Here is a 57,671-nt window from a genome sequence, read left to right on the forward strand (position 1 = left end):
CCTCGAGCTCGACGCGGGGCGCATCGGCGGCGAGCGAAGTCCCGCCGCTGCCCCCGCGATCGCGCGCCCGTGCCGCCCGGCAGCACCGTCCTGCCTCCAGCGAGCGTCGCGCGGCCCGCGCCGCAGAGCTGCTCTCGGTCCACGAGGACGCGCTGCCGGTGCAGCACGCGCGTCCCCGCCGCGTCACCCGGCGGATCGCCGTCGTCGCCGGTCTCGCAACCGGCGCCGCGCTGCTGCTCGGCTCCGCCGCGATGACCGCCATGATGCTGCCCTCGGTCTCTCCGAGCGGCGGCGCCGACGCTGCGCTGTCGATGACGGTGCAGCCTCAGCACGTCGACCAGCTTCCCGTGCCGCAGGTCGAGCAGTCGCCGCCCGCCGCCGACATCTGCGCGCTGCCCGACGTGGTGGCGGCAGTGCAGGCCGGCGATGACGAGGCCGCGATCGTCGCCGCAGGCGGAGGCGAAGCGTTCCGAGCCGCGGTCGTGGAGGGCCGCGCCCCCTGCGTGAACCTGGGCGACTCTGCGCGCACGTGGACCGTGGTCGACAAGATCCGGCCGACGAGCCCGATCGACTACCGCCCGAGCGGACTGGTGCTGCCCGACGGGGTGCGCAACGTCGAGGGCGGCGCCCTGCGCTCGGATGCGGCAGCCGCTCTCGCGTCGCTGGTCACCGGCGCGCGCTCGGCGGGAGTCGGCGAGATCGCGCTCGAGAGCGGGTTCCGGTCGTATCAGACTCAGCAGCAGACGTACGGACGCCACTTCGCCGAGCGTGGCGAGCGGGCCGACCAGGTCAGCGCGCGCCCCGGTTACAGCGAGCACCAGCTGGGGCTCGCCGCAGACGTCGTCGCGTGCGCCGGCGCCTGCGGCACGCTCGACGACCTCGCGGCGACGGCCCAGGGCCAGTGGATCGCCGACCACGCGTGGGAGCACGGCTGGATCGTGCGGTACGTCGAGGGCGCCACGCCGGTGACCGGCTACCTCCCTGAGCCCTGGCACCTCCGCTACATCGGACCGGAGCTGGCGAAGGCCTACCACGACGGCGGATGGACCTCGCTCGAGGAGTTCTTCGCGCTCGACCCCGCGCCCGCGTACCTCGGCTGACAGCCCCCGCCTCTCCAGCCACCGCGGCAGCGCCATGGCCGAGCGACGGGTCAGCCACCGGTCCGGCCGCGATGCGGCGCCCGGCTGCGGCATCCGCTCGGCTGAAACTGAGTACCATATGCGGTGAGATGCAATTCCAACCGGGGGAGTCATCTCCGCAGACTCGACCTCAGCGACGAGAAGACAGACGAGAGGAAGGCGCACCATGGAGCGCGACATCTACGACGAGGACCACGAGGCGTTCCGCGACGTCGTCAAGGAGTTCGTCAAGCGCTACGCGTCCGAGGAGAAGCGCAAGCAGTGGGAGGCCGACGGCGAGATCGACCGCGCCACCATGCTCGCCGCCGGCGAGGCCGGTGTCATCGGCCTGTCGGTGCCCGAGGAGTTCGGCGGCGCCGGCATGCTGCAGGACTACCGCTTCCGCTCGATCGTGCTCGAGGAGACCATCGGCGCCGGCCAGGGTTCGCTCGCGGGCGCCCTGGGGATCCAGGACGACCTGGCGGTGCCGTACATCGTGCACATGGGCACGCAGGAGCAGAAGGAGAAGTGGCTGCCGGGCATGGCGACCGGCGAGATCCTCGGCGCTCTCGCGATGACCGAGCCGGGTGCCGGCTCGGACCTCCGCGGCATCAAGACCACCGCGAAGAAGGTCGACGGCGGCTACATCGTCAACGGCGCCAAGACGTTCATCTCGTCGGGCAAGACCGCCGACATCGTCGTGACCTTCGTCAAGACGGGAGAGGGCAACCGCCCCGATGCGTTCAGCCTGCTGATCCTCGAGGACGGCATGGAGGGCTTCGACCACGGCAAGAAGCTCGAGAAGATGGGCTTCCACGGCTGGGACACCGCCGAGCTGTCGTTCACCGACGTCTTCGTGCCCGAAGCGAACCTCATCGGCGGCAAGGAGGGCCTCGGCTTCATCCAGCTCATGATGAACCTGCCCCTCGAGCGCCTCTCGATCGGCGTCGCGGCGGCCGCCGCCGGCGAGGCCGCGTTCGTGTGGACCCGCGACTACACCCTCAGCCGCGAGGCGTTCGGCGAGCGCATCGCCGACTTCCAGAACTCCCGCTTCAAGCTCGCCGACATGGCGACCACGGTGGACGTGATGTGGGCGTACGTCGACCGCGCCATGATGCTCTACAAGGACCAGAAGCTCACGGCCGAAGAGGCCGCGAAGGTCAAGTTCTGGACCACCGACCGCGAGGCGGAGCTGCTCGACATCGGCGTGCAGCTGCACGGCGGCTACGGCTACATCACCGAGTACCCGATCGCCCGCGCCTACCTCGATGCCCGCGTGCACCGCATCTACGGCGGCACGAACGAGATCATGCGCGACATCGTGAGCCGCCAGATCGTCGGCAAGCGCTGACGCACTCCTGAACGACGGATGCCGCGGCCCGGCCCTCTTGCGAGGGCGCGGGTCGCGGCATCCGTCGTCGTGGGCGCGGCAGGTGTCTCAGACGAGTGCCGGGCGGCGGCGGGCGAGCTTCGCGACGCCGGCCTTGCGCAGGCGGTCGGCGACGAGGATGCCGAGCGCGACGCTGGCGACGCAGCTGGCGATCGTGAGCGCGAAGAACGTCACCAGCGCCCACGGCTGCATGGCCGCCAGGTTGAACGACGCCGCGGCGAAGATCGGATAGACCACGCCGACGAAGACGGCGCCGGCGTAGTACTGCCACGTGCGCCAGGAGCGGTAGAGGCCGACCAGGAACGCGAGCTCGGCGAAGAACGCCCACCACACGGCCGCGCCGACGAACGGGAAGACCACGAGCCCCGAGATGACGCCGACGAGGATGCCGGCCAGAGGGCGTTCGAGCAGACGCAGCGCGACGGTCGCCGGCAGCAGCCACAGGCCCGCGATCGCCACCGAGACGAACGGGACGGTGGCGAAGAGCACCGTCGAGATCCAGCCGGCGCCCCAGAGCATCACCCCGCCGGCGACGCCGATCGCCGCGCAGGTCAGCAGGTACGCGGTCGTCACGCGACCTCGGTTCGATCGGGTCGGCGTGGCGGCGGGCGACGTGCGGGCATCGGACGTCCCGTCCGCGCCGCTCACGAGTGGGCCTCCGTCGTGACGCGCTGAGACTTCGGAGCGGGCGACGCGACGCCGACGCGCCAGTAGCCGCAGAAGCTCACGTGATCCTTCGACACGCCGCGCTCGCCGACGAGGAGACGGCGGCCCTCGGTCGCAAGTGCCTGCTCGCCCACGACGTACGCGTGGAACGCGGCATCCGGAAGGGAGGCGTCGCCGAGAGCCTGCAGCGCGAGGGTGCCCGGCGTCGCATCGTGATCGCGCACGATCCAGCGCACCGTGATCCCGGCGGGGCGGGGGAACTCCAGCGCGTCGTCGGCCGAGGGCACCTCGACGATCGCGAGCCCGGTCGCGTGCGAGGGCAGGGAGGCGCAGATGCCGGCGATGGCGGGCAGCCCGGTCTCATCGGCGACGAGCACGACCCTGTCGGTGCCGCGATCGGGGTTGAAGGTGAGGCCCTCGTCGATGATCACGACGCTCTCGCCCGCGCGGCACGATTCCGCCCAGCGCGACGCCGGCCCGGCCGTGCCTTCGGCGGCGGAGCCGTGCAGCACGAAGTCCACATCGATCTCGGCGCCCGTGTCGGCCGTCGCGGGGCGATAGGTCCGCACCGTGTAGTTGCGCATGACCGGGCGCACGCCGTCGGGGATGCGGAGGTACTTGAGGTACCCGAACATCTTGTTCGCCTTCGCGGGGAGGCGGTCCAGTCCCTCGTCGCCGCCGAGGGGAAGGAAGAGCCGGAACCACTGGTCGTAGCCCATGGGGCGGAACCTGTCGATCTCGGCGCCGCCGAGGGTGACGCGCAGCCAGTGCGGCGCGAGGCGTTCGGTGCGCAGCACCTGGAGGTGCACGAGGCCTTGGGTGTCGGGCTTGACGAGTCGGGGGACCGGTGCCATGTCAGCGCTCCATGTTGAGGACGGTAGGGGTGTTGAGGACGGCGGGGATGTCGAGGACGGCCGGAGTCATCACAGACCCCAGGGGAACAAGGCGGCGAACAGGACGGCCGACACCGCCCAGAAGGCGATGATGAAGCCGGTGTCGCGCACTCGCCACGGCACGATGTAGCGCTCGGTGCGGTCGGGGTGCGCGCCGAACGCGCGGGCGTCCATCGCGAGGGCGACGCGCTCGGCATGACGGATCGCGCCGGCCATGAGAGGGACGACGTACCCGAACCAGCGTGCGGCCGCCGCGATCGGGCCACGGCCGCCGTGTGCGCCGCGCACGCGGTGCGCCTGGCGGATGACGTCGAGCTCGTGGCCGAACCGCGGCACGAACCGGAACGCGGCGAGCGCCGTGTACCCGATGCGGTACGGCACGCGCAGCTGCTGCACCGTCGCCCGCACGAGGTCGGGGCCCGTCGTCGACAGCCCGGCGATGAGGGTCAGGGCGACGATGGCCGACAGGCGCAGGCCCGTGGCGGCGCCCACCGCGAACGCGCCGCCGTACATCGTCCAGCCGCCGATCTGCCACACCACCACGGACTGGTCCACGCGCGAGGGGTCGGTCCACAGCGCGAACCCGAAGCCGATCACGAGAGCGCTGACGGGCAGCACCAGGAACAGCACCGCCGCGAGCCGCCTCGTGAAGTCGACGCCGACCAGCAGCACCGCATACGCCAGCAGAAGGAAGGCGGCGGGGGTGGCAGCATCCCGGACGAAGACCAGGACGGCCATGGCGGGCAGCGGCGCGGCCAGCTTCGCCAGCGGGTTGAGCCCGTACAGGAAGCGGACGGCGGATGCCGGAGGCCGCGGGGCGTACGGATCCACCGACGAATGCGTGGCCGTCGCGGCGGTGAGCGGGCCGGTGTCGGTCACGTCCCGCTCCCGCCGCTGATGGCACGCGTCTGTGCTGTTCCGTATTCAGGATGGATGGGCCCCGGAGGCGCGGTATCGGCAGCGTTCGTCGCATCCTTCCTGAATTCGGAACGCACGCCCGCGGCGCCGGTGAGGTCGGCGAGGCGGGTGACGTGCGACAGCTCGGGATGCCGCTGCACGCCCCGCAGCGCGCGGCGCAGCGGCGGCGGGCGCAGCCCCGCGCGCGCGATGAGAGCATCGTCCGCGAAGATCTCGGCGGTCGCCCCCTGCGCCAGCACGCGGCCGTCGGCGAGCACGACGGTGCGGTCGGCGTAGTCCGTCACGAGCTGCATGTCGTGCGTCACCACCACGATCGTGGTGCCCTCGGCGTTGAGCTCCGACAGCAGCGACAGCAGCTCGTCCGCACGGGCGCGATCCTGGCCGAACGTCGGCTCGTCGAGAACGAGCACCGGCGCGCCCGCCACGAGCGCGGTGCCGACCGAGAGTCTCCGCTTCTGCCCGCCCGACAGCAGGAACGGGTGGCTGTCGGCCTTGGCGGCGAGCCCGAACCGCTCGAGCAGCTCGAGGGTGCGCCTGCGCACCTCGTCGTCGGGAAGGTGCTGACGGCGCAGGCCATGGGCGATCTCGTCGAAGACGGTGTGCGCGATGAACTGGTGCTCGGGGTTCTGGAACACGAATCCGATGCGCGTGCTCAGCGTGCGCGCGTCGGCGCGGCCGACGTCGAGTCCGTCGACGTGCACCGTGCCCTTGGGCGGGGCGACCACGCCGGCGAGTGCCTGGATGAGGCTCGTCTTGCCCGCGCCGTTGGCTCCGACCACCGCGACGAACGCGCCACGCGGCAGATCGAGGTCGATGTCGTGCAGCACCTCGCTGCGGCCGCGGCGGAGCGTGAGGTTCCGAACCGTGATGAGGGGAGCCTCGGAACCGGTCGTTGAGAGAGCTTGCGAGTCGAAACGCTCCGGACCGACGCGCGACGGGGGCTCGGCGCGTTTCGTCTCGCTCGTTCCTCGCTCGCTCAACGACCGCGATCCCGCCGACGCATCCTCCGCCTCCAGCGCGGCGCGCAGCTCGTCGGGGGTCAGCGGGAGCGGGTCGAGGGCGAAGCCCGCGCGGCGCAGCCGCAGCGCGGCGAGCGTCGACACCGGCAGCCACACGCCCATGTCGTGCAGGTCTTCTGCCCGCCCGCGCAGCACCTCGTCGACGGTGCCGTCGGCCGCCAGGCGACCGTCGTGGTCGAGCACGACGACCCGATCGACGAAGCCGGCCGCCGCGTCGAGGTTGTGCTCCACCAGCAGGATGGCGCGATCGCCCGCCGCGACCAGCTCGGCCAGCGCCGCGTAGACCTCCTCGATCCCCGCCGGGTCGAGGTTCGCCGTCGGCTCGTCCAGCACGAGGAGCGGCGACCCCATCGCGAGGGCGCACGCGATCGCGAGGCGCTGGCGCCCCCCGCCCGACAGCCGGTCGGGGTTCTCCGACCGGCGCTCCCAGAGGCCCACGCGGCGCAGCGCGTCTTCGGCGCGGGCGAGGACGTCGGCGACCGGCATCCGCAGATTCTCGGGGCCGAAGGCCACCTCGTCGAAGACCGTGCCGGTCACCAGCTGCGCATCGGGGTCCTGGAAGACCATGCCGACCCGCGTGCTGAGCTCCGCGACGGGTGTGGTCCGGGTGTCGAGTCCGTCGACCTCGATCGACCCGGTGACGTCGGCGGGCACCGCCTGCGGCAGCAGGCCGTTGAGCGCGAGGGTCAGCGTCGACTTGCCGGATCCGCTGGGGCCGAGAAGCAGCACCACCTCGCCCGGGGCGATCTCGAAGGAGACGGCGGAGGGTGCGGGCGTGGTCTCGCCGTCGTGGGTGATGCCGAGCTCGCGCACCCGCAGCAGCGGCATGGCAGAGGACACGGGCATCCGATCGTCGAGGGAAACTTAGCCTTCCCTAACTTACCTGTGCCCTCCTGCTCCGCGAAACAGTGCGGAAGACCCGGATGAACGCGTCAGCGGCGGCTGCGACGGGCGACACCGGCGCGGCGGAGCGCGTTGCCGATCGCGAGGCCCACGGCCGTCCATGCCACCGGGCCGACGATGAACAGCGCGACGTACACGATCTGACCCCAGAGCGGAAAGCGCGACACATCGGCGGCGAACCAGATCGCCACGGCGATCACGGCGCCGACGATCACCGCCGAGAGGAAGAAGCGCCAGGGCTCCCATCGCTTGTACCGGGACGTCGCCGCGATGATCTCCTGCAGTCCGCCGATCAGGAGGGCGGTGCCGATGTAGCGGCCGATCCACAGCGGCACGACGGCGCTGGCGACGAGCGCCGCGACGAGGTGCGTGATGAGAGCGACCCACGGGCGTCGCAGCAGCTCCTGCGCGACGACGCCGGGCAGCACGTGGACCCCGAGAACCAGTCCGTAGAGGATCGGCGCGCCCGCCGAGACGAAGCCGCTGATCGCGCCCGCACCTGCCTGGAGAACACCGGTCGCGACGCCGATCGCCGCACAGGTGAGCAGAACGCTCGTCGAAATCCGGGTTCGGTCAGCCACCTGCCCAGGGTACTGGGACTCGGCGTCGCGTTTCTCACTGACCTCTCATTTACTGGGATTCCGCTGACAGTTACGTTTGAGGTCGCTGCGCCCCAACGATGTGGCGCGGCCTCTTCCCCACAAATCAATGGAGGCCACATATGGGTCGATCCTCCGTCAGAGCAGCAGCGGTCGTCACACTCGCCGCCCTGTTCACGGGCACAGCCACCGCAAGTTTCGGCGCCGTACCCGAGGAGGTGACAACACCCATACCGATCGATGCCCTCTCCGGCCGCTACATCGTCATGCTGAAGGACGCTCCGCTGGCCACGTACCAGGGCGGCCAGGCCGGCATCCAGCGCACCAAGCCTGACAAGGGCATGCAGCTCGACGCGCACTCCGCCAACTCGCAGAAGTACGTCGCGCACCTGAAGAAGGAGCAGCAGGACGTCGCGGCCGAGGCGGGCGTGACCCCCGCCACCACCTACCAGGTGACGCTCAACGGCTTCACCGCCGACCTCGACGGTGCGCAGGTCGCGAAGCTGCAGAGCGACAAGAACGTGCTGGGCGTGTACCCCGACGAGATCCGTCACCCCGACGCGATCCCGTCCACCGAGTTCATCGGGCTCGGGTCCGGCGACGCCGGCACCGGCGGAGTGTGGGATGCCGTCGGAGGCGTCGGCGAGGCCGGCAAGGGCGTCGTCGTCGGCGTCGTCGACACCGGCATCGCACCGGAGAACCCCTCGTTCGCGGGCGACAGTCTCACGGGAAAGCCCCGAACGGATTCGCCCTACATCAACGGCGACAACGTCGTCTTCAAGAAGTCCGACGGCAACGAGTACCGCGCCCGTCGCGTCGCCGCCGAGGACCAGGGTTGGACGAAGCAGCTGTACAGCACCAAGCTCATCGGCGCGCAGTTCTTCGCCGACGGCGCTGCGGCCACCGGCTTCGACTTCAGCTACGACTTCCTGTCGCCGCGTGACGGCGACGGCCACGGGTCGCACACGGCCAGCACGGCCGCCGGCAACTTCGGCGTCGAGGCCTCGGTCGAGGGGATCGGCTTCGGCGACACGTCGGGCGTCGCACCGGCCGCCAAGGTGGCGTCGTACAAGGCCTGCTACGTCGGCCCGGATGACCTCGTCACCACCGACGACATCTGCGCCCTGAGCGACCTTCTCGCGGCGATCGACACCGCGGTGGCGGACGGCGTGGACGTCATCAACTACTCGATCGGCGGCGGCTCGGCCACGACCGTGCTCCAGCCCGAGGACATCTCGTTCTTCAACGCTGCGGCTGCCGGCGTGTTCGTCGCGGTGAGCGCGGGCAACAGCGGCCCCGGCGCCGCGACGGCTGACCACGCCTCGCCCTGGTACACCACGGTCGCGGCATCCACGATCCCGACGTACGAGGGCACCGTCCAGCTGCCGAACGGCTTCCAGGCCGCCGGAGCGTCCATCACCGTGCCGTTCGGCGAGAGCCTGACCGGTCCGGTCGTGTACTCCGCCGACGTCGCCAAGGCGGGCGCTGCTCCGAACGAGGCGGCGCTGTGCTTCCTCGGCACGCTCGACCCGGCCAAGGTCGCCGGGAAGACCGTGGTCTGCGACCGCGGCACGAACGCTCGCGTCGAGAAGTCGCAGGAGGTCGCCGCCGCCGGCGGCACCGCGATGATCCTCGTGAACGTCACGCCGGGTTCGCTCGACAACGACTTCCACTCTGTTCCGACCGTGCACCTCGACGCGCAGTACCGCACGGCGCTGCTCGACTACGTGCGCAAGACGGCGGGCGCGACGGCGACACTCGTGGGTGACAACGTCACCGGCAAGGAGACCCCGACACCCCAGGTCGCAGGCTTCTCGAGCCGTGGCCCGATGCTTGCCGACGGTGCAGACGTCATCAAGCCCGATGTGTCGGCCCCCGGCGTCGCGATCCTGGCGGCGACCCACAACGGCCCCGGCGAGGCGCCCACGTTCGGCTTCAAGTCGGGCACGTCGATGTCGTCGCCGCACGTCGCCGGCCTCGGCGCGCTCTACCTCGGTGAGCGCCCCGTCGCGACGCCGGCAGAGATCAAGTCAGCGCTCATGACGACCGCGTACAACACGGTCATGGCAGACGGCACCGAGAGCACCGACCCGTTCGCGCAGGGTGCCGGCCACGTCGACCCGACGAAGTACTTCAGCCCGGGTCTGCTGTACCTCAACGGTGCGGAAGATTGGGCAGGCTACCTCGAGGGTGCGCTCGGCGAGGACCTGTTCGACGGCATCGAGGCGACGGATCCCAGCGACCTGAACCTCGCGTCGATCGGCATCGGCACGTTCCCGGGGCCGCAGACGGTGACCCGCTCGGTCACCTCGACGCAGGCCGGCACGTTCACCGCGTCGGCGTCGGTGCCCGGCATGAACGTCACCGTCGAGCCGAGCACGCTCACCTTCGGCGCCGCCGGCGAGACGAAGTCGTTCACGGTGTCGTTCACCAAGGCGGACGCCCCGGTCGAGAAGTGGACCACCGGGTTCCTCACCTGGACATCGGGGGCCACCGAGGTGCGCTCGCCCATCGCGGTGTTCCCGGTCACGGCCGCCGCTCCCGAATCGGTCGAGGGCGAGGGTGCCGAGGGCAGCCTCGACATCGAGATCACGCCCGGCCTGACAGGCGACCTGCCGCTGCGCGTGGCGGGCCTCGCCGCCGAGGACGTGCTCATCGACGGCACCGAGGCGACCGGCGCGGAGGACGATGGCTACTCGTACGAACTGGTCCAGGTGGCCGCCGGAACCGAGCTGGCGCGCTTCGCGCTCGACTCGTCCGACGACGCCGGCTCCGACCTCGACCTCACGGTCTACCGCGTGGTGAGCCCGACCGACCTGCGCTACTACGAGAACTGGCAGTCGGCTTCGGCCTCGGCAGACGAGGCCGTGCAGCTGGTCGCGCCGACCGCGGGCTACTACCTCATCGAGGCGCACGTGTACTCGCACACGCAGCCGTTCACCTGGCAGGCCACGTTGGCTCTCGTCACGCCGGGCGGACTCGGATCGCTCACTGCGGCCCCGAACCCGCTGCCCGTGATCGAGGCCACGCCGACCGAGTACCAGCTGTCGTGGTCGGGCCTCGAGAGCGGCAGCTACCTGGGTGTCGTGCGCTACGGCGACTCGCAGGTGCTCACGGTCGTCTCGGTCGACGTGCCGTAACCGTCCCGCACAGAGGAGGCGCCCGGGCTCCGGCCCGGGCGCCTCTTCGCGTGCGGGCGTGATCCTGCCGGCGGAGCGGGCTGTACCTGCGGAGCGGGCTGTCGGGCTAGAGCCGGCGCCGGCGGCGGGTCAGCCGGACGGCGGGCATCGGCGGGGCGGGGATGCGCTCGTCGCCGTGGTCGATCACGTGGCCGAAGCGCTCCGTTCCCGACTCCCACGCCTCGCGCGCCTCCACGATCTCTTCGTGGGTGCGCCCGACGAAGTTCCACCACATGACGACGTCGTCCTCGAACGGCTCGCCGCCGAGCAGGAACAGAGTCGATCCGGCAGGGCTCGAGACCACCACCTCGTCGCGGTGGATGCCGAGGTACAGCAGGTGCGCCGCGTCGACGGCGACCGTCTCCCCGGTGTCGCCCTCGCCGGCGACCGCGGCGTCGCCGGACACGACGACGAGAGCGTGTTCCCATTCCGGGTTCAACGGCACGCGCACTGCGGAGCCGGCCGCGATCTGCAGCTCGGCTCCGACGATCGGGGTGTACACGGTCGCGGGAGAGGTCACGCCGCCGAGCTCGCCGAGCACCACGGTCGCGGTTCCGGGTGCGCCGGTGGTGGCGGTCAGCTCCAGCGCGGGGAGCACCGCGTGCTGCTCGAAGGCGGGAGCCCCGTGGCGCCGGGCCTCGGGCAGGGCGACCCACAGCTGCAGGGCGTCCAAGGGCGCGGCATCCGTCCCCACCGAGTACTCGGAGTGCGAGATGCCCGCGCCGCTCGTCATGAGGTTGAGCGCGCCACGACGCACGACGACGTCGCTGCCGACCGAGTCGCGATGGCGCACTTCACCGAGGTACGGCCAGGTCACGGTCTGCAGACCGATGTGCGGGTGCGGTTCGACCCGCATGCGCGTCTCCTGCGGCCCGAAGCGGTCCAGGAAGCACCAGGCTCCGACCAGCGGCAGGTCGCGCTGCGGCAGGGAGCGGTGCACCGACATCGCGCGCACCCCGCCGAGGGGCACCTCGCGCGTCTCGAGCAGCAGCGTGCGCGGGCCTGCGCACTCCACCGCCGATTCGGTGGCGATGGCCGCGTCGGCGTCCAGCCGGGTCACGTCGAGGCCGCCGATCACTCGGGGTGCGGCTGGTCGGGCCACTCGACGGTGAGCCCGGGCACCTCGTGCTCGCGCAGGTACTTCGCCACGACAGGGCAGTGCGGCACGACGGTCTCGCCCCGGCGCGCGGCATCCGCCATCGCCTCGCCCACGACCGTCTGGGCGAGGCCGCGCCCGCGGAAGGCGGGGTCGACCTCGGTGTGCGGGAAGTGCAGGCGACCGCGCGCGTCGGCGCGGAACACGGTGAACCCCGCGAGCACCCCGTCGACGTGCACCTCGTATCGGCGGTCTTCGTCGTTGCGGGTCACCAGGGTCTGCGCATCGGTGTGGGTCACAGGAATCCTTCCGTCGTCCTTCTCAACGTACGTCTCCGCCGCGTGATTCCGCCAGCGGGGGTGCATGCCTACCCCTGGCGGGACGGATGCCGCAGGTCTATCGTCGGCATCACCGCGGTGTGCGCGGTTCGATTCGGGGGAATCGATCCTGTCAGGGATTCGAAGGGGAATCATGAAACGACGTCTACTGGCCGCGCTCGCGGCCGTCGCACTCGGAGCGGGCATGCTCGTGGCCGGTGCGGCCGGGCCCGCCACGGCCTCACCGCTGATGGTGGCCAAGCACGTCGCTCTCGGCGACTCGATCGCCGCGGGTCAAGGCGGTGGCGCCCCGCTGGACGCCTGCGCCCGGACCGACGGCGGCTACGCGGCGCAGCTCGATGAGGAGCCGAAGTTCAACCTGCTGCGCAATGCGGCGTGCAGCGGCGCCACCATCGCGGGCACCCTGTCTCAGCTGTCGCAGCTGAACCGCGGGACGACCGTCGTGACGCTCACCGTGGGCGCGAACGACCTCGGTCTGGATCAGGTCTACGCGGCCTGCTCGATCGCCGCTCCCGGCGGAGATCCCGCACCCTGCCTCGCCGCGATCCAGAGCGCCGTCAGCTCGGCACCGGGGATCGTCGCTCCCCTCACGTCTCTGATCGGCGCGATCGCCGAGCGCGCGCCGGATGCGACGATCGTCGTCACCGGCTACCCGTATCTGCTCGAGTCGCCGCCTGACCTTCCGCAGTTCGCGCAGCTCGCCGCGCTCGTCGCCGCGGTGAACGGTGCGACCGACGCGCTCAACGCCGCCATCCAGGCCGCCGTCGCCACCGCTGCCGCGAGTGGTGTCGACGTCCGCTACGCGGACGTGGTCGACGCCTTCGCGGGGCACGGCGTGCAGCTCGTGCCGGGGGTGCCCAGCGATCCGTGGTTCGGACTCGACCCGGTGGGCGACCCGGCGGGCTACCTCCACCCGACGTACGAGGGGTACGCCGCCTACACCGACGTCATCCTCGAGCAGCTGGGGCGCTGAACGAGTCCTGCTCGCCTGTCACGTTTTGTCGGGCTGGGTGACAATGTGCGACAGGTGAGCAGTGAAGGCGCGGGGACCGCAGGCATGGGATGGACGGATGCCGCGAGCCGCGGCATCCGCCCACCCAGCCGTCCACCTGGCGGTCGGTGGTGGTGACGTGACCTGACAGACTCGGACGGTGACGCTTCTCGAGACGATCGCGACCGCGGCCGCGGCATCCGGATCCGGATCCGCTGCGCCCGACGCCGACGCGCTCTACGACGCGTTCGTCGAGTGGGCGGCCGACGAGGGCTTCGCCCTGTACCCCGCACAGGACGAAGCTGTCATCGAGATCGTGTCGGGCTCGCACGTGATCCTGTCGACGCCGACGGGCACGGGCAAGTCGCTGGTTGCCGTCGCGGCGCATGCCGCGTGCGTGGCGCGTGGCGGCCGCACCTATTACACGGCGCCGATCAAGGCGCTCGTGAGCGAGAAGTTCTTCGCGCTCGTCGACATCTTCGGCGCCGCGAACGTGGGCATGGTCACCGGGGACTCGTCGGTGAACCCCGACGCCCCGATCGTCTGCTGCACGGCCGAGATCCTCGCCAACCTCGCGCTGCGCCAGGGGCCCGCTGCGGCGGTCGATCAGGTCGTGATGGACGAGTTCCACTACTACGGGGACCCTGAGCGCGGCTGGGCCTGGCAGGTGCCGCTTCTGCTCCTCCCGCGCGCCCAGTTCGTGCTGATGTCGGCGACCCTGGGCGACGTCACGCCGATCGCCGACGATCTCGAGCGTCGCACCGGCCGCACGATCTCGCGGATCACCGGCGTGGAGCGCCCCGTGCCCCTGCACTTCTCCTACGCCCGCACCCCCGTGCACGAGACCGTCGAGGAGCTGCTGCAGACCGGTGAAGCGCCCGTGTACATCGTGCACTTCTCGCAGGCCGCCGCGATGGAGCGGGCGCAGGCGCTGTCGTCGATCCGCATCGTGTCACGCGAGCAGCGGGACGCGATCGCCGAGGCCATCGGCGGGTTCCGCTTCACGACGGCGTTCGGCCGCATCCTGTCGCGGTACGTGCGCGCCGGCATCGGCGTGCACCACGCCGGCATGCTGCCGCGCTATCGCCGGCTCGTCGAGACGCTCGCGCAGCGGGGTCTGCTCCGCGTGATCTGCGGCACCGACACGCTCGGCGTCGGCATCAACGTGCCCATCCGCACGGTCATGATCACAGCGCTGTCGAAGTACGACGGCACGAAGATGCGCCAGCTGTCGGCGCGCGAGTTCCACCAGATCTCGGGCCGTGCCGGCCGCGCCGGGTATGACACCTCGGGCACGGTCGTCGTGATGGCGCCCGAGTGGGAGATCGAGAACGAGGCCGCGCTGCGCAAGGCCGGCGACGACGCCGCGAAGCGCAAGAAGATCGTGCGCAAGAAGGCGCCGACCGGCGTCGTCAACTGGGGGCTCGGATCCTTCGAGCGCCTCGTCGAGGCCGAGCCCGAGCCGCTCGTGCCGCAGCTCTCGCTGACCGCCGCGATGCTCATCAACGTCATCGCCCGCGGCGGCGACGTGTTCGAGAACGTGCGGTCGCTCGTCTTCGACAACCACGAGCCGCGCGCGCGGCGCTACGAGCTCGCACGCCGGGCGATCGCGATCTTCCGCACACTACTCACCGCCGGCGTGGTCGAGATCGACCGGGGCGGGACGGATGCCGCGGGCCACGGCATCCGGAATCTGATCCGCCTCACCGTCGACCTGCAGCCGAACTTCGCCCTCAACCAGCCGCTCTCCCCGTTCGCGCTCGCCGCGATCGGGCTGCTGGACCCCGAGGACGCGCCCGGCGCGGCAGGGACCGGCCACTATGCGCTCGACGTGGTCAGCGTCATCGAGGCGACGCTCGACGATCCGCGCCAGATCCTGTCGCAGCAGGAGTACCGGGCGCGCGGCGAGGCCGTGGCGGCGATGAAGCAGGACGGCATCGAGTACGACGAGCGCATGGCCCTGCTCGAGGAGGTCACGTACCCGAAGCCGCTCGAGGAGCTGCTGAGCCAGGCGTACGAGGTGTTCGCGTCGAGCCAGCCGTGGATCCGCGACTTCGAGCTGTCCCCGAAGTCGGTGGTCCGCGACATGTTCGAGCGGGCGCTGTCGTTCTCCGAGCTCATCTCGCTGTACCAGCTGTCGCGCAGCGAGGGCCTGGTGCTCCGGTACCTGTCGGACGCGTACCGCGCGATCCGGCAGACGGTGCCGACCGAGGCGCAGACCGACGAGCTGCACGACATCGTCGCGTGGCTCGGCGAGGTCGTGCGGCAGGTCGACTCGAGCCTCGTCGACGAGTGGGAGGCACTGGTCAACCCCGTCGACGACCCCACGGCCCCGGTCGTGCCGCCCGCCCCGCCGTCGGTGCTGACCAACCGGCGCGCGTTCGGTGTGCTGGTGCGCAACGAGCTGTTCCGCCGCGTGCAGCTGGCCGCCCTGCAGCGCGACGACGAGCTCACCGAGCTCGACCCCGACGTGGACTGGCCGGCCGCGCTGGACGCGTACTTCGACGAGCACGACGAGATCCTCACCGGCGGGCCGGCACGGTCGCCGCGACTCGTGACGGTGGACGAGACGGATGCCGCGGCATCCGGTGTCTGGCGCATCGAGCAGACGATCGACGACCCCGCCGGCGACCACGACTGGCGTATCCGGGGCGTCGTCGAGCTGGCCGCATCCGAAGAGACCGGCGCGGCCGTGGTGCGCGTGACCGAGGTCGTCCGGCTCTGAGCCGCGGCCGTGGCGTGGATGCCGCGGCCCGGGGTGGCCGGGGTGCTCAGCCCAGGCCGAGGCCGCCGTCCGAGGTCAGCACCTGGCCGACCACCCAGGCGCCCTCGGGCGTCGCGAGCCAGCCGATGAGCCGCGCGGGATCGGCGGGCTCGCCATAGCGGCCGAACGGGGTCGACCGCATCCACTCCTCGATCTCCTCCAGCGGCCGATCGGCCGTCTCGGGGTCGAGGTAGCCGGTGTTGACGGGGCCGGGGTCGATCGTGTTGAGGATGATCCCGAGGTCGAGCAGCTCCGCCGCCACCGTCTTCGTGACGCCGGCGAGGGCCGCCTTGCTCGCCGCGTACGCGACCTCGCCGCGCATCGGACCGTGGATCTGCCCCGACGTCATCCAGAACACCCGCCCGACCGGCTCCGCGAAGGGTCCGCGACGTTCCGCGCGCTCGCCGGGCCGGGCGGCGATCCCGTCGCCGGCGTGCAGCGCGGCGAACTCGCGCGTGAGCAGAATCGTCGAGCGGGCATTGGTCTGCCAGAACGCGTCGAGCCGGTCGGCCGTCATGTCGAGGATCGATCCGTCATCGCCCGACTGCGCGTGGTTGCACACCAGGACGTCGAGTCGTCCGGTGAGCGCCCGCGCCGCGTCGATGGTGAGGGGGACGGATGCCGCCTCCCGCAGGTCGGCGCTCACGTCACCGAGCTGCGCACCCGGGGTGAGCTCTGCCCGCAGGCCCTCGCGCACGGCGTCGAGGTCGTCGCCGCCCCACGGCAGGCGCATGTCGTGCGGGCGGTAGTGGTGGAGGAAGACGTCGGCGCCGAGTCGCGCGAACTGGATCGCGACGGCGTAGCCGATGCCGCGCCGGCGTGAGACGCCGGTGACGAGGGCGGTCTTGCCGCGCAGCGGCAGGGACGAGGAGGAGAACATGCGATGCCTTTCGAGGACGTCCGGGGTCGGCGGGGGCATACCCGGCCGAGCGCCCGACGCGGCGCGACGAGCGTCCCGAGACGGTCCGGAATCAGCGACCGTGCGGATCGCTGTGTACGGGTGGGTGACGGAGGCGGGTCACAGGCATTGCATGACGACGACGATAACGGATGCCCCGTTTTCGCGTGGATGTGCCGCGTGAGGCGCCGGGGGTGAGGCGCCGGCCCGGCGCGTCCGGGATGATGGCGTCATGCCGACCTATGTGGCGTTCCTGCGCGCGATCAACCTCGGCGCCAACCGGAAGTTCGCGAAGGAAGACATCCGGCGGGTCGTCGAGAGCAGCGGGTTCACCGATGTCGAGACGCACATCAACACCGGCAACGTGCGGTTCACCACCCCGATGCGCTCGCGGGCGAAGATCGAGAAGACGCTCGCGGATGCCTTCGCCGCCGACCGCGGGTTCGACGTTCCGACGATGGTGTTCACCACGGCCGAGGTCGCCGACATCGCCCGCGAGGCGGCGGCGCTCAGCGCCGAGCACCCCGGGCTCGAGCGGCACTACGTCTATCTGCTCAAGGATGAGCTGCCGCGCGACGTCGTGGCACGAGTGGAAGGGCTCGCAACGGATGCCGGCGGCATGGTGGTGCGCGGACGCGTCGCGCACGCCCTGCTCGGGCCCGGCTACCAGGCCGGCACGGTCGATCCGCTCGGCGCGGCGAAGCTGCTCGGCGTCGCCACCAGCCGCAACCTCACCGTCATCACCGCGATCGCCGCCAAGTGGTGCTGAGCGCCAGGAGCGGCGCCGAGCGGATGCCGGTTGCCGCAATCCGTGTCCTCAACTGAGGAGCTGCGCCGAGCGGATGCCGGTTGCCCGCAATCGGTGTCCTCAACTGAGGAGCTGCGCCGAGCGGATGCCGGTTGCCCGCATTCCGTGTCCTCAACTGAGGAGCTGCGCCGAGATGCGGATCGGGGCGCGGCGTGTCGCCCCTCATCCGGGCTCAGTTCCTCAGTTGAGGACCGCTGAGTCCGTTCGTCATCGTCTGCCGGTTCCTCCCCAGAGGGCCTGTCGGCCGGATCACCTCGGGTTCTCCGCCGGCTCGCTCGCAGAGGGGACCGCGTCGGATGCCGCGGCTACGCTGGGACGGGTGACCATCCCGCAGGGCGACCCGTACGCCGATCTCGCGTGGGAGCCTGACCTCCTGCCTCCCGAGTTCGGCGATGCGCCCCCGCCGGACGACGCATGGGCGCCGCCGGAGGACGGCTGGCAGCCGCCGCCCGACTTCGGCGCCGGGGGCTCGGCCGACCTCGACCCGTTCGCCGGTGCTGGTCCGCGACGCGACTTCACCGGCGCCGACCCGCGCACCGTACTGCGAGAGGTCTACGGGTACGACGCGTTCCGCGGCGAGCAGGCGGCGATCGTCGACCAGGTGATCTCGGGCGGTGACGCCGTCGTGCTCATGCCCACCGGCGGTGGCAAGAGCGTCTGCTACCAGGTGCCGGCGCTGGTGCGTCCCGGCACCGGGCTCGTCGTGAGCCCCCTCATCGCTCTGATGCATGACCAGGTCGACGCCCTCGTCGCCAACGGCGTGCGCGCGGCCTATCTCAATTCGACGCAGGCGCCGCCCGAGCGCGCCGCCGTCGAGCGCGCGTACCTGGCCGGCGAGCTCGACCTGCTGTACGTCGCTCCCGAACGGCTCAACACCGAGACCACCCTGCGGTTCCTCGGGCGCGGAAAGCTCAGTGTCATCGCGATCGACGAGGCGCACTGCGTGTCGCAGTGGGGCCACGACTTCCGGCCGGACTACCTGGCGCTGGGCGCGCTCGCCGAGCGGTTCCCCGGCGTGCCGCGCCTCGCGCTCACCGCCACCGCGACGCCCGCCACGCACCGCGAGATGACGGAGCGGCTACAGCTGCCGCAGGCCCGGCACTTCGTGTCGAGCTTCGACCGGCCGAACATCCAGTACCGCATCGAGGCGAAGTCCGACCCGCGGCGCCAGCTCGTCGCCTTCATCCGGTCGCAGGGCGTGGGATCGGCCGGCATCGTGTACGCATTGAGCCGCAAGTCGGTCGAGCAGACCGCCGAGTTCCTGTCCGCGCAGGGCGTCGACGCGCTGCCCTATCACGCGGGTCTTCCCGCCGAGACGCGCGCCGCCAACCAGTCGCGATTCCTCCGCGAGGACGGCGTCGTCATGGTGGCGACGATCGCCTTCGGCATGGGCATCGACAAGCCCGACGTCCGGTTCGTCGCGCACATCGACCTCCCCAAGTCCGTCGAGGGCTACTACCAGGAGACCGGTCGCGCGGGCCGCGACGGCGAGCCGTCCGTCGCGTGGATGGCCTACGGGCTCGGCGACGTGGTGCAGCAGCGGCGCATGATCGACCAGTCGCCGGGGGATCGCGCCTTCAAGACCCGTCTCGGTCAGCACCTCGACGCGATGCTGGCTCTCTGCGAGACGATCGGATGCCGCCGCCAGAACCTGCTCGACTACTTCGGCGAGGCCTCCGCGCCCTGCGGCAACTGCGACACCTGCCTCGAAGCGCCCGAGACGTGGGACGGTCTCGTCCCCGCTCAGAAGCTGCTGTCGACGATCGTGCGGCTGCAGCGCGAGCGCGGCCAGGCGTTCGGAGCCGGCCACCTCATCGACATCCTGCGCGGCGGGTCCACCGACCGCGTCCGCCAGCAGGGTCACGACAAGCTCTCGACGTACGGCCTCGGTGCCGACCTCAGCGAGCAGGACTGGCGCAGTGTCATCCGGCAGCTGCTGGCCCGCGGCATCCTGGTCGCCCGCGGTGAATACGGCACGCTCGCACTGGGCGAGCCTGCCGCCGGCGTCCTCCGCGGCGAGACGCCGGTGCCGCTGCGCCGCGACGTCATGGGCCGCTCCGGTGGTGTCGCACGCGTGCGCAAGACCACGGCACTCGCGAACCTCGACCCGGCGAACCTCGGCGTGTTCGAGGCGCTGCGCGCCTGGCGCGCCGGTGTCGCGAAAGAGCTCGGCGTGCCCGCCTACATCGTCTTCGGCGATGCCACCCTGCGAGCGCTCGCCGAGCGCCGCCCCGGCAGCCTCGCCGACCTCGACGGGGTCTCGGGCATCGGTGCCAAGAAGCGCGAGGCCTACGGCGAGGCCGTGCTCGAGGTCATCGGCCGCGCCGCGTAGCGTCGGGCAGCCGGGTCGCCGCCGCCTGAGCGAAAGACCGCCCGGCAGCGCCGATCCAGCCGGCCGCGAACGGCTGGTGAGTTCGGAAGGTCCCGGCCGAGGCGGTGACAAACGCGGTCATATCGGGAAGGATCGCGCTCGGACTGTCCTGACCGGTGCGCATCGAGGCGCGGAAACGGGAAGATCTTGAGCGGGACGCTCGTCCCGCAGGAAGGAACGTGATGAGCAATCTCGCAGCCGTCATGCCGGAGCTGGGCCGCATCGAGATCCGCGACCTCCCCGAGCCCCAGCCCGGGCCACGCGACGCCGTCGTCGCGATCGAGGCGGTCGGAGTCTGCGGGTCCGACACGGCGTACTTCACGCACGGGCGGATCGGCGACTGGGTGGTCGACGGTCCGCTCATCCTCGGCCACGAGGTGTCGGGCCGGGTGGTGGCGATCGGCGAGGGCGTGACCCAGGTCGCCGTGGGCGACCGCGTCGCCATCGAGCCGGGCACGCCGTGCCGCGACTGCGAGGACTGTCTCGCGGGGCGCTACCACCTCTGCCCGCGACTGAAGTTCCTGGCGACACCGCCGTACGACGGCGCGCTGGTCCAGCGGGTCGCGCTCGACGAGCGCAACCTCTTCGTGGTGCCGGACGCCATGTCGTACGAAGAGGCCGCGCTCTGCGAGCCGCTCTCCGTCGGCATCTGGGCCTGTCGCCGCGCAGACCTGCGTGCCGGCGAACGGGTGCGGGTGTCGGGCGCGGGGCCGGTCGGCATCCTCGCGGCGCAGGTCGCACGAGCGCTCGGAGCATCGTCGGTCGTGGTCAGCGACGTCGCCGAGTTCCGCCTCGATAAGGCCCGCGAGCTCGGCTTCGATGTCGAGCGCAGCGGAGCGATCGGCGAAGGCCCCGGGCACGAGGACGCCGACGTCCTTCTCGAGTGCTCGGGTGCGCCGAGCGTGCTGGCGCAGGGACTGTGGCGGCTGCGAAACGGGGGACGGGCGGCGATGGTCGGGATGCCGAAGCAGGACGTGTCGCTCCCGCTGTCGCGTCTGAACGTGAAGGAGATCTCGATCGCGCTCGTCAACCGGTACGCGCACACGTGGCCGATTGCGATCTCGCTCGTCTCGTCGGGGCGCGTGGACGTCTCGACGCTGGTCACCCACCGCTTCCCGCTCGAGCAGACCCAGGACGCCCTCACGCTCGCGTCCCGCGTGCCCGACTCGCTCAAGGCCGTCGTGTACCCGCAGGGAATTCCGTCCGAGTAGGCGACGGTGGCGAGAACGGGGCCGTCTCGGCGCGCAGTCTGCGGCGACCGGCCGACGGGTTTGCGATCACCTCCGACGCGGTCGGCGCCGGCGCCCAGGCAGCCTCGCGACTCGACGTCAGGTGAGATCGGCTGGTTCGCTGAGGCCGGCCTCGACGGCCCCGACGATACGGTGCGCGGTCGCGTCGGCGTCTGCGATCGCTTCTTCCCCCCGGTACGTCGCCTGGAACGCCTCGAACAGCGCAGCGCCGGTCAGCACACGCGCGAGAGCCTCCGTATCAACGCTTTCGCTGAGCCGGCCGGCGGCAACCTCGGCGTCCAGATAGGTCTTGACAAGGGCCGCGGGTCGGTCCGGCCCGCCGCCGTGTCGTCCGATGTCGGTGCGGTGCGCGTCGCGTAGGGAAGGGGTGCCGAAGATGGAAGCCGCCATGGGGAAGCTCTGCACGTAGAAGTCCATCAGCTGCGCGACCAGCGTCTCGAGATTGGCGACGACACCGGATGTGCCGACGAGGGAAGCGGGACTGGCGAGGCGAGGCATCCGTTCGCCCAACACCGCCATGAAGATCTCCTGCTTGTCGGCGAAATGCTTGTAGAGCAATCCCTCCGAGCAGCCCGCGGCGCGTGCGATCTCGCGCGTGGTGGCGGCTGCAAGTCCACGCTCGCGCAGCACCGAAGCGGCGGCATCCAAGATGCGTTCACGGGCGTTCATGTCGTCCTCTGCTTGATCCGACGCAGTGATTTGACGCGTCGAGGTACGTTCATCCATCCTAGTGAGTAAACGCTCACTTACCTAGGAGTCCGACCATGCCGCCCATGGAGATCATCCGTCTCGTCCTCGTCTTCGCGCATATAGTGGGCCTCGCCGCTGTCATCGGCTCGTACATCCTCCAGATGCCCTGGAAGCGCGGGTTCGACTTCCTGCCGCTCGTGATCGGCTCGACGGTGGCGCTGGTCACCGGGCTCGCGCTTGTCGCCGTCCGTGAGGTGTCGGACCTCGAAGTGGACCGGTGGAAGATCGTCGCGAAGCTCGCGGTGGCACTCGTGGTGCTGACTCTGTCGATCGTCGGCTTGGTGCGTTCCCGACGGCTCCAGCGCCGAGGCGATGACGACGGCGGACTCAAGCCGCTTCTGATCGGCGCCGGCGTGCTGGCCATGGGGAACGTCGCCATAGCGCTGTTCTGGCGTTGATCTCCCGGTGGCGCGATCGGTCACCCTGCGACCGACGACGACGAGTCGGCCGCCGGCCCCCTGGGAGCGAGTACCGCGAGGTCTGAGGACTCCAGATTCCCCGCGGCGCGAGCCCTCATCTGCCGACTGACGCGGCTCAGCGCCGCGGCAGCACGTCGTCGAGGTGGGCGTCGAGGTGGGCGGCGACATCCACCGCGTCGCGGTCGTAGAGCCACTGGTACTGCAGCCCGTCCCACAGCGCGGTGAGCCAGACCGCCTCGAACTCGGGATCGCGGTGGGCCGGCAGATCGCCGTCCTCCTGAGCCGCGCGGAACAGCGCCGCGAAGTGGTCGACGACCCCGCGGAAGCGTTCCTCGAAGTACGCATGCGCCGCGTGATCAGCCGGGACGGCCTCGCACGAGAGCACGGCGTACACCTCGATGAGCCCCGGCGCCTTCGCGGCGTTCTCCGTCGCCCCGCGAGAGAGGGCTCGCAGCTCGTCGGCCGCGCGGTCGGCGGGCGTGTACGAGTCGCGCGACTCGATGAGGCGATCGCGGTGGCTGAGCACGGCGCTGAGGAGTTCCTCCTTCGAGCCGTAATAGTGCAGCAGCGTCGATTTCGAGACGCCGACGCGCTCCGCGATGTCGCGGAGGCTGGTGTCGCCGTACCCCTCCTCGGCGAAGAGCGCGGTCGCGCCGTCGAGGATGAGTCCACGGCGCTCGCGTCCGACCCGGTAACCCAGCGGCGATTCCATGGCTGCCGGCATGAACGACGGCATCGACGGCACCGGTGCGGGGGTGCCGGTCGGCCCTGCCTCGTCGGGCTCGCGCCAGCCGACGGGCAGGGCCAGTGACCCCTCGTGGGTCTCCAGCGCCTCGACGATGTCGACGCGGTCGGGCAGGTACTGCGCCAGCAGCTGCAGTCCGTCCCAGGCGGCCGCGACGCGCACCGCCTCGCCCGCCGGGTCGCGGTCGGCGGCGACCGTGTCCTGCGCGATGGCTTCCTCGATCACGTCGGTCGACTGGTCTCGCAGGCGCGCGTAGCGATCGCGCATGATCCGGTGCGCGGGATGACGGGGAGTGGAGGCCTCGCCCGTGAGCGCCGCGAACAGCGCGAGATAGCCGGGCACTGTCTCGTTGCGCCGTGCCACTTCGCTGTACGCGAGGGTCCCCGGGTCTTCGGAGGCCATCCGCTCGAGCAGCTCCAGCTCGTTGTCGCGCTCGAAGAGATCCACGACGGCGGCGAGCACCTCGTCCTTGGTGGCGAAATGGCGGAGGAGTCCCGGGTGGCTGATGCCGGCGGCGGCAGCGACATCGCGGAGCGAGGTGGCGCGGTACCCGCGGGTCACGAAGGCATCGTGCGCGGCGGCCACGATGGCGGCTCGCGTGCGCTCGGTGCGCGCGGTGCGGATGGCGCCCGGCGCCGCAGTGGTGGTCACGTGGTGGCACCGCCTCTCCGCGTCTGTCCGATGCCCATCCATCCTACCGCCGGGGCCTTACCAATCGGTCTGGTTTCAGTTACCAATCGGTCGGGATTCATGTATCGTCGTGCAGTGACGCGCGTCGGAGCCGACGCGCGCCGCACCCGAGAAAGGACTCCGATGACAGAGCTGTCGCCCGCCGCGACGATCGCCGCCGCCGGCACGACCGGCTTCAAGGCCCCCGGCACCACGCCCGACAAGACCCCGCGCGGTTACACACCCGGCCTTGCCGCCGTCAACTTCGGCGTCTATCTCGCACTGCTCACGCCGGTGCTCGTGTCCATGGCCTTCAAGGTGCAGCACATCACCGCGACGCCCGAAGAGGCCACGGCGCAGCTCGGCCTGATCATGGGTGTCGGCGCGCTGTTCGCCCTCATCGCGAACCCGCTCGCAGGCCGCCTCTCCGACCGCACGACGTCGCGCTTCGGCATGCGCCGGCCCTGGATCCTCGGCGGCACGCTCGTCGGACTCGGCGGGTTCGCGCTCATCGGCGTCGCGAACTCGGTGTGGGTCGTCCTCATCGCCTGGTGCCTCGTGCAGACCTCGATGAACGCGGTCCTCGCGGCGGCGAACGCGACGCTGCCCGACCAGGTGCCGGTCAGCGGCCGCGGCAAGGTGTCGGGCATCATCGGGCTCACAACGCCCCTCGGCATCCTCGCGGGCTCGTTCCTGGTGAACTTCCTGTCGGACGACTTCGCGCGCTTCGTGGTGCCGGCCGCCATCGCCACCGTGCTCTCGGTGCTGTTCGTCCTCGTCCTGAAGGACCGCCGCCTCGACGAGAAGCCCGCCCAGAAGTTCACGGTCGGGCAGTTCTTCGGCTCGTTCGTCTTCAACCCGCGCAAGCACCCCGACTTCGGCTGGACCTGGCTCACCAAGTTCCTCGTCATGTTCGGCTACGCCGGCATCGCCACGTTCCTGCCCTTCTACCTCACCGAGAAGTTCGGTCTCGACGAGCAGACCGCGATCTCGACGATCCTCATCGCCAACCTCGCCTCCATGCTCGCCATGGCGATCTCGGGCCCGCTGGGCGGCGTGCTGTCCGACAAGATCGGCAAGCGCCGCCCGTTCGTCGCCATCGCCGGGGTCATCATGGTCGTCGGTCTCGTGACCCTCGCGTTCGCGCCGAGCGTCGCGGTGGTGCTCATCGCCCAGGCGATCATCGGCCTCGGCGCCGGCTCGTTCATGTCGGTCGACCTCGCCCTCGCGACCGAGGTGCTGCCGAACCCCGATGACACCGCGAAGGACCTCGGCGTGCTCAACATCGCCAACGCGCTTCCGCAGTCGATCGCGCCGGCCATCGCTCCCGGCATCATCGCGATCGGCGCCACCACGCCGCTCGGCGGCTACACCACGTATTACCTCTTCGGCGCGCTCGTCGCCCTCGCCGGCGCCGTGCTCGTCTACCGCATCAAGGGAGTGAAGTGATGACCGACACCACCACAACGGATGCCGCGACCTCGGCCGTTGCCGACCGCCCGTGGCTCGACGCGAGCCTGCCCGTCGCCGAGCGCGTCGAGCTGCTGCTGGCAGAGATGACGCTGGAGGAGAAGGCGGGCCTCCTCTTCCAGACCATGATCACGATGGGCGAGGACGGCGAGCTCGCCGAGGCCGACCCGGTGTTCGGTCTGCCGTCGAACCGCGAGTACGTGCTCGAGAAGGGCATGACGCACTTCAACCTGCTCGGCGTCGCCCCTACCGCGGGTGCGATCGCCCACTGGCACAACAAGCTGCAGGAGCTCGCGGCATCCACTCGACTCGGCATCCCCGTGACGATCTCCACCGATCCGCGCCACTCGTTCACCGAGAACCCGGGTGCGGCGATGCTCGCGGGTCCGTTCTCGCAGTGGCCCGACGCGCTGGGCCTCGCCGCGACGCGCGACGCGGCGCTCGTCGAGCGGTTCGGCGACATCGCGCGCCAGGAGTACACCGCGGTCGGCATCCGCGTCGCACTGCACCCGCAGGTCGACCTCGCGACCGAGCCCCGCTGGGCGCGTGCGCTCCAGACCTTCGGCGAGGACGCGGAGCTGTCGGGCGAGCTCGGCGCCGCGTACATCCGTGGGTTCCAGAACGGCGAGTCGTTCGGTCCGGGCGCGGTCTCGACCATGGTCAAGCACTTCCCCGGCGGCGGTCCGCAGAAGGACGGCGAAGACCCGCACTTCGCGTACGGGCGCGAGCAGGTCTACCCGGGCGGACAGTTCGAATTGCACCTCAAGCCGTTCGAGGCGGCCTTCGAGGCCGGCGTGCGCCAGGTCATGCCGTACTACGGCATGCCGGTCGGCACCGAGTACGAAGAGGTCGGCTTCGGCTTCAACAAGTCGGTGCTCACCGGCCTGCTGCGCGAGCGCTACGGCTTCGACGGCATCGTGTGCACCGATTGGGGCCTCGTCAACGACGCCGCGATCTTCGGGCAGCCGTTCCCCGCCCGCGCGTGGGGTGTCGAGCACCTCACTCCGGCCGAGCGTGTGCTGAGGATCCTGGATGCCGGCGCCGACCAGTTCGGCGGCGAAGCGTGCCCCGAGCTCGTGGTCGAGCTGGTGGGCGAGGGCCGCATCGCCGAGGACCGCCTCGATGTCTCGGCGCGCCGCCTGCTGCGCGAGAAGTTCCTCCTCGGCCTGTTCGAGAACCCGTACGTCGACGCCGGAGCGGCCGACGCGATCGTGGGCTCGGCCGAGTTCCGTGCCGAGGGCGATGCCGCGCAGCGCGCGTCGATCACCGTGCTGGCCAACCGCGACGCGGCGCTGCCGTTCGCGCGCGGGGCGAAGCTGTACGTCGAGGGCATCGCCCCCGAGGCGGCCGCGGCCTACGGGCAGGTCGTCGCGTCGCCCGCCGAGGCGGATGTCGCGATCCTGCGCCTGCAGGCGCCGTTCGAGCAGCGCGAGACGATGTTCGAGAACTTCTTCCACGCAGGTTCGCTCGAGTTCCCCGCCGAGCTGCTCGCACACATCGCGGAGGTCGCCGCGGCGGTGCCGACAGTGGTCGACGTGTTCCTCGATCGCCCCGCGATCCTCGGCCCCGTGGTCGAGACCGCGCACGCGGTCGTCGGCAACTGGGGTGCGAGCGCCACGGCGCTGCTCGACGTGCTGAGCGGCGCCGCACCCGCACAGGGCAAGCTGCCGTTCGACATCCCCTCGTCGATGGCGGCGGTCGAGGCCTCGCGCCCCGACGTGCCGTTCGACACCGCCGAGCCGCTGTTCCGCTTCGGGCACGGGCTGTCGCTCTGAGCCGCTGAGACGGATGCTGCGCCGCGACCTTGCGGCGCGGCATCCGTCCCTGCGTGCCGGGCGCTGTGCACGTCATGTGCCCTCCCCGAGATCACACGTCACGCGCGACGACATCGTGTGCGTTCGGCGAGAACACATGACGTGGACGGAGTTCGCCAGGGGACGAGGACTGCGCACCGCACCACGGCGAACGTGGGGGTAGACGGCTCACAGCTCCTGGAAGAAGTAGTACGCCCGCTCATCGGTCTGCGGGTCGGACCCGTGAAAGCCGTGGTGTTCGTAGAAGCGCTGCGCATCGACGTCGCCCTCGTCGACGTTGATCTCGATGGCCGACACCCCGTCTCGGCGGCAGTCGGCGACCAGGCGCGCCACGATCGCTCCGCCGATACCCGCCCCGCGCGCCTCGGGCGCGACGTACATCTCGTCGAGCAGGGCCACCGGTCCCGGGTACCAGACGTTGGGGCGCAGCGTCACGAGCGCGACGCCGCGCGCGGGCTCTCCGCCCAGCAGTGCGAACGTCTGCGGCCCGGCGAGCAAGTTGCGCAGGCGCTCGGCCAGCACGACGGGACCTGGAGAGTCGGTGTCGAACTCCGTGTTGAAATCATGCAGCAGCCTCGCGACGCGCTCGGCGTCGTCGACCGTGGCCCTGCGCACCTCTGCGGACGCCATGGCTCCACGGTAGACAGCGGTCCGCAGCCGCGCCACAGGCAGCGCCGCCCGATCCGGAAGGCGCCGGTCGCGCGCTTCGTGTGCACTCGCCGAGCGCCACGCCGTTCGCGCGCGTGTCATGTGCACTCGGCGAGTGCACATGAACTCGACGGCGCGGGTCGCGGCGACGGCCGACGAACAGCCCGTGCACTTAGGCTGGGCGCGACGGGCGACGGCGCCCGCACCGGGAGCGAGCGTGGCCACGAGCAACATCGAGATCGCACAGCAGGCAGACCTCTGGCCGATCGGGAGGATCGCCGAGGATCTCGGCATCCCCGACGACGAGTTGGAGCCGTACGGCCGCTACAAGGCGAAGGTGTCCCTGCGGCACCTGCGGACTCTTCGCGACAGACCCCGCGGGCGGCTTGTGCTGATGACGGCGGTGTCGCCGACGCCGGCCGGTGAGGGCAAGACCACGACCACCGTCGGGCTCGGCGACGCGCTCAGACGTATCGGCGAACGGGCCATGATCTGCCTGCGCGAGCCCGCGCTCGGGCCGGTGTTCGGCATGAAGGGCGGTGCCGCCGGCGGCGGGTACGCGCAGGTCGTGCCCATGGAAGACATCAACCTCCACTTCACCGGAGACTTCTCGGCGATCGGCATCGCGACGAACCTGCTCGCCGCGCTCATCGACAACCACGTGCACCACGGCAACGCGCTGGGCATCGATGTGCGCCGGGTGACCTGGCGGCGCGTGCTCGACGTCAACGACCGTGCCCTCCGCGACGCCGTGATCGGCCTCGGCGGGCCGTCGAACGGCTACCCCCGAGAGGACGGCTTCGACATCGTCGTGGCGAGCGAGGTGATGGCCATCTTCTGCCTCGCCACCGACCTCGCCGACCTCAAGGAGCGCCTCGGCGAGATCGTGGTCGCGTACACCCGAGACCGTACGCCGGTGCGCGCGCGCGACCTCAGAGCGCACGGCGCGATGGCGGCGATCCTTCGTGATGCGCTCGCCCCCAACCTCGTCCAGACGCTCGAGCACACGCCGGCGTTCGTGCACGGCGGACCGTTCGCCAACATCGCGCACGGCTGCAACTCGTACCTCGCCACGGACTCCGCGCTGCGCATGGCCGACTACGTCGTCACCGAGGCGGGGTTCGGCGCCGATCTCGGCGCGGAGAAGTTCGTCGACATCCTGTGCCGCACGACCGGCCTCCGGCCCGACGTGGCCGTCGTCGTCGCGACCGTGCGCGCGATGAAGTACCACGGCGGTGTGGAGGTCGCCGACCTGCCGCACGAGAACGTCGCGGCGCTCGAGCACGGCACGGCCAACCTGGTGCGGCACCTGAAGACCATCCGCGAGACGTGGGGGATCCCGGCGGTCGTCGCGATCAACCATCGCGCGGAAGACACGGATGCCGAGATCGCAGCGCTGGTCGCCGCGTCGGAGGCCATCGGGGTCACGGCCGTGGTTGCGAGGCACTTCGCCGAGGGCGGCGCGGGCGCCGAGAGCCTCGCGCGCGAGGTGGTGCGGCTCTGCGGTGCCCCCGATGCAGTTCGGGGACCGGATGCGGCTTCGGGCGCTGATGCGGCTTCGGGCGCTGATGCGGCTCCGGGCGTGGGTACGGCTCGGGGCGCGGATGCGGCTTCGGGCGCTGATGCGGCTCCGGGCGCTGATGCGGCTCGGGGCGCTGATGCGGCTCGGGGCGCTGATGCGGCTCGGGGCGCTGATGCGGCTCGGGGCGCTGATGCGGCTTCGGGCGTGGGTACGGCCCAGGAAGCCGGGGGCCTCCGCTTCACCTACCCCGACGATGCGACGCTGTGGCACAAGATGAGCGCGATCGCGACACGCATCTACGGAGCCTCGGAGGTGACGGCCTCGACGGCGGTGCGGGCTCAGATCAAGCGCCTGCAGGACGACGGGTACGGCGGCTATCCGGTGTGCGTCGCGAAGACCCAGTACTCGTTCTCGACCGACCCGAAGCTGCGCGGTGCGCCGACCGGACACGCCGTCGACGTTCGCGAGGTGCGCCTCGCCGCCGGCGCGCGCTTCGTGGTGATGGTCTGCGGCGACATCATGACGATGCCCGGCCTGCCCGCGGTTCCGGCCGCGAACACGATCGACGTCGACGACGACGGCCGCATCGTCGGGCTCTTCTGACCGCCGCGAGCTTTCCTCAATTGAGGAGCTGTGCCGAAATGCGGAGCGCGCGGCGGCGTGTCGCCCCTCATCCCGGCTCTGCTCCTCATTTGAGGAACACGCGTACCACCCGCGGCAACCGCCGCAGGCGGCGGGCGTCACGCCGGCGGGAACGTCCGCACGCGGTCGACCCGCAGCACGTGGGGGAGCGCAGCGAGGTCGCGTGTGCCGTCCGCGCGGGCGGTCCTCAGTTGAGGATCTCTGCCGAGCTGCGGAGCGGGCATCGGCGTGTCGCTCCTCATCCCGGCTCTGCTCCTCATTTGAGGAACGCGCGTACCACCCGCGGCAACCGCCGCAGGCGGCGGGCGTCACGCCGGCGGGAACGTCCGCACGCGGTCGACCCGCAGCACGTGGGGGAGCGCAGCGAGGTCGCGTGTGCCGTCCGCGCGGGGGAACTCGTAGACGTCGAGCATGAGCTGCATCGGGTAGTCGATCGTCTGGTTCACGGTCTTCACCCACCGATGGTCGATGAAGAAGCGCAGCCCGTCCGGTGTCCACTCCACGGCGTAGTCGTGGAAGCCGGTGAGGTCGCCGTCGACACGGATCTTCTCGAAGTCCTGGTGCAGACGCGGATCGTCCTGAGCCTTCACGCCCACACCCACCCAGCCGCCGTCGGCGTCGATCTCGGATCCGAAGATCTCGGCGACGCAGATCTCGCCGCAGTCGTCGGGCCGCTCCTCGAACCCGATCGGCCAGAAGGCGACCATCGCGTCGGGATGCCGCACCGCGGCCATCCGCACCTCGATCACGCCGTAGTGCGGAAGATGCAGGCGGCGCTCGGGCTGCGCCTCGCGCACGACGAGTCCGTCGCGGAAGCGGTGCTGCCCGATCGAACCGCCCAATGGTCCCGAGAACTGGCCGGTCTGCAGGTGCGACACGCGGTTCCCGCCGTCGAACTCCGGCGACCACGCGGGCGTGTCCGCGTCGATGCGCAGCTCGAGCCCTTCCGGAGCCACCGAGTACCGTGCCGCGGTCCGCTCGCGCGTCGACCAGTGCGCGAGGTAGTAGGGCCACCACACCTTCTCGTCGAGCACGCCTTCGTCGAACCGCTCGTCGAGGTCGGGCTCGCGGCTGTCGAGGTCGAGGGGCGCCATGTCGAGCACCCAGGCGTTGAACGTGAGTTCCGAGCCGCGCCACGGCATGCTCCCCGACCCGTGATGCGCGAATCCGGCGGTGCGGCACAGCGCGTTGGACGGGGGATTGTCGACGCCCGGGTAGGCGACCACCAGATCGCGCTCGCCCCGGGCGGCGACCAGCCGGATGACGAGCCGCAGCGCCGCGCGGGCGATGCCCCGCCCCTGCCACTCGGGGAAGACGTGCCATCCCGTCTCCCACGCCGGCGTACCCTCGTGCTCGACCTGCCAGTAGCCGATGCCGCCGACGGGCGTGCCGTCGAGCTCGATCCGGTACATCGCGGCTTCGCCCGCGGCCCCGAGCCGCAGGTAGCGCTGCTGTCGCTCCTCGAGCTGCGCCGGCGTCTCGGGCCCGCCCAGGTGGGCCGTCATCTCGGGCGTGTTGGCGCGCTCCAGCAGCGGCAGGTCTGCGGGACCCCACGGTGCGAGCGTCACGGCTGCGTTCATCGCGCCCATTGTGCGCCGTCTCCCCGACACCGCACCACCCATGCGTGTCCGCGGCGCCGGCTCACCGGCATCCTCGGCTCAGCGGTCGGTGACGAGGATCGTGTTGCCGTCGGGATCTGTCGCGGTGAAGAACAGACAGCGGTCCGGGTCGCCCAGCACGTCGGTCGGGTGCGCGCCGAGCCGGGCGAGCCGCTCGTGCACCGACGCGAGGTCGTCGACGCGGAAGTTGCACGTCGCCCACGGCAGACCGGGCTCGACGTGGATGCCGCTCTTCGGGCCCATCAGCGTCACCTGGCCGTGCGAGCCTGCGAGCACACTCGAGACGTCGGTCTCCTCGCCGATGCCGAGGCCGAAGGCATCGGCGTACCAGTGCGCTCCCGCGCGCGGGTCGTGGACGGGGATGAACGCGGTCGTGATGGCCGTCGGCGGGGGCGTCATGGCGATGAGCCTACGACCGTCCACCGCCCTCGAACAGGCGGTGAAGGCGCCCGCCTGTGCCTCTCGCACAACGCGGCGTCGCCCCGTCTTGGACAGCTGTTGTGGACATCCACCAGTCGCTTTGAGCAGGGCTTGTGGGGGTCCTACGGTCGAGGTGACCTTCCTTCTGTCCATCGCACCGAGAGGTGATGCACATGGCCGACGCCGCCGTCCGCACCAAAAAGCCCGCCACCAGCAAGCGCACGCCTGCCGGTGGCGCCCCGACCGCCCCGCACACGGCGGCTGAGGCATCCGATCCCCGCATAGACATCGCCGCTGTGACCGACCTCCTCCTCGGCACATGGGGCGACACCCGCCGCGAGGCTCGCGAGATGATCAAGGACCCCGCCTTCTGGCGCATCGACGGGCAGCCGATGCCCGAGCACCGGGAGCGCGTGCTGACGCAGCTGCACCTGCTGGTCGAGCACGGCGGCTCGCGCCGCGCCTTCCCCGAGGAGTACGGCGGCCTGAACGACAACGGGGCGAACCTCGCGGGCTTCCAGGAGCTCGTGCTCGCCGACCCCAGCCTGCAGATCAAGTCCGGTGTGCAGTGGGGGCTCTTCGGCTCGGCGATCTTCCAGCTCGGCACCCAGAAGCACCACGAGGCGTGGCTGCCGGGCGTCATCGACGTGAGCCTGCCGGGTGCGTTCGCGATGACCGAGACCGGGCACGGATCGGATGTCGCCGCCATCGGCACGACCGCGACCTACGACGCCGACACCGAGGAGTTCGTGATCCACACGCCGTTCCGCGGCGCGTACAAGGACTACCTCGGCAATGCCGCGCTGCACGGCAAGGCGGCGACGGTCTTCGCGCAGCTCATCACCGGCGGCGTCAACTACGGCGTGCACTGCTTCTTCGTGCCGATCCGCGATGACGAGGGCAGCATGCTGCCCGGCATCATCAGCGAGGACGACGGCGTCAAGGGCGGCCTCAACGGCATCGACAACGGCCGGCTCGCGTTCGACCAGGTGCGCGTCCCGCGCTTCAACCTGCTCGACCGCTACGGCCAGGTCGCCGCGGACGGCTCGTACACGTCCGACATCCCGAGCCCCGGTCGCCGCTTCTTCACGATGCTCGGGGCGCTGGTGCAGGGGCGCGTCTCGCTCGACGGCGCAGCGACCACCGGCACCGCCCTCGCCCTGCGCATCGCGCTGACGTACGCGAACCAGCGCCGCCAGTTCGACTCGGGCGCCGGTACCGAAGAGGTCGTGCTGCTGGACTACGGCAAGCACCAGCGGCGCCTGCTGCCCCTCCTCGCGCAGAACTATGCGCAGTTCTTCAGCCACGACGAGCTGCTGCGGAAGTTCGACGCGGTCTTCTCGGGGCGCACCGACACCTCCGAGGAGCGCGAGGATCTCGAGACCCTCGCGGCGGCACTGAAGCCGCTCAGCACGTGGAATGCGCTCAGCACCATCCAGGAGGCCCGTGAGGCGTGCGGCGGCTCGGGCTTCCTCGCCGAGAACCGCCTGGTCGGCCTGCATCAGGACCTCGACGTCTACGTCACCTTCGAGGGCGACAACAACGTCCTGCTCCAGCTGGTCGGCAAGCGCCTCCTGTCGGACTACGCCAAGCAGTTCAAGGGGGCGGATGCCGCGAAGCTGGCCCGCTTCGCCGTCGGCCAGACCGCCGGCAAGCTGTTCCACGGCGCGGGCCTGCGTCAGCTCGGCCAGGCCGTCGCCGACTTCGGCTCGACGGCACGCTCGGTGGAGCTGGGCCTACGCGAGGACCAGCAGCACGAGCTGCTCGCCGGTCGCGTGCAGCGGATGGTCGCCGATGTCGCCGCGGCGCTGCGCCCGGCGTCCAAGCTGTCGCCGGCAGAGGCCGCGGCCCTGTTCAACAGCCACCAGGCCGAGCTCATCGAGGCGGCTCGCGCCCACGCCGAGCTGCTGCAGTGGGAGGCGTTCACGGACGGGGTCAACCGCGTCTCCGACGAAGGCACCACGCAGGTGCTGACCTGGCTGCGCGATCTGTTCGGGATGCACCTGATCGAGAAGCACCTCGCCTGGTACCTCGTCAGCGGGCGTCTGTCGGCGCAGCGTGCGGCATCCGTCTCCCGCTACATCGACCGCCTCTGCGCGCGGCTCCGCCCCCACGCGCAGGACCTGGTCGACGCCTACGGCTTCGCGCCCGAGCACGTGCGGGCGCCCATCGCGTCGGGTGCCGAGCGCGCCCGTCAGGACGAGGCCCGCGAGTACTACCGCGCGCTCGCCGCGTCGGGCAAGGCGCCGGTGTCGGAGAAGTCGCTCAAGAAGAAGTGACCGCGGGGTTGCCGCCCGCGAAGGTCACGGAACGGTAACGATGCGCGGAAGGGTGTCCGGAATCGCGGGGTTCCGGACATATTCCGTCTGAAGGCGGCTTCCGAGTCGTCGCGGTCGTCGACGGCTGTGCCCGCGGCATCCGGCGTGTCCTCTCGGGTTCGGGGCGCACGGCGAACGTTCGGGGCGTGCGCCGTGCGCCCCAACTGCGCGCGGTGCGCCCCAAACCCGGAAGTGGACGGATGCGGCGACCCTGTCCGGGTCAGGCGGCCCAGCCGCACATGCCGCACTCGCCGGTCGCTGATACCTCGACGAAGCAGTTCGGGCACATCGCGCGCACGCGGTCGGGGATCGTGGGCTTCGAGACGCGGCGCTCGGCTGCAGGACGCGATGCAGGTCGCCCGGTTCCGCGCGCCGGGGCGACGGATGCCGCAGCCGGCGGCCGCTGGATGACCGGGCGGTGCTCCGCGCAGTAGAACCGCACGTAGCCGTCGTGGTTCTTCGGGTGCCGGTGCTTGTACGCCCAGAGTTCGGTGCGCTCCCGCGGTTCGGAGTCCGCGCCGCACGTGAAGCACCGCGTCGGCTCCCCGGGCACGACGTCGGCGACCAGCACGAGAGTGTCGAAGGGGATGGCGTCCCGCCAGTCCGACGAAGCGACGATCTTCATGGCGTTTCCTCCCAGCGCGGGCCCGGCAGAGGCCCGACATTCCACGGTAAGCGACGGGGGAGGCATCCGGCGACCGAAGGTGCGACCTCCACATGAAGGTTGGGGGATGCCGTCCATCGGCCTCTTCGCTGCCGACCGGGCGTCGGCGCCCGCGCATAGTCTGACCGGGTGAGCATCGACGTCCGCCTCGGAGCCGACGGCCGCGCGCGCTGCGCGTGGGTCGGCGACGACCTCGAGTACGCCCGCTACCACGACGAGGAGTGGGGCGTGCCGCTGCACGGCGACCGGGCGCTCTTCGAGAAGATGAGCCTCGAAGGCTTCCAGGCCGGCCTCTCGTGGATCACGATCCTGCGCAAGCGTCCGCGCTTCCGCGAGGTGTTCGCCGGCTTCGAGCCCGAGACCGTGGCGGCGTTCGGCGACGACGACATCGCGCGACTGATGACGGATGCCGGCATCATTCGCAATCGCGCCAAGATCGAGGCCACGATCTCCAACGCACGGCTCGTGCTCGACCTCGAACCGGGTGAGCTCGACGCATTCATGTGGTCGTTCGCGCCGGCATCCCACCGTCGCCCGGCGACGTTCGCCGAGGTGCCCGCCACCACTCCCGCGTCGGACGCTCTGAGCAAGGCCCTGCGCAAGCGCGGCTTCCGGTTCGTCGGACCGACGACGATGTACGCGCTGATGCAGTCCGCCGGCATGGTCGACGACCACGTCGACGGCTGCTGGCGGGTGATTTCGTAGAAACGGATAGTCTATCCGTTTCGGGTGTACGCTGGAGGCATGAGCCCCCGAGCCGACGCCGTTCGCAGCCGTGAGCGCATCCTCGAGGTCGCGCGCGGACGCGACGCCCGCACCCTCCGCCTCAATGACATCGCCCGTGATGCCGGCGTCGGGATCGGCACCGTCTACCGCCACTTCCCGACCGTCCGGGCCCTGATCGAGGCCCTCAGCGTCGAAACCCTGATGCGGCTGGGCGCCGCCGCAGACCGCGCTGTCGCCGAGCCCGATGCGCACGCGGCGTTCCGGGGATTCCTCGAAGACGCGCTCACGCTGCAACTGCAGGACAGCGGCCTCGAGACCGTGCTCACGGACCTCGCCCTCACCGACCCCGACCTGCACGACGAATGCACCGTCGCGCGAGGCAAGGTCTTCACGGGGTACGACGCGGTGCTCTCGCGCGCGCAGCGGGACGGCGTGGTGCGCCGCGACCTCTCGGTCGCCCAGCTTCAGCGCCTGATCTGCGGGGTCGAGCACGCCGTGCGTCTCGGCGCTCCTGCCGACCGCGACCTGCTGCTCGACATCCTGCTCTCGGGCATGCGCCCGGCAGCCCTCGACTCACCGGCCGCGACCACGGCCGCGCCGATCCGCCGCAGCGCGGCCATCGGCTGAAAGGACCCCATGGACTACGGACACTCTCTCGAATTCGGCGCCTTCATCACGCCCGCGGCCGCGACCCCCGAAGCCCCGGTGCTGCTGTCGCAGGTGGCCGAGGCATCGGGGCTCGATCTCGTCACCTTCCAGGACCACCCGTATCAGCCGGCGTTCCTCGACACGTGGACGCTCATGTCGTTCGTCGCGGCGCGCACCGACTCGATCCGGATCGCGCCGAACGTGCTCAACGTGCCGCTGCGGCCGCCCGCCGTCGTGGCGCGTGCGGCGGCGAGCATCGACCTGCTCTCGGGCGGGCGTTTCGACCTCGCGCTCGGCGCCGGCGGCTTCTGGGACGCCATCGAGGCCATGGGAGGCGCGCGCCTCACCCCCGGGCAGGCGGTGACGGCCCTCGAAGAGGCGATCGACGTCATCCGGGCGCTCTGGCGCACCGACGAGCGTGGCGGCGTCTTCACCGACGGCCGGTACCACCGGGTGCACGGGGCGAAGCGCGGCCCGCGGCCCGCGCACGACATCCCGATCCACATCGGGGCGTACAAGCCGCGCATGCTGGCGCTGACCGGCCGCAAGGGCGACGGCTGGCTGCCCTCGCTCGGCTACCTGCAGCCCGGCGACCTCGCCAAGGGGAACGCCGCCATCGACGAAGCCGCGCAGTCCGTCGGCCGTGATCCGCGCGAGATCCGGCGCCTGCTGAACGTCGGGCAGCTCGCCGCCGACCCCCGGGAGTTCGCCGAGCGTCTCGCGCGCCTCGCGCTCGAGGACGGCATCGGCACCTTCATCCTCGCGGGCGACGACCCGAACCTGCTGCAGCGCTTCGGGGAGGACGTGGCGCCGGCGGTCCGCGAGCTCGTGGCGGTGGAACGCGGCATCCGTGGCGTCTCGGCGGCGCCGGTGCGGTCGTCGGCTGCGCTCGCCGCCCGTCGTGACGGCATCGCGTACGACGACGTTCCGGCAGGACTGACGGCGATCGAGCCCGGCGACTTCGACTATGGCGACGTGCGCGCGACCTACATGCGCGGCGGCGCACCGGGCCTCGTGCTGCAGCCGGCCTCGCCGCAGCAGGTCGGGCAGGCGATCGCCTTCGCGCGGCGGCATCCCGAACTGCCGCTCTCGGTCCGCAGCGGCGGCCACGGCATCAGCGGCCGCAGCACGAACGACGGCGGCATCGTGATCGACCTCCGGCGGCTCGATGAGATCCAGGTGCTCGACGCCGAGCGGCGTCTCGTGCGGATCGGACCCGGCGCGCGCTGGGCGCAGGTCGCCGCGGTGCTGGGCGAGCGCGGCTGGGCGCTGACCTCGGGCGACTACGGCGGTGTGGGCGTCGGCGGGCTCGCCACCGCGGGCGGCATCGGCCTGCTCGCGCGCGAGCACGGTCTCACCATCGACCACCTGCGGGCGGCCGAGGTGGTGCTCGCCGACGGCTCGATCGTGCGGACGGACGCCTCGACCCACCCCGAGCTGTTCTGGGCCGTCCGGGGCGCCGGCGCCAACGTGGGCGTCGTCACCGCCTTCGAGTTCGAGGTCGACGAGGTCGGTCAGGTGGGATACGCGCAGCTCGCGTTCCAGGTCGACGACGTCGCGGCCTTCCTCGAGGGCTACGGCCGCATCGTGGAGTCGTCGCCCCGAGATCTCACGCTGTTCCTGCTGACCGGCGGCCCCCGACCGGGGCAGCCGCAGGTGGTGCAGCTGTACGGCGTGGTCGACTCCGACGATCCCGACACGATCATCGCCCGCCTGCAGCCGTTCGCCGAACTCGCCCCGCTCGTGCAGCAGTCGGTGCAGCTGACGACGTACGCGCAGATCATGGCGAACGCCGACCTCGGCCCGCAGCACGGGGCCGGCGAGCCGCACTCGCGCTCCGGGCTGATCGAGCACGTCACGCCGGCCTTCGCCGCGGCGGCGGCACGGATGCTGGAATCCGGCGCCGTGCCGTTCTTCCAGCTGCGCGCGGTCGGCGGGGCGGTGGCCGACGTCGCCGAGGACGCGACCGCCTACGCGCACCGCTCGGCGAACTTCTCGGTGGCGGCGCTCGGATCCCACCCGGACCGCCTCGACGCCCAGTGGCGCGCGCTCGCCGCGCACGTGGACGGCATGTACCTGAGCTTCGACTCGTCCGAGCGGCCGGAGCGGATCGCCGAGGCCTTCCCGCCCGCGACGCTCGCTCGCCTCCGGGCGATCAAGGCCGCGTACGACCCGGCCTGCGTCTTCCGCGACAACTTCGCGATCGAGCCCGCCGCCGACGCCGGCGACGCTGCGGAACCCGACGCGGCCTGAGTCGCGGCATCCGTCCTGGGTTCTCGGGGTGTGGGGCGCATGGCGTGCGTTTGGGGCGCACGGTGCGCGCCCCAAACGCTCGCGGTGCGCCCCAAACCCGGAAGGGAGCCCGGCCGCCCCAGCCGACGCAGGCCCCGCCGACGCGTGCCCCCGCCGACGCGGCCGAGCCGCGGCATCCGTCCTGGGTTCTCGGGGTGTGGGGCGCATGGCGTCCCCTTGGGGCGCACGCCGCGCGCCCCGAACGTTCGCGGTGCGCCCCAAACCCGGGAGGGAGCCCGGCCGCCGGCACGCCGCGCGCCCCGAACGTTCGCGGTGCGCCCCATACCCGGGGAGGGGACCGGGGCCGGACACGGATCGAGCAGGATTCAGGAAGCGCGGTGTCCGCATCGCCGGGCAGACTGTGGGCATGGCAGAGAACCCCCCTTCGCACGTCGCCGATTCGCACGAGGTCATCCGGGTCGTGGGTGCGCGCGAGAACAACCTCAAGAACGTGTCGGTCGAGATCCCGAAGCGCCGGCTCACGGTCTTCACGGGGGTGAGCGGGTCGGGCAAGTCGTCGCTGGTGTTCGGCACGATCGCGAACGAGTCGCAGCGGCTCATCAACGAGACCTACCCGACGTTCGTGCAGCAGTTCATGGGGCAGCTCAGCCGCCCCGAGGTCGACGCGCTCGAGAACGTGAGCCCCGCGATCATCGTCGACCAGGAGCGCATGGGCTCGAACGCGCGATCGACGGTGGGCACGGCGACCGACGCGCACGCGATGCTGCGGCTGCTGTTCAGCCGCATCGGGCAGCCGCACGTGGGCTCGCCGCAGGCGTTCTCGTTCAACATCCCGTCTGTCTCGGGCGCCGGCGCGGTCACCTTCGAGAAGTCGGGCAAGAAGGTCAAGGAGCGCCGCTCGTTCGAGATCACCGGCGGCATGTGCCCGCGCTGCGAGGGCCTCGGCGAGGTGAGCGACGTCGACCTCGAGGAGCTGTACGACAAGACCAAGTCGCTCGCCGAGGGTGCGATGACGGTGCCGGGCTACAACGTCGACGGCTGGATGGTGAAGGGGTTCACCGAGTCGGGCTTCGTCGATCCGGCCAAGCCCATCCAGGACTACACCGACCAGGAACGCGCGGACTTCCTCTACAAGGAGCCGACGAAGGTCAAGATCAACGGCATCAACATGACCTACGAGGGTCTCGTGCCGAAGATCACCAAGTCGTTCCTCCAGAAGGACCGCGACTCGCTGCAGCCGCACGTCCGCGCCTTCGTCGACCGAGCGGTGAAGTTCATGCCGTGCCCCGACTGCGGCGGCACGCGTCTCAACGAGGGCGCGCGGTCGTCGAAGATCAACGGGACCAGCATCGCGGATGCCGCGGCCATGCAGATCACGGATCTCGCGGCGTGGCTCGACACGGTGGACGACCCGTCCGTCGCGCCGCTGATGGTGGGCCTGCGTCAGACGATCGCGTCGTTCATCGACATCGGGCTCGGATACCTGTCGCTCGACCGATCGTCGGGCACGCTCTCGGGCGGCGAGGCGCAGCGCACCAAGATGATCCGGCACCTCGGCTCGGCGCTGACCGACATCAGCTACGTGTTCGACGAGCCGACGGCGGGCCTGCACCCGCACGACATCGAGCGCATGAACCGGCTGCTCAAGCTGCTGCGCGACAAGGGCAACACCGTGCTGGTCGTCGAGCACAAGCCCGAGGTGATCGAGATCGCCGACCACGTGGTCGATCTGGGGCCGGGCGCCGGTCGCGCGGGTGGCGAGGTGCAGTACGAGGGGGATGTCGCGGGCCTGCGCGCGTCCGGCACCATCACGGGCCGTCACCTCGACGACCGAGCGCGGCTCAAGGAGTCGACCCGCGACGCGAAGGGCGCGCTCGAGATCCGCGGCGCGACCCAGCACAACCTCAAAGAGGTCGACGTGGACGTGCCGCTCGGCATCCTGACCGTCGTCACCGGCGTCGCCGGCTCCGGCAAGTCGTCGCTCATCCACGGCAACGTGCCCGGCTTCGACGATGTCGTCGTGGTCGACCAGGCGCCGATCAAGGGCAACCGGCGCTCGAGTCCGGCCACGTATACCGGCATCCTCGACACGATCCGCTCGGCGTTCGCCAAGGCCAACGGGGTCAAGCCGGCGCTGTTCAGCGCCAACTCCGAAGGGGCGTGCCCCGCATGCCGCGGCCTCGGCGTGATCATCACCAACCTCGGCTTCACGCAGACCGTCGAGACACTGTGCGAGCTGTGCGAAGGCTCGGGCTTCAGCGACGAGGTGCTGGAGTACACCCTCGATGGCAAGAACATCGCCGAGGTGCTCGCGATGTCGGCGACCGAGGCGGCCGCGTTCCTCGGCAAGGGCCCCGCGCACACCATCCTGGTGCGCATGATCGACGTCGGCCTCGGCTACCTGACCCTCGGCCAGGCGCTCAACACGCTGTCGGGCGGTGAGCGGCAGCGCCTCAAGCTCGCGATCTCGATGGCCAAGAAGGGTGCGATCTATGTGCTCGACGAGCCCACGACCGGACTGCACCTCGCCGACGTCCAGAACATGCTCGGCATGCTCGATCGCCTGGTCGAAGCCGGCAACAGCGTGATCGTGATCGAGCACCACCAGGCGGTCATGGCGCACGCCGACTGGATCATCGACATCGGGCCCGGCGCCGGCCACGACGGCGGGGCGATCGTGTTCGAGGGCACCCCGGCCGACCTGGTCGCGGCGGCCGACACGCTCACCGCTCAGCACCTGCGCGAGTATGTCGGCGCTCGCGAAGGCGTCGCCGCGTCCTGACGCGGCGAGGCGCCCCCGCCAGCGCATGCCGATCGATGGGTCTTTGTCCCCATCGATCGGCACCGTCCGGGCGGATACGATTCCGAGTTGGCACTACCTGTCTCATCGCACGGGATGGGCCGGGTTAGGCTGAACTGATCCCCCACGTCTTCGGTGAGCGCCGGACGCCCCACGTCCGGTCTCGACGCCACGGAGAGACACGACACCCCGCAGGAGGCCGAGGCTCGATGAGGTCCTCCGCATGGTTGCGCGCTCGTCCGCGTGCGCTCGCTTCGGCGGGTGCGGTCACGGCCGCGGCCGTCACCCTCACGACGCTGGCCTTCGTGTACCAGGGTGTCCCGACCACCGAGGTCGACCTCCATGACGGCGGCGTCTGGGTCACGAAGCAGTCGAGCCTCATGGTCGGCCATTTCAACCACGAGTCGCAGGTGCTCGACGGCGGGCTGCGGACGACGAGCGATGACTACGACATCCTCCAGTCGGGCGGCACGGTCCTCCTCGTCGACAACGCCGGCTCCGCGGTCAGCGTGATCGATCCCGGCATGGTCGCGCTCGCAGGCGCGGCGAGCGTCCCGGGCGACGCGGAGGTCGCGCTCGGTGCCTCGACCGTCGCGATCCTCGACCGCGCGTCGGGCGATCTGTGGGTGCTGCCCGCCGAAAGCGCCGGCACCTTCCAGATCGAGGGCACCGACCCGACCGTCAACGTCGGAAAGGGCGCGGATGTCACCGTCGGCGTCGACGGCGTGGTCCACGCGGTCTCGTCCGACAGCTCCGAACTCGTCACCGTGCGGCTTGCGGCCGACGAGACGCCGGAGGAGCCGATCCGCAGCGCGCTGCCGGGTCTCGACGACAAGGCCGAGCTGTCGGTCACCGCGGTGGGCGACAAGCCGGTCGTGCTCGACGCCGCCGCTGGCACCGTCATCGCGGACGGCCGCGCGACGGTCGTCGACGGCGGACGCAACGCGGTGCTGCAGCAGCCCTCCGCGTCATCGGATGCGGTGTCGCTCTCGACAGCGTCGACGTTCGTGCGCGTGCCGTTCGACGGCTCCGAGCCCACGACGGTGAAGGCCGGGGGCGAGGGTGCCCCCGCAGAGCCGGTCTGGCTCGACGGCTGCGGCTACGCCGCCTGGACCGGGTCGGGCCGGTTCGTGCGCGACTGCGCGGGCGACGGCGACGACCTCGCGGTCGACATCGACGGCATCGAGCCGACGTCGCTCTTGAAGTTCCGCGTCAACCGCGACGTCGTGGTGCTCAACGACGTCGTCGGCGGCGCCACGTGGATGGCCGTCGAAGACCTGCAGCGCGTCGACAACTGGGACGAGATCACCCCTCCCGAAGGCGAGACCGAGGACGACGAGCAGACCACCGAGGAGACCACCGAGACCGTCCTGCCGGAGCGGTCCGAGATCAACACGCCGCCTGACGCCAACGACGACGACCTCGGCGTCCGGCCGGGCCGCACCACCATCCTTCCCCTCCTGGACAACGACAGCGATCCCGATGGGGACGTGCTGACGACGCGGGTGCTCGACGGGGGTCCGTCGGTCGGCGAGGTGCAGTCGATCGACAACGGCCGTGCGCTGCAGATCGCGGTGCCCGAGGATGCCTCGGGCACGACCTCTTTCAGTTATGAGGTGTCCGACGGCCGCGGCGGCACCGACACCGCGAAGGTGTCGCTCGCGGTGCACGGCTGGGACGTCAACGCGCCACCGACGCAGAAGCGCGTCACGACCGTCGCGGTCGAGGCCGGCGGCACCATCACCTACAACGTGCTGCCCGACTGGATCGACCCCGACGGTGACGACGTGTTCCTGAGTTCGGTCGTGCCGGCGCAGGGCGATGAGGCGGACTTCACCTCGGACGGGCGCATCACCTACCGCGCGGTGGGTGGCACGCAGGGCCGCAAGGATGTCGAGATCTCGGTCTCCGACGGCTCCGATGCGACCGCAGGCACGGTGCGCTTCGACGTGCGGCCGGTCGGTTCGATCGATCCGGTCACGAACGCCGACTACGTCGCGGTGCGCGCGGGACAGACCGCCACGGTCTCGCCGCTGGCCAACGATGTCGGCGCGGGTCGCGAACCACTGCGACTGGCACGGGTCGATCCGGTGGCAGGGGCGGACACCGTGCCCGACTACGCGAACAAGACCTTCACGTTTCACTCCGCGACGCCCGGCACGTACTACGTGCAGTACCTGGTCGCCGCGGGTGCCGCCGGCATCCCCGGTATCGTTCGGGTCGACGTGATCCCCGAGGGCGAGACCGACCTGCCCCCGGTCGCGGTGCGTGACGTGGCGCTCCTGCCCAGCGGCGGCGAAGTGCTGGTCAACGTGCTGACCAACGATTCCGATCCCTCCGGCGGCATCCTGGTGGTGCAGTCCGTCACCGTCGAGCCGAACTCCGGCATCGCCGTAGCCGTGCTGAACCACGAGACGCTCCGCATCAGCGACCAGGCCGCCCTCTCGGAGCAGGTGCGCATCTCGTACCGCATCTCGAACGGTTCGCAGTCGGCCGAGGGGGATGTCATCGTCATTCCGATCCCGGCTCCCGCGCAGCTGCGCCCGCCGGTCGCGAACGACGACCAGGTCGTGGTGCGCGCCGGCGATGTGGTGACGATCCCGGTGCTGGAGAACGACTACCACCCCAACGGCGACGCCATCCACGTCGCCCCCGACCTGGTCCCGCCGCTGGTCGAGCCCGAGGACGGCGAGGTCTTCGTGTCGCAGGACACCGTGCGCTTCCGGGCGTCCGAGAAGCCGGGGACCGTCTACGCGACCTATGAAGCGGTGGACAGCACCGGCCAGAAGGACGCCGGCTACATCACCATCCAGGTGCTGCCGGTCAACGAAGAGACGAACGCCGCCCCGCGCCCGCACGACCTCACGGCGCGCGTGCTGGGTGGCAGTCGTGTCCGTGTCGCGGTGCCGCTGGACGGCATCGACGCGGACGGCGACTCGGTCGAGCTGGTCGGCCTCGCGTCGTCGCCCGGCAAGGGTCGCGTCGTGGAGACGGGCCCGGACTACCTCGTCTACGAGGCGTTCGATGATACCGCCGGCGTGGACACCTTCACGTACCGCGTGCGGGACCGTCTGGGCGCCGAGGCCACGGCGAGCATCCGGGTCGGGATCGCGCCGCCCGAGGGCGTCAACCAGGCACCGTATGCCGTCAAGGACTCCGTGCTGATGCGGCCCGGTCGCTCGGTGGCCGTGCCGGTGCTCGCGAACGACTCCGACCCCGACGGGGACAGATTCGGGATCGTCGAGGACGGCATCATCCTGCCCAGCGGGACGGGTGTGAAGGCCAAGGTCGAAGGCAACCGCGTCGTCGTGACCTCTCCGTCGGAGCCGATCGAGACGTCGCTGCAGTACACGATCCGCGACGCCCGCGGTGCCGAGGCGAAGGCCGTGCTGCAGATCACGGTGGCCGAGGACGTGCCGCTGCAGAAGCCGGTCGCCCGCGACGACTACGTGCGCGCCGCGGACGTCGAAGACGGCGTGGTCGATCTCGAGGTGCTCGCCAATGACGAGGATCCGGACGGCACGGTCGACGACCTCGAGCTGGAGGTCGCCGACGCCGATTCGCGCGTGCTGGCCGACGGCAAGGTCCGTGTGACGCTGGGCGACGCGGATCGGCTCGTCACGTACACGATCACCGACCGCGACGGGAACGCGGCATCCGCCTTCATCCACATCCCCGCGCTGTCCTCGCTGCCGCCCACCCTTCTCTCGACCGAGCCGATCGAGGTCAAGAGCGGCGAGACCGTCGAGCTGCCGCTGGCTGACCATGTCCGGTCCGCTGACGGCGGCAAGGTCATCATCACGGAGGCGGCGAAGGTCACTGCGGCGCACGCCGACGGTTCGTCGCTGATCAAGGATCAGACCACCCTGGTCTACACATCGGCCGGCGGGTACTTCGGGCCCGACGCGATCACGTTCGAGGTCACCGACGGCACCGGCCCCGACGATCCCGAAGGGCGCAAGGCCACTCTGACCCTGCCGATCACCGTGCTGCCGCCCGAGAACCAGCAGCCGGTCTTCGTCAACGGGCAGATGGATGTCGCACCCGGCGAGGACGCCACGACGCTCGACCTGGGCGGTCTCACCACGGACCCCGACCCCGAGGATGCCGAGCGCCTCGAGTACGAGATCGTCGGCGGATCGCCCGACGGCATGACCGCGTCGATCGAGGGCGACGAGCTGCGCGTGAGCGCGGCGGCCGAGACCAAGAAGGGCACCGCGGCCACCATCCGCGTGCGCATCGACGACGGCACCACCGAGCCGATCGAGGGCGTGGTCAACGTCCGCGTCATCGCCTCGACCCGCGAGCTGCCGACAGCGAACGACGACATCGTCCCCGAGGCGCATCAGGGCAAGACCGTCACGGTGCCCGTGCTGAGCAACGATGTGAGCCCGTTCCCCGACAAGCCGCTGAAGGTCACGACGGCCATCCTCGAGACCGGTCAGGGCGACGTCGACGTCGCCGGCGACGAGGTGAAGGTCACGCCGGACGCGAAGTTCTTCGGCACGATGGTGGTGCGCTATCGCGTGCAGGACGCGACCGGCGACCCGGACCGCGAGGTGGAGGGCCGCATCCGGCTCACGGTGCAGGGCAAGCCCGACGCGCCGGGCACGCCGACCGTCTCGAGCGTGCAGGACCGCACGGTGGTGCTCTCGTGGACGCCGCCGGCGAACAACGGCGCCGAGATCGAGCGCTACCTCGTCACGTCCACCGCGGGCAACTACGAGAAGGAGTGCCTCGCCACGACCTGCACGCTCGACGGCCTGACGAACAACGTGGAGTACAACTTCACGGTCGTCGCCGAGAACCGCGTCGGGCCGTCCGACGCGTCGGCGCCGTCCGAGACCGCGCGTCCCGATGCGCGGCCCGACACTCCCGCAGCGCCCACGCTGACCTTCGGCGACAAGAGTCTCGCGGTCTCGTGGGTTACCCCGACCACGCCCGGTTCGCCGGTGCAGAACTACACGCTGGAGATCTCGCCGGCGCCGCCGTCGGGCATCAGTCAGAAGACCGACGTCACCGGCAACTCGCTGACGTGGGACGGGCTGCAGAACGGCGTCGCCTACCAGGTGCGGGTGCAGGCGCACAACCTCGCCCCCGAGCCGTCGAGCTGGAGCCCGTGGTCCGTGACGGAGATCCCCGCAAAGGCGCCAGAGGCGCCCGCGGCTCCGTCGGTGAACCGCCTCGACCCGGTGGGCGACCAGGCGCAGCTCGAAGTGGTGTGGGCGGCGCCGGTCGACAACGGCGACGCGATCTCGGGCTACGAGCTGCAGGTGATGCAGGGCTCGTCCGTCGTGCGTACGGTCACCGGCATCCCCGGCTCTCAGCTGCGGCAGGCGTTGAATGTGACGACGTCGACGAGCGACTACACGTTCCGTGTGCGCGCCTCGAACAAGGCGGGCTGGAGTGCATGGGGCGCGGCCTCTGCACCTCGCCGCGCGTTCGGCGTGCCCGGCGTGCCGACGGGCGTATCGCTGTCGACTCCCAGCGGCAACAGCGCGGTCGTGGTCGCCTACGGCAACGCCCCGGGCAATGGCGCGAGTGCCGCGGAAGTGGCGTACGAGTACTCGCTGAACGGCGGCAACTGGGCGGCGATGCCGGGGAACAAGACGATCGCCGGCCTGTCGAACGGGACCACCTACACGATCCGCGTGCGCGCCTTCACTTCGATGGACGGCGTGCGCTACACCGGCGAGCCGTCGGCGGCGTCGAACGGGGCCATCCCGTACGGTCCGGTGAGGACCCCGGGTGCGTCCGCCAGCCGAAGCGGCACGAGCATCACCTTCGGCTGGAGCCTGCCCGCCACGAACGGGCGAGCGATCGACCGACTCGAGACGAGCATCGACGGTGGGAACTGGGTCAACCGCGGGGCGCAGAACGGCAGCCAGACGATCAACTACGGGTACAGCGAGACCCACACGATCCGGGTGCGCGCCATCGACGTCGAGGGCCAGGTGTCGGCGATCGACAGCGCCTCGGCGACCACGGTCGCGCCGCCGCAGCCGCGTGCCTGGACCAGCCGTGGCTCCAGCGCCGCGGGCATGCCCGGCTGCGATTCGGCATCCTGTTCCTACTTCGTCTTCAACGTCGAGAACTGGGTGCCCGGTACCTACACCTTGAGCTGCAACGACTCCGAGGGCAGATGGAGCAGCAACTCCTACCAGGTGGGAGCGAACGACAGCGTGCGACTGAGCTGCTACTCGGGCTATTCCGGCGCGAAGTGGGTGAGCTACAGCGGACCGGGTGGATCCGGCAACGCCGAATCCACCGCCTGGTAGCGGCCGGCGCGCGCACGATGCGGCCGGGAATCCCGGAGAGCCGATCGATGGGTGTTTGTCCCCATCGATCGGCTCTGATCAGGCGGATTATCATCGTGGCAGTTGACACTTCCCGTCCAATCGCGTTCCGTGAGTCGGGTTAGGGTGGACTGTTCCCTGATGTCTTCGGTGAGCGCCGGATGCCCCACGTCCGGTCTCGACGCCACGTAGAGACGCCCGACACCCCGCAGGAGGCCGAGGCTCGATGAGATCCTCCGCATGGCTGCGCGCTCGTCCCCGTGCGCTCGCATCGGCGGGTGCGGTCACGGCCGCGGCCGTCACCCTCACGACGCTGGCCTTCGTGTACCAGGGCGTCCCGACCACCGAGGTCGACCTCCATGACGGCGGCGTCTGGGTCACGAAGCAGTCGAGCCTCATGGTCGGCCATTTCAACCACGAGTCGCAGGTGCTCGACGGCGGTCTGCGGACGACAAGTGATGACTACGACATCCTCCAGTCCGGCGGCACGGTCCTCCTCGTCGACAACGCCGGCTCCGCGGTCAGCGTGATCGACCCCGGCATGGTCTCCCTGTCGGGGGCCGCCAGCCTGCCGGGCGACGCGAAGGTGGTGCTGGGTGGCACGACCGCCGCCATCCTCGACCGCGGTTCGGGCGATCTGTGGGTGCTGCCCGCCGAGAGCATCGGATCGTTCCAGATCGAGGGCGCCGATCCGACGACGAACCTCGGCGAGGGAGCGGATGTCGCGATCGGCGTCGACGGCATCGTCCACGGCGCGTCCGCCGAGACCGCGGAACTGGTCACGATACGGATGGGCGCGGACGACGCCCCCGAAGAGCCGGCGCGTGCCGCCCTGCCCGGCGTGGACGAGGACTCCGAGCTGTCGATCACCGCGGTCGGCGACAAGGCCGTGGTGCTCGACGCCTCCGACGGCACCGTCATCGCCGACGGCCGGGAGACCGAGATCGACGGCGGGCGAGATGCCGTGCTGCAGCAGCCGTCCGCCGCCTCCGACGCCGTCTCGGTGTCGACGGCGGCCGCGCTGGTGCGCGTGCCCTTCGACGGCTCCGCCGAGACCTCCACCGATGCCGGCGGCGATGGCGCGCCCGCGTATCCGGTGTGGCTGGACGGCTGCGCCTATGCGGCCTGGAGCGGCTCCGGCCGCTTCGTGCGCGACTGCGCGGGCGACGCCAGCGATCTCGAGGCCGACATCGACGGCGTCGAGCCGACCTCCCTGCTGCAGTTCCGCGTCAACCGCGACGTCGTGGTGCTCAACGACGTCGTCGGCGGTGCCACGTGGATGGCGGCCGAAGATCTGCAGCGCGTCGACAACTGGGACGAGCTGACACCTCCCGAGGGCGAGACGGAAGAGGACGAGCAGACCACCGAGGAGACCACCGAGACGGTGCTCCCGGAGCGCTCCGACATCAACACGCCGCCCGACGCCAACGACGACGACCTCGGCGTCCGTCCGGGCCGCACCACCATCCTCCCGCTGCTCGACAACGACAGCGACCCCGACGGGGACGTGCTGACGACGCGGGTGCTCGAGGGCGGCCCGTCGATCGGCGACGTGCAGTCGATCGACAACGGCCGCGCGCTGCAGATCGCGGTCCCCGAGGATGCCTCTGGGGCGGCATCCTTCAGCTACGAGGTCTCGGACGGCCGCGGCGGCACCGACACCGCGCGCGTCTCCCTCTCGGTGCACGGCTGGGACGTCAACGCGCCGCCGACCCAGAAACGTGTGACGACCGTCGCCATCGAGGCCGGCGGAACCATCACCTACAACGTGCTGCCGGACTGGATCGACCCGGACGGCGACGACGTCTTCCTCGGCGCGGTGACGCCCGCGGAGGGCGACGAGGCCGACTACACCTCGGACGGGCGCATCACCTACCGCGCCGTCGGCGGGACGCAGGGCCGCAAGGATGTCGAGATCTCGGTCTCCGACGGAACCGATGTCACGGTCGGCACGATCCGCTTCGACGTGCGGCCGGTCGGCTCGATCGACCCCGTGACCAACGCCGACTACATCGCGGTCCGCACCGGTCAGACGGCGACCGTGTCGCCGCTCGTCAACGATGTGGGCGCCGGTCGCGAGCCACTGCGCCTCGCGCGCGTCGATCCCGTCTCGGGCACCGACATCGTTCCCGACTACGCGAACAAGACCTTCACCTTCCGCTCTGCGACCCCCGGCACGTACTACGTGCAGTACATGGTGGCCGCCGGCACCGCGGGTGTGCCGGGCATCGTTCGGGTCGACGTGATCCCCGAGGGCGAGACCGACCTGCCCCCGGTCGCGGTGCGCGACGTGGCGCTCCTGCCGAGCGGCGGTGAGGTGCTGGTCAACGTGCTGACCAACGATTCCGATCCCTCCGGCGGCATCCTTGTGGTGCAGTCCGTCACCGTCGAGCCGAACTCCGGCATCGCCGTCGCCGTGCTGAACCACGAGACGCTCCGCATCAGCGACCAGGCCGCCCTCTCGGAGCAGGTGCGCATCTCGTATCGCATCTCGAACGGCTCGCAGTCGGCCGAGGGCGACGTCATCGTCATCCCGATCCCCGCGCCGGCACAGCTGCGCCCGCCCGTCGCGAACGACGACCAGGTCGTGGTGCGCGCCGGCGACGTGGTGACGATCCCGGTGCTCGACAACGACTACCACCCCAACGGCGACGCGATCCACGTCGCCCCGGATCTGATTCCGCCGCTGGTCGAGCCCGAGGACGGCGAGGTCTTCGTCTCGCAGGACACCGTGCGCTTCCGCGCCTCCGAGAAGCCGGGCACCGTCTACGCGACCTATGAGGCGGTCGACAGCACCGGGCAGAAGGATGCCGGCTACATCACCATCCAGGTGCTGCCGGTGAACGAAGAGACCAACGCCGCTCCCCGTCCGCACGACCTCACCGCGCGCGTGCTCGGCGGCACCCGGGTCCGCATCGCGGTGCCGCTGGACGGCATCGACGCCGACGGAGACTCGGTCGAGCTGGTCGGCCTGGCATCCTCGCCGAGCAAGGGCCGCATCACCGAGACCGGCTCCGACTACCTCGTGTACGAGGCCTTCGACGACACCGCCGGTGTCGACACCTTCACATATCGCGTGCGCGACAGGCTCGGTGCGGAGGCCACGGCGAGCATCCGGGTCGGGATCGCGCCGCCCGAAGGCGTGAACCAGGCGCCGTACGCCGTCAAGGACGCGGTCATCATGCGGCCCGACCGCTCGGTCGCCGTCCCCGTGCTCGCCAACGACTCCGACCCGGACGGCGACGAGTACGGCATCGTCAAGAACGGGCTCATCCTGCCCGATGTCGCAGGCCTCGAGGCGAAGGTGGAGGGCAACCGCGTCGTCGTGACCTCCCCGTCGGAGCCGATCGAGACGTCGCTGCAGTACACGATCCGCGATGCGCGCGGTGCGGAGGCGAAGGCCGTGCTGCAGATCACGGTGGCCGAGGACGTGCCGCTGCAGAAGCCGGTCGCCCGCGACGACTACGTGCGCGCCGCCGACGTGGAAGACGGCGTGGTCGATCTCGAGGTGCTCGCCAATGACGAGGATCCGGACGGCACGGTCGACGACCTCGAGCTGTCGGTCGCCGACGCGGACTCGCGTGTGCTCTCGGACGGCACCGTGCGGATCACGCTCGGCGACGCCGACCGCCTCGCCACGTACACGGTCACCGACCGCGACGGGAACGCGGCATCCGCTTTCATCCACATCCCGGCGCTGTCGTCGCTGCCGCCCACGCTCGTCTCGACCGAGCCGATCGAGGTCGAGAGCGGCGAGACCGTCGAGCTGCCTCTCTCGGAGCACGTCCGGTCTGCCGACGGCGGCAAGGTCGTCATCACCGAGGCGGCCAAGGTGACCGCTGCGCACGCCGACGGTTCGTCGCTGATCAAGGATCAGACCACCCTGGTCTACACATCGGCCGCCGGGTACTTCGGGCCCGACGCGATCACGTTCGAGGTCACGGACGGGACCGGTCCTGACGATCCCGAAGGACGCAAGGCGACGCTGACCCTGCCGATCACGGTGCTGCCGCCCGAGAACCAGCAGCCGGTCTTCGTGAACGGGCAGATGGATGTCGCACCCGGCGAGGACCCGGCCACTCTCGACCTGGGTGGTCTCACCACCGACCCCGACCCCGAGGACGCGGACCGCCTGGAGTTCGACATCGTCGGCGGATCGCCGGACGGCATGACGGCGTCCATCGAGGACGACGAGCTGCGCGTCAGCGCCGCCGCGGAGACGAAGAAGGGCACCGCGGCGACACTTCGCCTGCGAATCACGGACGGCACCACCGAGCCTGTCGAGGGAACCGTGACGGTTCGAGTGATCGCGTCGACGCGCGAACTGCCCACGGCCAATGACGACGTGATCGACGAGGCCGACCAGGGCAAGACGATCACGGTGCCCGTCCTGAACAACGACGTCAACCCGTTCCCCGACAAGCCGCTGAAGGTGACGACCGCGGTGCTCGAGACCGGTCAGGGCGACGTCGACGTGGCGGGCGACCAGGTGCAGGTGACGCCGGACGCGAAGTTCTTCGGCACGATGGTGGTGCGCTATCGCGTGCAGGACGCCACGGGCGATCCCGATCGGGAGGTCGAGGGCCGCATCCGGCTGACGGTGCAGGGCAAGCCCGACGCTCCCGGTACGCCGACCGTCTCGAGCGTGCAGGACCGCACGGTGGTGCTCTCGTGGACGCCGCCGGCGAACAACGGCGCCGAGATCGAGCGCTACCTCGTCTCCTCCACCGCGGGCAACTACGAGAAGGAGTGCCTCGCCACGACCTGCACCCTCGACGGACTGACGAACAACGTGGAGTACAACTTCACGGTCGTCGCCGAGAACCGTGTCGGGCCGTCCGACCCGTCGGCGCCGTCCGAGACCGCGCGCCCCGACGCGCGTCCGGATACGCCGGCCGCACCGTCGCTGGTCTTCGGCGACCGGAGCCTCTCGGTGTCGTGGGTCACGCCGACGACGCCGGGCTCCCCGGTCGAGAAGTACAAACTCGAGATCTCGCCGGCGCCGGCCTCGGGCATCAGTCAGAAGACCGACGTCACCGGCAACTCGACGGTGTGGGACGGCCTCCAGAACGGCGTCGCCTACCAGGTGCGGGTGCAGGCGCTCAACCGCGCGCCCGAGCCGTCGAGCTGGAGCCCGTGGTCGGTGAGCGAGATCCCGGCCCGGGCGCCCGACGCGCCCGCCGCACCGACGACGGCGCGGCTGCAGCCGGTGGGGTCGCAGGCGCAGATGCAGGTGGCGTGGAACGCACCCGCCGACAACGGCGATGCGATCTCGGGGTACCAGCTCGACGTCCTTCGCGGCTCGTCGCTGCTCAACTCGATCCCCGTCGCGGCGGGGCAGACGAGCCAGGCCGTCGTCGTGGACACCTCGACCACCGACTACACGTTCCGGGTGCGCGCGCAGAACAAGGCCGGCTGGGGTCAGTTCAGCGCGACCTCGGCGCCGCAGCGCGCGTTCACGCCGCCCGGGGCTCCGACGAGCGTGACGGCGCGCGAGGGCGATCGCTCGCTCACGGTGACCTTCCAGCCCGGCGCGTCCAACGGGGCGAACCCCGGCGAGCTGAGCTACCAGGCGTCCGTGAACAACGGCGGCTGGCAGGCTCTGGCGGGCAACGGCGTCATCGGCGGACTGACGAACGGGACGAACTACTCGGTGCGGGTCCGGGCCGTCGCCACGGTGAACGGCGTCAGCGAACCTGGCGCCGAGTCCGCGCCTTCCAACACCGTGAAGCCCTACGGGCCCGTCCGCAACCCGAACGTGAGCGCGAAAGCGAGCGGTACGAGCATCACCTTCAGCTGGAGCCCGCCCGCCGAGAACGGTCGCGCCATCACGGCGATGCAGATCCGAATCGACGGCGGCGGGTGGCAGGACGTGGCGCTGAACAACTCGCGGACCAACAACTACGGCTACAGCGAACGCCACACGATCGAGGCACGCGCCCAGGATGCCGCCGGCCAGTGGAGCGGGATCGCCTCGGACGCCGCGACCACCGTGGCTGCGCCTCAGCCGAAGGTGTGGGTCACGAAGGGAAGCTCCGCGCAGGGACAGCCCAACTGCAGCACCGCGCAGTGCGCGTACTTCCTGGTGCACACCGAGAACTTCCCCGCGGGCGACTACTCCGTCTCGTGCAACGCCACGGGCCCCTACGGCGGCACGCCGTTCGCCGGCGGCGCGACGAGGCACCTGCCCGCGAACGGGACGGTGCAGCTGGGCTGCTACTTCGGTGACGACGGCGAGCAGGTGTGGATCTCGATCGGCGGCTGGGGCAACAGCGAGCGGCGAACCTGGCAGTAGCGAGAGCTGCGAAGACGACTCATGAAAAGGAACGAATCACGATGACGATGACCCCCGAACAGGCGGCCTGGTTCCAGGGCACCTTCGCACGCCTGGTCGACAACGTCGACCAGGCCCTCATGGGCAAGCGCGAGGTCGTGGCGCTCGTGCTGTCGGCGATGCTCGCCGAAGGCCACGTGCTGCTGGAGGATGCCCCGGGCACCGGCAAGACGAGCCTCGCCAAGGCGCTCGCGGCGACGGTGCAGGGCACCAGCAGCCGCATCCAGTTCACGCCCGACCTGCTGCCGTCCGACGTGACCGGCGTGACGATCTACGACCAGGCCTCGCACCGCTTCGAGTTCCACCGCGGACCCGTGTTCGCCTCGATCGTGCTCGCCGACGAGATCAACCGCGCCTCGCCGAAGACGCAGTCGGCGCTGCTGGAGGTCATGGAGGAGTCGCGGATCACGGTCGACGGCGTCACCCATGACGTCGGTCGCCCGTTCCTCGTGATCGCGACCCAGAACCCCATCGAGCAGGCGGGCACCTACAAGCTGCCCGAGGCTCAGCTCGACCGGTTCCTCGTCAAGACCTCGATCGGCTACCCCGACCTTGCTGTGGCCGAGCGCATCCTCGCCGGAGCCGCCGACCGCAACCCGTCGGCGCACCTTCCCGCCATCATCACGACGGGCGCCGTCGCCGACATGGCCGACCTCGCCGGCACCGTGCACGTCGACCCCGCCGTCCTGCGCTACACGGCGCAGCTGGCCGAGGCGACCCGTGACGACGAGGCCACGCGCGTCGGCGTCTCGGTGCGCGGTTCGCTCGCGATGATCCGCATCGCCAAGGTGTACGCCGCCGCGCAGGGGCGCCACTTCGTGCTGCCCGATGACATCAAGGCGCTCGTCGCGCCGGTGTGGACCCACCGCATCGTGCTCGACCCCGAGGCTGAGTTCGCGGGCACGTCGGCCGAGACCGTCGTCGCGCGCGTGCTCGAGTCGATCGCCGCACCTCAGGCGAGGTCCGCGGCCTGATGACGACGGAGGCACTCGGGCAGGCGACGGCCACGGAGGACCGTCGCGCCTGGTACAGGCAGCTGGCGCTGGACGCGCTGCGCCGCGCCGGCGGCGTGCTCGGACGCGTGTTCGCGGTCGTGCGCCCCGCCGCCTGGGTGCTTCTCGCCGGCGCCGTGGCGCTGTGGATCGCCGGTCGGTCGCTCGGCTGGTGGGAGCTGACCGTCGCGGCCGTCTCCATCGCCGTCGTGCTGCTGCTCTGCCTGCTGTTCCTCATCGGGCGCACCGCCTACGACGTCTCGCTCGACCTCAACCGCACGCGCGTCGTCGTGGGCGAGCGCGCCATCGGCGCACTGACACTCTCGAACACCGGCGCGCGCGCCATCCTGCCCTCCCGCGTGCTGCTGCCGGTCGGCAGCGGGCGCGGCGTGTTCGACGTGCAGCGGCTGGCGGCCGGCGAGTCCGCGGAGGAGCTCTTCGCCATCCCCACGTCCCGCCGCGCCGTCGTCAAGGTCGGGCCGGTCAGCGTCGTGCGCGGCGATCCCCTCGGCCTGTTCGAGCGCGTGCACCGTCGTGACGAACCGGTCGACCTGTTCGTCCACCCGCGCACCGTGCTGTTCGACGGCCAGTCGCTCGGGTTCCTGCGCGACCTCGAGGGTCTTCCCGCCACCGATCTCTCGCCCGACGACGTGTCGTTCCACGCCCTGCGCGAGTATCAGCCGGGCGACGACCTGCGCCACGTGCACTGGAAGTCCACCGCGCGCACCGGACACATGATGGTGCGCCAGTACGAGGAGACGCGCCGCTCGCATTTCGTGATCGGCCTCTCGACGAGCCCGGCCGACTATCGCGACGACGCGGAGTTCGAGCTCGCGATCTCCGCCGCCGGCTCGCTCGGCCTTCGGGCACTGCGCGACTCGCACCGCGTCGAGGTGCGGGTGCAGGAGCGCGCACTGCCGTCCGGCACGGGCAAGCAGTTCCTCGACTCCCTCTCGGCGCTCGGTCAGTCCAAGCCGCGCGCGGGCACGGTCGTCGACCTCGCCGGCGTGGTGGCGGCCACCCTGCCGCTCGCGAGCGTCGTCGTGCTCGTGTGCGGCAGCCGGGTCGACGCCAACGACCTGCGCAGCGCCTGCAGCCGCCTGCCGTTCGGCGCGCGCGTCCTCGCGGTGGTCGCGTCGCCCGGCGAGTCCGCTCCCTCGCTGCGCCGCATCGGCGAGGCGGATGTCGTCACGCTCGGCGCGCTCGAGCAGCTGCCCAACGCGCTGCGGAAGGTCCTCGCATGACCGCCCCCGTCACCCCCCTGTCGCGTGCGGGATCCGCCCCGGCCACGCGTGCCGCTGCACCGCGGGTCCCCGCGCCGCGTGCCGCGGGGGAGTCTCTGTCGCTGCGCCGGTGGATCCTCGATCTCGGCGCCGTGACGCTGCTGCTCCTCATCCCCATCGTGGGGTTCTGGCCGACCTTCGACGGTGCGCGCTATCTGGTCGCGGCCCTCGGCGGGCTCGTGCTCGGCATGGCGCTGGGCGTCCTGGGCGCGCTGTTCCGGTGGGGCATCCTGCTCCTCACGGGTGCCACCGTCATCGTCTACTTCCTGTTCGGCGGCGCTCTCGCGCTGCCGAACACCACGGTCGCGGGCGTCGTGCCGACTCTCGAGACGCTGCGCCTGCTCGCCCTCGGCACGTTCATGTCGTGGAAGCAGCTGCTCACCACGATCGCGCCGGTGGCGACCGACGACGGCCACCTGATCGTGCCGTTCATCCTCGCGCTGGTCGCGGCCGTGCTGACGACGTCGCTCGCGCTGCGGCTGCGCAACGCGGCGTGGTCGCTGATCCCCGCGGCCGCATTCCTCGCGATCGAGATCGCGCTGGGCACCTCCGAGCCGTTCGTGCCGGTCGTCCAGGGCGTCGTGTTCGGGCTCGTCGCCGTGGTCTGGCTGGCGCTGCGCCAGGCGTGGCAGCCGCAGGCCGCGGCCATCTCGGTCGGCGAGGGCTCGGCGAGCTCGGGCGCAGGAATCCGCAGGGTGCTGTCGGGTGCGGCGGTCATCGCCATCGCCGCGGTCATCGGCATCGCCACGAGCGGCTTCGCGGCACCGACGTCGCCCCGCTACGTCCTGCGCGACGTCGTGATCCCGCCGTTCGACATCCGCGAGTTCGCGAGCCCGCTGCAGTCGTTCCGCGCCTATGTGCGCGACCACCCGGAGGACGCGCTCTTCACGGTCAGCGGTCTGCCCGAGGGCGCCCGTGTCCGCCTGGCCACCATGGACGCCTACAACGGCACCGTCTACAACGTCTCGGACGAGGGCAGCGGCTCCTCCAGCGCGTTCTCGCCCGCCCGTACCAACATGTCCGCCGATGCCGAGGGCACCGATGCGCAGGTGCACGTCGAGATCGGCGCCCTGGAGAGCGTGTGGATGCCGGATGCCGGCGCCGCGCGCAGCGTCACGTTCGACGGCGACCGGGCGGACGACCTGCGACGCACCGCGCACTACAACGAGGCGACCGAGACGGGCGTGGTGACGGCCGGCCTCGAGAAGGGCGACGCCTACACGATCGACGCGGTGATCCCCGACGTCCCGAGCGACGAGCAGCTCGCCGACCAGGCGTTCGCACCGCTGAAGATGCCCAAGCAGGAGGGCGTGCCCGAGAGCCTCGCCGAGGTCGCATCGAAGACCGTCGCCGAGGCGACGACTCCCGTCGAACAGGTGCGCGCCCTGCAGCTGATGCTGTCGGAGGGCGGCTACTTCAGCCACGGCCTCGCCGGTCA

At 70.9% G+C, this 57,671-nt stretch carries 36 protein-coding genes (1 of these 36 running past the window's edge); 22 read left to right on the forward strand and 14 right to left on the reverse strand.

From position 1 onward, the window contains the following. Window positions 1–1,100 (forward strand): M15 family metallopeptidase (locus tag ACI3KX_RS12710; RefSeq protein ID WP_404909944.1); only part of this gene is annotated, 1,100 nt, incomplete at its 5' end. 205 nt (window positions 1,101–1,305) lie between these two features. Further along, window positions 1,306–2,469 carry an acyl-CoA dehydrogenase family protein gene (locus ACI3KX_RS12715; RefSeq protein WP_404909945.1) on the forward strand — a complete coding sequence of 388 codons (1,164 nt, stop codon included), beginning with the start codon at window positions 1,306–1,308 and terminating at the stop codon, window positions 2,467–2,469. An 87-nt stretch (window positions 2,470–2,556) separates the two neighbouring features. Here the strand turns inward: ACI3KX_RS12715 and ACI3KX_RS12720 are convergent, their stop codons facing one another. The 5 genes from ACI3KX_RS12720 to ACI3KX_RS12740 all read right to left on the reverse strand — a co-directional run bounded on the left by ACI3KX_RS12720 (window position 2,557) and on the right by ACI3KX_RS12740 (window position 7,488). Further along, window positions 2,557–3,081, reverse strand: coding sequence for an ECF transporter S component (locus ACI3KX_RS12720; protein ID WP_404909946.1), 525 nt, complete (start codon window positions 3,079–3,081; stop codon window positions 2,557–2,559). Between the two features lie 71 nt (window positions 3,082–3,152). Next, a complete protein-coding gene (locus ACI3KX_RS12725; RefSeq protein ID WP_404909947.1) occupies window positions 3,153–4,028 on the reverse strand; it encodes a siderophore-interacting protein in 876 nt (291 codons plus the stop codon). Window positions 4,029–4,097: 69 nt separating this feature from the next. Next, on the reverse strand, window positions 4,098–4,946 hold the full coding sequence (locus tag ACI3KX_RS12730) for an energy-coupling factor transporter transmembrane component T (protein WP_404909948.1): 849 nt from the start codon (window positions 4,944–4,946) through the stop codon (window positions 4,098–4,100). After that, the gene (locus ACI3KX_RS12735; protein ID WP_404909949.1) at window positions 4,943–6,850 is read right to left on the reverse strand and encodes an ABC transporter ATP-binding protein; all 1,908 of its coding nucleotides are present in this window, start codon (window positions 6,848–6,850) and stop codon (window positions 4,943–4,945) included. Before ACI3KX_RS12735 ends, ACI3KX_RS12730 begins: the two co-directional genes overlap by 4 nt. Window positions 6,851–6,936: 86 nt before the next feature. Continuing rightward, the gene (locus ACI3KX_RS12740) at window positions 6,937–7,488 is read right to left on the reverse strand and encodes an ECF transporter S component (RefSeq protein WP_363356426.1); all 552 of its coding nucleotides are present in this window, start codon (window positions 7,486–7,488) and stop codon (window positions 6,937–6,939) included. Between the two features lie 140 nt (window positions 7,489–7,628). Here ACI3KX_RS12740 and ACI3KX_RS12745 point away from each other — a divergent pair, with 140 nt between their 5' ends. Then, window positions 7,629–10,646: a S8 family serine peptidase gene (locus ACI3KX_RS12745; RefSeq protein WP_404909950.1), complete on the forward strand. Its 3,018-nt coding sequence runs from the start codon at window positions 7,629–7,631 to the stop codon at window positions 10,644–10,646. A gap of 106 nt (window positions 10,647–10,752) precedes the next feature. Here ACI3KX_RS12745 and ACI3KX_RS12750 read toward each other — a convergent pair whose 3' ends face one another. Further along, window positions 10,753–11,745: a pirin family protein gene (locus tag ACI3KX_RS12750; RefSeq protein ID WP_404909951.1), complete on the reverse strand. Its 993-nt coding sequence runs from the start codon at window positions 11,743–11,745 to the stop codon at window positions 10,753–10,755. 14 nt (window positions 11,746–11,759) lie between these two features. Beyond that, window positions 11,760–12,080 carry a GNAT family N-acetyltransferase gene (locus tag ACI3KX_RS12755; protein WP_349425867.1) on the reverse strand — a complete coding sequence of 107 codons (321 nt, stop codon included), beginning with the start codon at window positions 12,078–12,080 and terminating at the stop codon, window positions 11,760–11,762. Window positions 12,081–12,252: 172 nt separating this feature from the next. Here ACI3KX_RS12755 and ACI3KX_RS12760 point away from each other — a divergent pair, with 172 nt between their 5' ends. Continuing rightward, window positions 12,253–13,092, forward strand: coding sequence for an SGNH/GDSL hydrolase family protein (locus ACI3KX_RS12760; protein WP_404909952.1), 840 nt, complete (start codon window positions 12,253–12,255; stop codon window positions 13,090–13,092). Between the two features lie 178 nt (window positions 13,093–13,270). Then, the gene (locus ACI3KX_RS12765) at window positions 13,271–15,835 is read left to right on the forward strand and encodes a DEAD/DEAH box helicase (RefSeq protein ID WP_404909953.1); all 2,565 of its coding nucleotides are present in this window, start codon (window positions 13,271–13,273) and stop codon (window positions 15,833–15,835) included. A 46-nt stretch (window positions 15,836–15,881) separates the two neighbouring features. Here ACI3KX_RS12765 and ACI3KX_RS12770 read toward each other — a convergent pair whose 3' ends face one another. Continuing rightward, window positions 15,882–16,754 (reverse strand): SDR family oxidoreductase, encoded by an 873-nt coding sequence (locus tag ACI3KX_RS12770; RefSeq protein ID WP_404909954.1) that lies wholly within the window; start codon window positions 16,752–16,754, stop codon window positions 15,882–15,884. A gap of 250 nt (window positions 16,755–17,004) precedes the next feature. Between ACI3KX_RS12770 and ACI3KX_RS12775 the strand changes: the two genes are divergently transcribed. The 3 genes from ACI3KX_RS12775 to ACI3KX_RS12785 all read left to right on the forward strand — a co-directional run bounded on the left by ACI3KX_RS12775 (window position 17,005) and on the right by ACI3KX_RS12785 (window position 21,162). Beyond that, the gene (locus tag ACI3KX_RS12775; protein WP_404909955.1) at window positions 17,005–17,541 is read left to right on the forward strand and encodes a DUF1697 domain-containing protein; all 537 of its coding nucleotides are present in this window, start codon (window positions 17,005–17,007) and stop codon (window positions 17,539–17,541) included. Window positions 17,542–17,899: 358 nt separating this feature from the next. Then, window positions 17,900–19,912: a DNA helicase RecQ gene (gene recQ / locus ACI3KX_RS12780; protein ID WP_404909956.1), complete on the forward strand. Its 2,013-nt coding sequence runs from the start codon at window positions 17,900–17,902 to the stop codon at window positions 19,910–19,912. Window positions 19,913–20,133: 221 nt separating this feature from the next. Beyond that, window positions 20,134–21,162, forward strand: coding sequence for an NAD(P)-dependent alcohol dehydrogenase (locus tag ACI3KX_RS12785; RefSeq protein WP_349425872.1), 1,029 nt, complete (start codon window positions 20,134–20,136; stop codon window positions 21,160–21,162). Window positions 21,163–21,279: 117 nt separating this feature from the next. Here the strand turns inward: ACI3KX_RS12785 and ACI3KX_RS12790 are convergent, their stop codons facing one another. Continuing rightward, a complete protein-coding gene (locus ACI3KX_RS12790) occupies window positions 21,280–21,927 on the reverse strand; it encodes a TetR/AcrR family transcriptional regulator (protein WP_363356442.1) in 648 nt (215 codons plus the stop codon). Between the two features lie 38 nt (window positions 21,928–21,965). Between ACI3KX_RS12790 and ACI3KX_RS12795 the strand changes: the two genes are divergently transcribed. Then, window positions 21,966–22,349 carry a hypothetical protein gene (locus tag ACI3KX_RS12795; RefSeq protein ID WP_363356444.1) on the forward strand — a complete coding sequence of 128 codons (384 nt, stop codon included), beginning with the start codon at window positions 21,966–21,968 and terminating at the stop codon, window positions 22,347–22,349. Window positions 22,350–22,485: 136 nt separating this feature from the next. On the opposite strand, the gene ACI3KX_RS12800 is transcribed toward ACI3KX_RS12795, so the two are convergent. After that, complete coding sequence (locus ACI3KX_RS12800) at window positions 22,486–23,766, reverse strand: TetR/AcrR family transcriptional regulator (RefSeq protein WP_363356446.1); 1,281 nt, start codon at window positions 23,764–23,766, stop codon at window positions 22,486–22,488. Window positions 23,767–23,928: 162 nt separating this feature from the next. Between ACI3KX_RS12800 and ACI3KX_RS12805 the strand changes: the two genes are divergently transcribed. Together ACI3KX_RS12805 and ACI3KX_RS12810 are read left to right on the forward strand one after the other, a co-directional pair. Beyond that, window positions 23,929–25,233, forward strand: a complete 1,305-nt coding sequence (locus ACI3KX_RS12805) for an MFS transporter (protein WP_404909957.1) — start codon at window positions 23,929–23,931, stop codon at window positions 25,231–25,233. Next, the gene (locus tag ACI3KX_RS12810) at window positions 25,233–27,029 is read left to right on the forward strand and encodes a glycoside hydrolase family 3 protein (RefSeq protein WP_404909958.1); all 1,797 of its coding nucleotides are present in this window, start codon (window positions 25,233–25,235) and stop codon (window positions 27,027–27,029) included. The genes ACI3KX_RS12805 and ACI3KX_RS12810 overlap by 1 nt, the downstream gene beginning before the upstream one ends. Before the next feature lie 207 nt (window positions 27,030–27,236). Here ACI3KX_RS12810 and ACI3KX_RS12815 read toward each other — a convergent pair whose 3' ends face one another. Then, window positions 27,237–27,698 carry a GNAT family N-acetyltransferase gene (locus ACI3KX_RS12815; RefSeq protein ID WP_404909959.1) on the reverse strand — a complete coding sequence of 154 codons (462 nt, stop codon included), beginning with the start codon at window positions 27,696–27,698 and terminating at the stop codon, window positions 27,237–27,239. Window positions 27,699–27,837: 139 nt separating this feature from the next. Here ACI3KX_RS12815 and ACI3KX_RS12820 point away from each other — a divergent pair, with 139 nt between their 5' ends. Beyond that, window positions 27,838–29,841 carry a formate--tetrahydrofolate ligase gene (locus ACI3KX_RS12820; RefSeq protein ID WP_404909960.1) on the forward strand — a complete coding sequence of 668 codons (2,004 nt, stop codon included), beginning with the start codon at window positions 27,838–27,840 and terminating at the stop codon, window positions 29,839–29,841. Between the two features lie 347 nt (window positions 29,842–30,188). On the opposite strand, the gene ACI3KX_RS12825 is transcribed toward ACI3KX_RS12820, so the two are convergent. Beyond that, entirely contained in the window at window positions 30,189–31,460 is a 1,272-nt protein-coding gene (locus ACI3KX_RS12825) for a GNAT family N-acetyltransferase (protein ID WP_404909961.1), read from the reverse strand. Between the two features lie 78 nt (window positions 31,461–31,538). Next, entirely contained in the window at window positions 31,539–31,898 is a 360-nt protein-coding gene (locus ACI3KX_RS12830) for a VOC family protein (protein WP_363356458.1), read from the reverse strand. 194 nt (window positions 31,899–32,092) lie between these two features. Between ACI3KX_RS12830 and ACI3KX_RS12835 the strand changes: the two genes are divergently transcribed. Next, window positions 32,093–34,198, forward strand: a complete 2,106-nt coding sequence (locus tag ACI3KX_RS12835; RefSeq protein WP_404909962.1) for an acyl-CoA dehydrogenase — start codon at window positions 32,093–32,095, stop codon at window positions 34,196–34,198. Window positions 34,199–34,457: 259 nt separating this feature from the next. Here the strand turns inward: ACI3KX_RS12835 and ACI3KX_RS12840 are convergent, their stop codons facing one another. Then, on the reverse strand, window positions 34,458–34,862 hold the full coding sequence (locus ACI3KX_RS12840; protein ID WP_363356461.1) for a glucose-6-phosphate dehydrogenase: 405 nt from the start codon (window positions 34,860–34,862) through the stop codon (window positions 34,458–34,460). A 174-nt stretch (window positions 34,863–35,036) separates the two neighbouring features. Here ACI3KX_RS12840 and ACI3KX_RS12845 point away from each other — a divergent pair, with 174 nt between their 5' ends. The 9 genes from ACI3KX_RS12845 to ACI3KX_RS12885 form a co-directional block, all read left to right on the forward strand. Further along, the gene (locus ACI3KX_RS12845) at window positions 35,037–35,606 is read left to right on the forward strand and encodes a DNA-3-methyladenine glycosylase I (RefSeq protein WP_363357045.1); all 570 of its coding nucleotides are present in this window, start codon (window positions 35,037–35,039) and stop codon (window positions 35,604–35,606) included. Window positions 35,607–35,645: 39 nt separating this feature from the next. Further along, window positions 35,646–36,254 (forward strand): helix-turn-helix domain-containing protein, encoded by a 609-nt coding sequence (locus ACI3KX_RS12850; RefSeq protein ID WP_349425882.1) that lies wholly within the window; start codon window positions 35,646–35,648, stop codon window positions 36,252–36,254. A gap of 9 nt (window positions 36,255–36,263) precedes the next feature. Next, a complete protein-coding gene (locus tag ACI3KX_RS12855; RefSeq protein WP_404909963.1) occupies window positions 36,264–38,528 on the forward strand; it encodes an LLM class flavin-dependent oxidoreductase in 2,265 nt (754 codons plus the stop codon). A 406-nt stretch (window positions 38,529–38,934) separates the two neighbouring features. After that, the gene (locus tag ACI3KX_RS12860; protein ID WP_404909964.1) at window positions 38,935–41,310 is read left to right on the forward strand and encodes an ATP-binding cassette domain-containing protein; all 2,376 of its coding nucleotides are present in this window, start codon (window positions 38,935–38,937) and stop codon (window positions 41,308–41,310) included. Window positions 41,311–41,537: 227 nt separating this feature from the next. Continuing rightward, window positions 41,538–47,606 (forward strand): Ig-like domain-containing protein, encoded by a 6,069-nt coding sequence (locus ACI3KX_RS12865; protein WP_404909965.1) that lies wholly within the window; start codon window positions 41,538–41,540, stop codon window positions 47,604–47,606. Between the two features lie 244 nt (window positions 47,607–47,850). After that, window positions 47,851–53,919 (forward strand): Ig-like domain-containing protein, encoded by a 6,069-nt coding sequence (locus tag ACI3KX_RS12870; RefSeq protein WP_404909966.1) that lies wholly within the window; start codon window positions 47,851–47,853, stop codon window positions 53,917–53,919. A 41-nt stretch (window positions 53,920–53,960) separates the two neighbouring features. After that, window positions 53,961–54,932 (forward strand): MoxR family ATPase, encoded by a 972-nt coding sequence (locus tag ACI3KX_RS12875; RefSeq protein ID WP_349425887.1) that lies wholly within the window; start codon window positions 53,961–53,963, stop codon window positions 54,930–54,932. After that, window positions 54,932–56,194, forward strand: a complete 1,263-nt coding sequence (locus ACI3KX_RS12880) for a DUF58 domain-containing protein (RefSeq protein ID WP_404909967.1) — start codon at window positions 54,932–54,934, stop codon at window positions 56,192–56,194. The genes ACI3KX_RS12875 and ACI3KX_RS12880 overlap by 1 nt, the downstream gene beginning before the upstream one ends. Continuing rightward, window positions 56,191–57,671, forward strand: partial view of a transglutaminaseTgpA domain-containing protein gene (locus ACI3KX_RS12885; RefSeq protein ID WP_404909968.1) — the 5' portion only. It continues 1,036 nt past the right edge of the window; the window shows 1,481 of its 2,517 coding nt (coding positions 1–1,481); the start codon lies at window positions 56,191–56,193; its stop codon lies beyond the right edge, outside the window. The genes ACI3KX_RS12880 and ACI3KX_RS12885 overlap by 4 nt, the downstream gene beginning before the upstream one ends.

Origin of the sequence: Microbacterium sp. ZW CA_36 (genome assembly GCF_044987475.1) — a bacterium.
In the GTDB taxonomy this organism is placed as follows: domain Bacteria; phylum Actinomycetota; class Actinomycetes; order Actinomycetales; family Microbacteriaceae; genus Microbacterium.

Bases quoted from the DNA above. Each gene is read 5' to 3' on its own strand.
- ACI3KX_RS12815 (WP_404909959.1), bottom strand. From the start codon at position 27,698: ATGGCGTCCGCAGAGGTGCGCAGGGCCACGGTCGACGACGCCGAGCGC.
- ACI3KX_RS12795 (WP_363356444.1), top strand. From the start codon at position 21,966: ATGCCGCCCATGGAGATCATCCGTCTCGTCCTCGTCTTCGCGCATATA.
- ACI3KX_RS12770 (WP_404909954.1), bottom strand. From the start codon at position 16,754: ATGTTCTCCTCCTCGTCCCTGCCGCTGCGCGGCAAGACCGCCCTCGTC.
- ACI3KX_RS12805 (WP_404909957.1), top strand. From the start codon at position 23,929: ATGACAGAGCTGTCGCCCGCCGCGACGATCGCCGCCGCCGGCACGACC.
- ACI3KX_RS12870 (WP_404909966.1), top strand. From the start codon at position 47,851: ATGAGATCCTCCGCATGGCTGCGCGCTCGTCCCCGTGCGCTCGCATCG.
- ACI3KX_RS12745 (WP_404909950.1), top strand. From the start codon at position 7,629: ATGGGTCGATCCTCCGTCAGAGCAGCAGCGGTCGTCACACTCGCCGCC.
- ACI3KX_RS12855 (WP_404909963.1), top strand. From the start codon at position 36,264: ATGGACTACGGACACTCTCTCGAATTCGGCGCCTTCATCACGCCCGCG.
- ACI3KX_RS12875 (WP_349425887.1), top strand. From the start codon at position 53,961: ATGACGATGACCCCCGAACAGGCGGCCTGGTTCCAGGGCACCTTCGCA.
- ACI3KX_RS12825 (WP_404909961.1), bottom strand. From the start codon at position 31,460: ATGAACGCAGCCGTGACGCTCGCACCGTGGGGTCCCGCAGACCTGCCG.
- ACI3KX_RS12810 (WP_404909958.1), top strand. From the start codon at position 25,233: ATGACCGACACCACCACAACGGATGCCGCGACCTCGGCCGTTGCCGAC.
- ACI3KX_RS12880 (WP_404909967.1), top strand. From the start codon at position 54,932: ATGACGACGGAGGCACTCGGGCAGGCGACGGCCACGGAGGACCGTCGC.
- ACI3KX_RS12820 (WP_404909960.1), top strand. From the start codon at position 27,838: ATGAACTCGACGGCGCGGGTCGCGGCGACGGCCGACGAACAGCCCGTG.
- ACI3KX_RS12760 (WP_404909952.1), top strand. From the start codon at position 12,253: ATGAAACGACGTCTACTGGCCGCGCTCGCGGCCGTCGCACTCGGAGCG.
- ACI3KX_RS12775 (WP_404909955.1), top strand. From the start codon at position 17,005: ATGCCGACCTATGTGGCGTTCCTGCGCGCGATCAACCTCGGCGCCAAC.
- ACI3KX_RS12835 (WP_404909962.1), top strand. From the start codon at position 32,093: ATGGCCGACGCCGCCGTCCGCACCAAAAAGCCCGCCACCAGCAAGCGC.
- ACI3KX_RS12735 (WP_404909949.1), bottom strand. From the start codon at position 6,850: ATGCCCGTGTCCTCTGCCATGCCGCTGCTGCGGGTGCGCGAGCTCGGC.
- ACI3KX_RS12790 (WP_363356442.1), bottom strand. From the start codon at position 21,927: ATGGATGAACGTACCTCGACGCGTCAAATCACTGCGTCGGATCAAGCA.
- ACI3KX_RS12850 (WP_349425882.1), top strand. From the start codon at position 35,646: ATGAGCCCCCGAGCCGACGCCGTTCGCAGCCGTGAGCGCATCCTCGAG.
- ACI3KX_RS12860 (WP_404909964.1), top strand. From the start codon at position 38,935: ATGGCAGAGAACCCCCCTTCGCACGTCGCCGATTCGCACGAGGTCATC.
- ACI3KX_RS12785 (WP_349425872.1), top strand. From the start codon at position 20,134: ATGAGCAATCTCGCAGCCGTCATGCCGGAGCTGGGCCGCATCGAGATC.
- ACI3KX_RS12865 (WP_404909965.1), top strand. From the start codon at position 41,538: ATGAGGTCCTCCGCATGGTTGCGCGCTCGTCCGCGTGCGCTCGCTTCG.
- ACI3KX_RS12715 (WP_404909945.1), top strand. From the start codon at position 1,306: ATGGAGCGCGACATCTACGACGAGGACCACGAGGCGTTCCGCGACGTC.
- ACI3KX_RS12725 (WP_404909947.1), bottom strand. From the start codon at position 4,028: ATGGCACCGGTCCCCCGACTCGTCAAGCCCGACACCCAAGGCCTCGTG.
- ACI3KX_RS12830 (WP_363356458.1), bottom strand. From the start codon at position 31,898: ATGACGCCCCCGCCGACGGCCATCACGACCGCGTTCATCCCCGTCCAC.
- ACI3KX_RS12840 (WP_363356461.1), bottom strand. From the start codon at position 34,862: ATGAAGATCGTCGCTTCGTCGGACTGGCGGGACGCCATCCCCTTCGAC.